Origin of the sequence: Pseudomonas sp. ANT_H4, assembly GCF_008369295.1 — a bacterium.
In the GTDB taxonomy this organism is placed as follows: domain Bacteria; phylum Pseudomonadota; class Gammaproteobacteria; order Pseudomonadales; family Pseudomonadaceae; genus Aquipseudomonas.
Map to the genome: position 1 here is coordinate 225624 of NZ_VOBG01000002.1, position 57671 is coordinate 283294.

A 57671-nucleotide genomic window follows, 5' to 3' on the forward strand; every position below is an offset into this window, starting at 1 on the left:
CCTCGCTGACATGGTGAAAGGACTGCGGCAGACGGGTTGGTGATGCAAATCACACTTTAGAGGGATCAAGCGGTACCCCCTGCTGGCTATAGTCCTTCCCAGAGTTTTTCAAGGGTGCAGCGCTGCGGGCCATGGAGGTTCGACGGTCGTCCGGCATTGGAATCGTTGTATTCCGGCCGTTACAAGCATGTTTTGAAAGGGCTCACTGCCATAACAATAATGCACATGGAGTAGCGTCGATGACCTCAGTAAACCAGTTCTGGCGCCGGGCGAGATTGCCCCTGGCTGTCAGTCTTGCCTCGACCCTCGCCGGGCCCGCATTCGGCGTCAGTTTCAACATCGGTGAAATCGAAGGCAGCTTCGATTCGTCCCTTTCCGTGGGGGCCAGTTGGTCCACGGCCAACGCCAACAAAGACCTGATCGGTGCCAACAACGGTGGCAAGGGGTTGTCGCAAACCTCCGATGACGGCCACTTGAACTTCAAGCGCGGTGAAACGTTCTCGAAGATCTTCAAGGGCATTCATGACCTGGAGCTGAAATACGGCGACACCGGTGTGTTTGTGCGTGGCAAGTACTGGTACGACTTTGAACTCAAGGATGAAAGTCGTCTGTTCAAGGACATCAGCGACAACAACCGCAAAGAGGGCGCCAAGTCTTCTGGCGGACAGATTCTCGATGCGTTCGTTTATCACAACTATGCGATTGCCGATCAGCCGGGTTCCGTGCGTTTTGGTAAGCAGGTGGTGAGCTGGGGTGAGAGTACTTTCATCGGCGGCGGCATCAACTCCATCAACCCGATCGACGTGTCCGCATTCCGTCGTCCGGGAGCCGAGATCAAGGAAGGCCTGATCCCGGTCAACATGTTCTACGTGTCGCAAACCCTGACCGATAACCTGTCGGCGGAAGCCTTCTATCAGTTGGAATGGGACCAGACGGTTACCGATAACTGCGGGACGTTCTTCTCCCAGCCGGATGTGGTGTCCGATGGTTGCGACAATAATCTGCGGGTGCTGAACAAGCGTTCGACCATACCTGGCGCCGCTTTGCCGACCCTCAACGCTCTCGGCGTGGACGTGAATAGCGAAGGTGTCCTGGTGCGTCGTGGTCCTGACCGTGATGCGCGCGATAGCGGCCAGTTCGGCGTGGCCATGCACTACAACTTCGAACCGCTGGACACCGAGTTTGGCGCGTACTTCATGAACTACCACAGCCGTGCGCCGATCTTCAGCGCGCATGGTGCTCCAGCATCGGCCTTCACCCGGCCACTGGGACCTTTGGCTGCATTGCGGCCGTTGATTGTCGCGGGCAGCTCCAACTACTTCATCGAGTACCCTGAAGATATTCGTCTTTACGGCTTGAGCTTCTCCACCACGCTGCCTACCGGCACCGCCTGGAGTGGTGAGTTGAGCTATCGGCCAAACGCGCCGGTCCAGCTGAGTACTACCGACATCCTCTTCGCCGGCGTCACACCGATCCCGGGTTATGGCAATGCCTCGGTATTGAAAGGCAGCCCAGGCCAGGACCTGCACGGTTACAACCGCAAGGAAGTCACCCAGTTCCAGACCACGTTCACGCATTTCTTCGACCAGGTCATGGGCGCCAGCCGCCTGACCACCGTCGGCGAAATCGGTGTGACGCATGTGGGTGGATTGGAAAGCAAATCCGAGGCCCGTTATGGCCGCGACCCGGTGTTCGGCCCCGGCACCCTGCCTGGTGGTTTCTGTAATGCCCTCAACAACTCCACCGCAGCGGGCGCAGGGCTGCCGAACGCAGCCGGCCTGAACACCAACTGTAACAACGACGGCTTCACCACAGCGACTTCCTGGGGCTACCGCGCTCGGGCCATCTGGGAATACCCGGACGTGTTTGCTGGGGTCAACCTCAAGCCAAGCGTGGCCTGGTCCCATGACGTCAAGGGTTACTCCCCTGGCCCTGGCGCCAACTTCGAAGAGGGTCGCAAGGCTGTCAGCCTGGGTGTCGATGCCGAGTACCAGAACACCTACACCGTCAGCCTGAACTACACCAACTTCTTCGGTGGCGACTTCAGCACTGTGGATGACCGCGACTTTGTCGCACTCAGCGCCGGCGTGAACTTCTAAGCACACTCTTTCAAGCAGCATGTATTTTCAGGAAGACCAGAACATGAAAATAACCAAAAGTCTGTTGCACGTGGGTGTGCTTGGGCTGTCGATAATGGCCGGCAGCGTCATGGCGGCGGTGTCGGCGGATGAAGCCGCCAAGCTGGGCACGAGCCTGACCCCGATGGGTGCGGAAATGGCCGGTAACGCGGCGGGTACCATCCCGGCCTGGAAGCCGTTGGCGACCAATGCCGGTGCTGTGGACGCGCGGGGATTCCTGGCCAACCCTTACGCCAGTGAGCAACCACAGTTCACCATCACCGCGCAGAACGTCGAGCAGTACAAGGACAAGCTGGCGCCGGGGCAGTACGCGATGTTCAAGCGCTACCCGGAATCCTTCAAGATGCCGGTGTATTCGTCCCATCGCGGCGCGACCGTGCCGGCAGAGGTGTTCGCCTCTATCAAGAAAAATGCTACCAGCACCAATCTGGTGTCCGGCGGCAACGGCCTGGAAAACTTCGAGAGCGCCGTGCCATTCCCGATTCCCAAGACTGGCGTTGAGGTGATCTGGAACCACATCACCCGCTACCGCGGCGGCAGTGTGACGCGTCTGGTGACCCAAGCCACGCCACAACCCAACGGCTCCTACAGCCTGGTGTACTTCCAGGACCAGTTCGTGTTCCGCGACAAGATGAAGGACTACGACCCGAAAAATCCGGGCAATATCCTGTTCTACTTCAAGCAGAAAGTGACCGCGCCGGCGCGTTTGGCTGGTGGTGTGCTGCTGGTGCACGAGACCCTCGACCAAGTGAAGGAACCGCGTTCGGCGTGGGTCTACAACGCCGGTCAGCGTCGTGTGCGTCGGGCGCCGCAAGTGTCCTATGACGGGCCGGGTACTGCTGCTGATGGCCTGCGTACTTCCGATAACCTCGATATGTACAACGGTGCCCCGGATCGCTACGACTGGAAACTGGAAGGCAAGAAGGAAATCTACATCGCCTCCAACAGCTACAAGCTCGACGATCCGAAGCTCAAGTACGCCGACATCATCAAGGCCGGCCACATCAATCAGGACCTGGCTCGCTACGAGCTGCGCCGGGTTTGGCATGTGGTCGCCACCCTGAAGGAAGGCCAGCGTCACATCTACGCCAAGCGTGACTTCTACATCGACGAAGACACCTGGCAGGCAGCTGTGATCGATCACTACGACGGTCGTGGCCAACTGTGGCGTGTGGCTGAAGCCCATGGCGAAAACTACTACGACAAGCAAGTGCCGTGGTACGCCCTGGAAACCCTCTACGACCTGCAGTCCGGCCGCTACCTGGCACTGGGCATGAAGAACGAAGAGAAGCAGGCCTATGACTTCGGCTTCACCGCCACCACCAGCGACTTCACCCCTGCGGCATTGCGCCAAGAGGGTGTTCGCTAACGTGCTCTAAACGAGGCCGCATCCTCGTAAAACGCCCCGACTGGTTCGGGGCGTTTTTCTGCAGCTCTGAATATTTCTTGTTGTAGTTTTTTTCAGACAATTGTTGCAAAGATCTACAAAGCTGCAGCTTTTACCGCTAGTCTGCGGACATCTGCAATGCCGACCACAGCCTATTACAAGAGCCCGGCGATGACTGATCTGTCCCGAATTCAAGGGCCTGCCAGCGCGGTAATCCCGTCCCTGGAAGCGCGCTTCTATCGACCCCCACTGCCGGATGGCTATGTGTTGCGCCCTCGCCTGTGCGAACGGCTGAGCGCTGGCCTGCATGGGCGCTTGTTGCTGGTCAGCGCACCGGCCGGGTTCGGCAAGAGTTCGCTGGCGGTGGAGTTCTGCCAGAGCCTGGCGCCCCACTGGCAAAGCCTGTGGCTGGGGCTCAGCTCGCGTGACAGTGATCCGGGGCGTTTCCTTGAGCGTCTGCTCGATGGCTTGCAACAGTATTTCCCGCAATTGGGCGCCCAGGCCCTGGGCCTGCTGAAAATGCGTCAGCGCCATCAACCGTTCGCCTTTGAAGAATGGCTCGATGGCCTGCTCGATGAGCTGACGGTCCACTTGTCCACCCGTAAACCTCTGTTGCTGGTGCTGGATGACTACCATCTGGCCCAGGGCCCGGTGCTCGACCGTTGCCTGCAATTTTTCCTCAATCATTTGCCCGATGGCCTGCTGGTGCTGGTTACCAGTCGCCAGCGTCCGGATTGGCACCTGGCGCGCTTGCGCCTGTCCCGGCATTTGCTGGAGTTGCATGAGCAAGACCTGCGCCTGACCAACGATGAGTCCCTGGCCTTGCTCGACCGGCACAGCAGTTCATTGCGCGGCGAGGCGCTGGACAACCTGATCCGCCGCAGCGAAGGCTGGGTTGCTGGCCTGCGCTTCTGGTTGCTGGCGGCTTCCGAAGCCGGTAGCGACGGCGCCTTGCCCCAAGGCTTGCACGGCGGGGAAGGGCTGATACGTGATTACCTGCTTGAAGAGGTGATCGACTGTCTGCCGCCGGAGGTGCAGGGGTTTCTCTACGACACTGCGTCCCAGGAACGCTTTTGCAGCGAACTGTGTGACGCTGTGCGTGAAGCCCACGATAGCGCCGAGATCCTGCGTTACCTGCAAGCTCATCAGGTATTCCTGGTGCCGCTGGATGAGCAGGGCCACTGGTTCCGTTATCACCATCTGTTCTCCGACCTGTTGCGTACCCGGCGTGCGACCAATGCGGTGTTGCCGGCCGCCACTCTGCACCTGCGGGCATGTCGCTGGTTCAATACCCAGGGCTTGCTCGATGAGGCCGTGGAGCAAGCGTTGCGCGCCGGCCATCTGGATGTGGCGGCGAACCTGGTGCAAAACCTTTCCGAAGAACAACTGTTGGCCGAACAGAACGTTGGCATGCTCCTGCGCTGGAAGATGGACTTGCCCGACAGCTTGCTGATCAGCACGCCGCGCTTGATCGTGCTTTATAGCTGGGCCTTGGGGCTTGCTTGCCAGTTGGATGCGGCGCAAGAGTTATCCAGCCACCTCAGCCGATTCCTGCCAGCACCGTCGGCCACCGCGCAGAAGTCGATGCTTGCCCAGTGGTTGGCGCTTAGCGGGATCATCGCCCGTGGGCGCGGTAACCGCGAGTTGACCCAGCTGTATTGCAACGAGGCATTGGAAAGCCTGCCGCAGAAGCGTTATGGCCAGCGGCTGATGTGCCTGTCGACGCTGTCCAACCTGGCCATCGTCGACGCCGACCTATGGCGCGCCCGTGGTCTGAATCGCGAGTCCCTGGAGCTGGCGCAACGGGTTGGTAATCCGCTGTTTGAGGCCTTGGCCCACTACGACCGCGCGCGCGTGCTGCAGGCACGCGGCGAAATCCTGCGCTCTTTGGATGAGGTGCGCCAGGGCCTGCAACGTCTGCAAGGCTTGGCACCCCAGCGACTGTATGCAGTGCGCGCGCGTCTGGCGTTGTACGAGGGATATCTGTTGCTGATGCGCTGCCAGCCTGAGGCAGGCCTGTTGCGCCTACGCGCTGGACTGGTCGAGGCCCGTGCCTGCCGGGATATCAGCGTGCTGATCGGCTATTGCGTAATCGCCAATCTTGAAGGCCATCGGGGGGATTTCCCCAAGGCCTTTGCCGAACTGGCCGAGGCTGAACGGCTGATGCATATCTGGGATGTGCCGCCGATCTACTACCTGGCGATGATCACCCTGATCAAATGCGAATTGTGGCTGGCCCAGGGTCGCACCGACCTGGCCGAAGCCTGGCTGACACGCCTGGGACAAACCTATAACGGTGGACAGGCTGCGGCGGCGCCGGAGTTTCATCCACACCTGCCACAACATATCGAGCTGCAACAAGCTGCACTGGACGCGATTCGTCATCAGCCCGCTGCCTCGCTCCAAAGGCTTGACGAACTGGCACAGCGGGCTCGACAGGACGGCCGACAGATGATCGATCTCATGGCACTGACCCAGCAGGCGCTGTTGCTGCTGGAGTGTGGTCAGGAACCTCTGGCCCGCCCGGTGTTTGCCCAGGCACTTGAAGCGGCCGCCGGAGGCGCATTGCAGCCCTTCCAGCCACTGTTTAAGCGTTATCCCGACTGGGCGCGGGAACAACTCGGCTACGCCCCCCATGACCTGCTGAACCAAAGCCTGCTGGCGTTATTGCCGGCCATCGTCCCTCGCGAACCCATCGAGGCTGCACACACCTGTGAAACCCTGAGTGTGCGAGAGCTGGCGGTGCTGCACCTGATCGCACAAGGGTGCTCGAACCAGGAAATCAGCAATCAGCTGTTTATTTCCCTGCACACGGTCAAGACCCACGCCAGCCATATCAACAGCAAGCTGGGGGTTGAGCGCCGCACGCAGGCTGTGGCGAGGGCGCAGGAGATGGGGTTGTTGGGGTAGGTGTCGTGCATTTTGTGCCAGAATCGCCTCATCACAGCATACCGAGCCAACCCGATGTCCCAAGTGCCCGCCCTGATCCGCGAAACCTTCCCCGTCGGCCCGTTGCAGTGCAACTGCACCATCATCGGCGACCCCATCACTAAAAAGGCCATCGTGGTTGACCCAGGGGGCAACCATGAGCTGATCCTGGCGCGGCTCGATGCCTTGGGCCTGAAAGTGGTGAGCATCATCCATACCCATGCTCATCTTGATCACTTCCTGGCTTCCGGTCAGTTGAAGGAAAAGACCGGCGCCACGCTGCACCTGCACAAGGAGGATCAATTCCTCTGGGACAACCTGGAAATGCAATGCCAGATGTTTGGTGTGCCCTACACGCCGGTACCTTCGCCGGACCGCTGGTTGGCCGACGATGAGGAGTTGGCCTGTGGCTGCGGTGTGGCCTTGCACACGCCTGGGCATACACCGGGGTCCATGAGTTTCTGGTTTGCCGATGCCAAGTTGCTGATCGCCGGGGACACGCTGTTTCGGCGCGGCGTCGGGCGCACGGATCTGTGGGGTGGAGATCAGGCGACCATCGTGCGGTCCATCAAACAACGGCTTTACACCCTGGATGAGGACGCGACGGTGGTAACCGGCCATGGCCCGGACACGCGACTGGGGGATGAAATGCGTGAGAACCCCTTTGTCAGGGCTTGATGTTGAGAGGCGTTGTAGCAAAAAGGCAGGTCCGATTTTGTGAGCTTCTGCTACGGTTTCTGTAGCCACGCTTGCCCTGATTTTTTGTTACAGGACCGGAGCCGAACACGGAATTTTTACCGTTTGTCGTGTTCAAACCTCGACACAGGTCCATTGCCAATGTCCTCTGCATCATAGAATGCAAAAGTAGGAGCTTCTCCATGTTCACTTCGCGTCGTCTGCTTGTTGTTGCTACGGCTGTAGCCTTGTTGTCGGGCTGTGCTTCACCCAATCCTTATGATGGTAGCCAGGGACAGGCGAACGAGGGTTCGCAAGGCATGAGCAAAACCGCCAAGTACGGCGGGCTTGGCGCACTGGCTGGTGCGTTGGCCGGTGCGGCCATTGACCATAACAACCGTGGCAAGGGTGCGCTGATCGGCGCCGCCGTCGCCGGTATCGGCGCTGCAGGTTATGGCTACTACGCTGACCAGCAGGAAAAGAAACTGCGCGAAAGCATGGCCAATACCGGTGTCGAGGTTCAGCGCCAGGGCGATCAGATCAAGCTGATCATGCCGGGTAATATCACCTTTGCCACCAACCGTGCCGACATTGCTCCCAGCTTCTACCAGCCCCTGAATAACCTGGCGAACTCCTTGAAGGAGTTCAACCAGAACCAGATCGAAATTGTCGGCTATACCGATAGCACCGGCACTCGTCAGCTCAACATGGACCTGTCCCAACGTCGTGCGCAAAGCGTGGCGACCTACCTGACCTCCCAGGGTGTCAGCGGTGCCAACCTGTCGGCCCGTGGTGCCGGCCCGGATAACCCGATTGCCAGCAACGCCGACGTCAATGGCCGCGCGCAGAACCGCCGTGTCGAGGTCAACCTCAAGGCGATTCCTGGCCAGCAGTACGGCCAACCGGCACAGCAGCAACAAGCGCCGCAGCAGAACAACCAGTTCCAGGGCAATCCTTACCAGCAGTACCAGTAACCGCAAGCCAATAAAAAGGGCGCCGTGCAATCAATGCACGGCGCCCGTTTTCGTTGCGGCCCGGTTACATCAATCGATGTACTCGAACAACTTTACAATTTTCTGAACCCCGGATACGCCCTGCACCAGGTTGGTGGCGCGAGTGGCTTCCTGCTGGGTCAGCAGGCCCATCAGGTAAACGATGCCGTTATCGGTGACGACCTTGATCCGTGAGCCGGGAATCGCGCTATCGGTCAGCATCTGTGTCTTGATCTTGGTGGTCAGCAGCGCATCGCTGCTGATTGCCAGGAGCGTGATGGGTTGCAGTACCTGCAGCTCGTTGTGGACCTTTTTGACCCGTTGCACGGTGGAGGCCGCTTGCTCAGCCTGTGCCTTGAGGTCGGTGCGCGGAGTTTGTCCGGCGAGCAGCACCACACCGTTGAAGCTGGTCACGACAATGCGCGACGCGCCGTTGCCCAGATCCGGGCTGGCCTTGGCGACGTTGACGGCGACCTTGGTTTCGATCAACGAGTCATCGATCTTGCTGCCGAACGTACGGGTGCCCTTGTCATCGTTGATCGGTGTGTCGCGGCTCGCGGTGATTACCGAGCTGCAGCCGCTGATGCCGAGGCACAGCGTAAGGGCCAATAGGCTGAGACGGTTAACGGTCATTCTTCACTCCCAAACAGTTGGCTGTCGATCAGATCGCACAGGCAGTGGATCGTCAGCAGGTGGACTTCCTGAATACGTGCGGTGACATTGGCCGGGACGCGGATCTCCACGTCTTCGGGCAACAGCAGCGAGGCCATACCGCCGCCATCACGGCCGGTCAATGCTACGACAATCATTTCACGATCATGTGCGGCCTGGATCGCTTGAATAATGTTCGCCGAGTTACCACTGGTGGAAATCGCCAGCAGTACATCGCCCGGTTGGCCGAGGGCGCGAATTTGCTTGGAGAAGATTTCGTTGTAGCTGTAGTCGTTGGCGATCGAAGTGATCGTCGAGGTGTCGGTGGTCAGGGCGATGGCCGGCAGGCTCGGGCGCTCACGCTCAAAGCGGTTAAGCAGCTCGGAAGAGAAATGCTGGGCGTCGCCGGCCGAGCCGCCGTTGCCGCACGAAAGCATTTTGCCTTCGTTGAGCAGCGCGTTGACCATGACTTGGCTGGCTTGCTCGATGTGCGGTGCAAGTACGTCCATCGCCTGTTGCTTGGTATCGATACTGGCCTGGAAAAGCTGGCGAATTCGGGATTGCATGTCCATCTGTGTGACCTTAAGTAGCGCGGCTGTTTGGCACAAGAATGTGCAGCCCGCAAAGCAAAGAGCAAAAGTGTGCGGTGAAGATGTTCGGCCCGGCCTGAGTGCTGGTCAGCCGTCAAACGCGTTGCGCAGCCAGTTCAGATCGGCGGTTCCGTGCGGGGTGCTTTCTATGGCGACCACATCGAAACGGCAGGGGTAATCGGCCCAGCGACGCTCGCTCAGCAGGAAAAACTGCGCGGCGAGTATCAGCTTTTGACGCTTGCGCCCGTCGATACTGGCGAGCGCGCCACCCCATTGTGCGTGTTTTCTGTAGCGGACTTCGACGAATACTACTGTATCGCCGTCAAGCATGACCAGATCAAGCTCGCCGCGTTTGCACAACCAGTTCTGCGCCACCAGCCGCAGGCCCTGTTGTTGCAAGTGTTTGAGAGCTTGAAGTTCGGCGTCCTTGCCGCTTTGTGCGCTTGACCGCTGGGGCATCAGCGCGGGGTATCGGGCAGGCGTTGAACCTGGCCACTGACGAACTGTGCCCATGGCATCTGGCGTTCGACCCGCTGAGTCGGGGTCATGCCCAGGCTGCCGGAGAGGCCGTCAATGCGAGTATCCGGCAGTGCCTTGAGCTGACCCAGGCGTGGGGCCAGGCGGTAGGCGTCAACGCCCATTGCGTAGAGTCGGCCCAGGCTGCCGTTGGCCTGTGGCCATTGTGCGGCGACCTGATTGCGCAACGGGTCAGTGGTATTGAGCAGCCATGGCGTTTCGCAGAACAGAATGCCGTTCATGTCGAGGTACTGGTTCTTGTCGCCACTGGCGCTGAACACGTGGGAGGTGGCATACACCGGAACATCACCTGCGTACTGGAAGTTCAGGGTCGGCTTGATCTGCTGGGCTTGCTGCGGTGTTACGGCCAGGAAGATGAACTCGATGTCCTGGCGGCGCGATGGCTGCGCGGAAACATCGGTGCCGACGGTGCTTTGCAGGCTCTTGGCGCGACCTTCGCTTTGGCGCAACTGGAACAGATCGGCAATCTGCTGGGCCAGGGCGACCGGCTGGTCAACGTGTTCGACACCGATCACGGTGCCGCCATTGGCTTCCCAGTCCTGGCGGAAGGCCTTGAATACACGGTCACCCCATTCGCCTTTCGGCACCATGGCGGCTGCGCGGTGCAGGCCGTCGGCGCGGGCGCGGCGGGAGACTTCGCGGGCTTCGTCCTCGGCAGCCAGACCGAACTGGAACAGTTGCGCAGGACCTTGGTCACCCTCGCTGTAGTTCAGGGCGAGGGTAGTGATAGGTAATTGCGGGCGAGCATTGAGTTGCTTGACCAGCGGTTTCTCCAGCGGGCCGATCACTAGTTGCACACCGGCAGCCTGGGCCTTGCTGTAGAAATCATCGATGGAGGTCAGGCGCGAGCTGTCGTAAAACTCGATGATCGGTGGTTTTTGCCCGGCTTGTTCAGCCTGGTAGTGCGCAGCCATGAAGCCTTCGCGCAGAGCCTTGGCTACTGCGGCCAGCGGACCTTCCTGGGGCAGCAGCAGGGCGATTTTGTTCAGGGGCTGGCTGGCCAGTTCCTTGAGCTTGGTCAGCGGCAGCGGCAGTTGGATTGCAGCAGGGTGGCCAGGGTTCTGGGCGCGCCATGTGTCGATGGCGGCTTGCTGTTGTTCCAGAGTGCCGGCGCTCTTGACTGCAAGGGCGAGGCTGATCCAGCCGTCGAGCGTTGGGTTATTGGTCGCTTGCAGTTGCTCTGCAGGCAAGGCAGCAATCAAGGTCCAGATGGCTTCATGGTTGCTGCTGGCGGCGTCGCCGCTGAGCAGCGGGGCCATGTCGACACGCTCGCGAGCGGCGGCCAGGGTCTGGCCATCAGCTTCATAAGCGCGTGCATGCACGGTGCCTGTACGGATCTGTTGTTCCGGCGGCAGCTCCTTGAGGTTTTTCAGGCTCAGATGGTTCAGGGCCGTCAACGCCGCCTTGGGCTGGTTGCGAGTCATGGCCAGTTCTGCCGCCAGGGTGCTGGCGAACACCTGTCCCGCAGGCTTGAGGCTATCCAGTGGCACTTGCGCAAGGATCTGCGCGGAACGTCCGGGATTGTTCTGGTGAAAAGCCAGGTCCGCCGCGCTCAGGCGCAGCAGCGAGGCTTTTTCAGGCGTCTTGGCCGAAGCGGCCTGTTCGAGCAGTTGCTCGATACTGGCATCCGGAGTCCGTGGGAGGTCGCCAAGGCTGGACGAGGGCGAGCTGGCGCAAGCGGCCAACAGGGCAGCGAGGCAGAGGGCAGAGAACAGCCGCAGACAAGCGATCATGTAAGTGTTCCTGATACCGATCAAATTAGCGTGGAATTGTACCCAAGCACTGGCCGGGGCGCGATGTTACTGGCGTGAAACCGTCTATTTAGATCGTGTAAATATTGCCGGGCACTACCAAAGTCAACAAACAGGCCGGCCGCGAGCGATCCCGGTGGCGCATTTTTTTGACGTCTACGCGCTACAATGTGGCTTTTGCCAATCATCGAGGTGTGCGCTTTGACTGCTCCAGGTCCTTTGAATTCCACTGCTGGCTCGCTTTTTGTGGTGGCGACGCCCATTGGCAATCTGGACGACATCAGTGCACGGGCATTGAAAGTGTTGCGTGAAGCCAAACTGATTGCCGCTGAAGATACTCGCCACTCCCTGCGTTTAATGCAGCATTTCGGTATTTCCACACCGCTTGCGGCTTGCCATGAGCACAACGAGCGTGAGGAGGGTAGCCGCTTTATCACCCGACTGCTGGCTGGCGATGATGTGGCGCTGATCTCCGATGCCGGCACGCCGTTGATCTCCGATCCTGGCTACCACCTGGTGCGTCAGGCGCGGGCTGCTGGTATCAATGTAGTGCCTGTTCCGGGAGCGTGCGCGCTGATTGCGGCATTGTCTGCGGCCGGTTTGCCGTCGGACCGCTTTATCTTTGAAGGCTTTCTGCCGGCTAAGGCCGTAGGGCGACGGGCGCGTCTTGAATTGTTGAAGGAAGAGCCGCGCACCCTGATCTTCTATGAAGCCCCACACCGCATTCTTGAATGCCTGCAAGATATGGAGCTGGTGTTTGGTGGTGAGCGCTTGGCGTTGCTGGCACGGGAGCTGACCAAGACTTTCGAAACCCTCAAGGGCCTGCCGTTGGAAGCGTTGCGCGCGTTTGTCGAGGGTGACAGTAACCAGCAGCGCGGCGAATGCGTGGTGCTGGTGGCGGGTTGGTCGGCACCGGAAAGCGAAGATGCTGTCGGTAGCGAGGCGATGCGGGTCCTGGATTTGCTGCTTAAAGAGATGCCCCTCAAGCGTGCAGCCGCCCTGGCGGCGGAAATTACCGGCGTGCGCAAGAATGTGCTTTATCAAGCCGCGCTCGATAAGCAGAAGAGTGAATAGTTCCGCCGTTTAACCTGCGATACGTCGGAAGATGATGGCACTGCTGGCTTTAAAGCTTGTTCTGAAGGGCCCGTGCCGTTAATCTTCGCGGCGGAGAGTCGATTGGACAGTCGCTGCCCTCTATGAAAATTAGGGGGGGGAGGAAAGTCCGGGCTCCATAGGGCGAAGTGCCAGGTAATGCCTGGGAGGCGTGAGCCTACGGAAAGTGCCACAGAAAATAACCGCCTAAGTACTTCGGTGCCGGTAAGGGTGAAAAGGTGCGGTAAGAGCGCACCGCACGACTGGCAACAGTTCGTGGCTAGGTAAACCCCACTTGGAGCAAGACCAAATAGGGTTCCAAGGCGTGGCCCGCGCTGGAACCGGGTAGGTTGCTAAAGATGTCCAGTGATGGCCATCGTAGACGAATGACTGTTCAAGACAGAACCCGGCTTATAGATCGACTCTCCACCTTTTTCCCCTCTGTCCGACTCTCGGGCAGAAACCTGGTAGTAACGCAAGAATCCCTCCCTGCCAAATCGTTGGCAGATGCGTCTTCGTAATACCGAAAAAATCTTACTCTTAATAAATTACTTTAACTTCAATCTCTAGTTCTTTGAGTCACTTGTGGTTGTTGAGTCAAAACCGCCTTGGAACTCTCGTTTCTCTTCCTTTTACCTTCCTAAATCTCCGTTCTGTAAGGCTTTTCCTTTAATCCGCGCCTTGACGGTGTGGTAGGCGCATTCCTATAGTGTGCGCAAGTGGCGGAAAGTGGCACAAAGTGGGTTTTTTGAACGTAAAACGCTAAAAATGGGAGAAGCGCATCTGTGTTTCGCGGAGCTAACGCTATCAGTCTCGATGCAAAAGGCCGTCTCGCTATGCCGAGCCGGTATCGTGACGAGCTTATTTCGCGAAGTTCCGGACAGTTAATCATCACTATCGATGCCGTTGACCCTTGTTTGTGCGTTTACCCACTCGACGAGTGGGAACTGATTGAAACCAAGTTGCGTGCCCTGCCTTCATTGCGTGAAGAAAACCGCCGTCTGCAACGTTTGCTGATTGGTAATGCCGTCGACCTTGAGCTCGATGGCAGTGGTCGTTTCCTGGTCCCACCGCGTCTGCGCGAATACGCCAAGCTGGATAAGCGCGCAATGCTGGTAGGCCAACTGAACAAGTTCCAATTGTGGGACGAGGATGCCTGGGATGCTGTTTCTGCAGCGGACCTGGCTGCTATTCAACAACCGGGCGCCATGCCTGATGAACTGCGTGATTTGATCCTGTGACTATTGATAGCGGCTTTAACCACATCACCGTACTGCTTGACGAAGCCGTCCAGGCTCTCGCCGTACGCCCTGATGGTTGCTATTTAGATGGCACATTCGGGCGTGGCGGGCACAGCCGCTTGATACTCAGTCAGCTCGGTTCCGACGGGAAACTCCTCGGGTTCGACAAAGACCCTCAAGCGATTGCCACCGGGCAAGCGCTAGCGGCCGAAGACGGCCGCTTTGTCGTTGTGCAGCGCAGTTTTGCCGAGCTCGGTGCGGAAGTCGCTGAGCGTGGCATGGCAGGTAAGCTGGCCGGGGTCCTGCTGGACCTGGGCGTGTCGTCTCCACAGCTGGACGACCCTGAGCGCGGCTTCAGTTTCATGAACGACGGCCCGCTGGACATGCGCATGGACCCGACCCGTGGTGTCAGCGCCGCGCAGTTCATCGCCACCGCTCCAGTGGAAGAAATCGCCCGTGTGTTCAAGGAGTACGGTGAAGAGCGTTTCTCCGGTCGCATGGCCCGCGCCGTGGCCGAGCGCCGGGTAATCCAACCGTTCGAACGCACCGCCGACCTGGCCGAAGTGCTGAAAGTTGCCAACCCTGCGTGGGAAAAGGGCAAGAACCCGGCCACCCGCGCTTTCCAGGGGCTGCGCATTCACGTCAACAACGAATTGGGCGATCTGGAGACCGGCCTCGAAGCTGCTCTGGAATCCCTGGAAGTGGGTGGTCGCCTGGTGGTGATCAGCTTCCACTCCCTGGAAGACCGTATCGTCAAGCTGTTCATGCGTCGTCTGGTCAAGGGCGAAACCGATAACCTGCCGCGCAACCTGCCGGTACGTTTCGAAGCCTTTGTGCCGAAAATAAAAATCCATGGCAAAGCGCAGTTCGCCTCCGAAGCCGAACTCAAGGCCAACCCACGTGCTCGCAGCGCTGTCATGCGCGTCGCGGAGAAGCTGCGGTGAGCAAGCTCTTCGCCAAGCCCCTTCCGGGCGGCAGCTTCTTTATGTTGCTGCTGTTTATCGGCGTGCTGGTGTCCGCGATTGCGGTGTCCTATAGCGCCCACTGGAACCGCCAATTGCTTAACTCCCTGTACGGGGAGTTAAGCGTTCGCGACAAGGCGCAGGCAGAGTGGGGCCGGTTGATTCTTGAGCAAAGCACCTGGACGGCCCACAGCCGGATCGAAGTGCTGGCCGCCGAACAGCTGAAGATGCGCATTCCGGGCGCTGCAGAAGTTCGCATGGTGGCGCCATGATGAAACTCGAAGGCGCACTCTACCCATGGCGTTTCCGTGTGGTGCTGGGTTTGCTGGCACTGATGGTCGGCGCGATTGTCTGGCGCATTGTCGACCTGCAAGTGGTAGATCGCGACTTCCTGATCGGTCAGGGCGATGCCCGCAGCCTGCGTCATATTCCGATTCCTGCGCACCGCGGGCTGATTACCGACCGCAACGGCGAGCCTCTGGCCGTTAGTACGCCGGTGACCACCTTGTGGGCTAACGCCAAGGAACTGCAAGTCGCCAAGGACAAATGGCCGGAACTGGCCACCGCCCTGGGCCAGGACCCGAAAGCCCTGAAGGAACGCCTGGAAGCCCAGGCCAATAAAGAATTCATCTACCTTGTTCGAGGGCTGACCCCTGAGCAAGGTCAGCAGGTGCTCGACCTGAAAATCCCTGGTGTCTATGGCATCGAGGAGTTTCGGCGTTTCTATCCGGCCGGTGAAACCACTGCCCATATGGTTGGCTTCACCGACATTGATGACCACGGCCGCGAAGGCGTGGAACTGGCCTACGATGAATGGCTGGCCGGGGTCCCCGGCAAAAGACAGGTCATCAAGGATCGGCGCGGCAGACTGATCAAGGATGTCCAGGTCACCAAAAACGCCAAGGCCGGTAAGCCCTTGGCGTTGTCGATTGACCTGCGCCTGCAATACTTGGCCAACCGCGAGCTGCGTAACGCCATCATCGAGAACGGCGCCAAGGCCGGCAGCCTGGTGATCATGGACGTGAAGACCGGCGAGATCCTCGCCATGGTCAACCAGCCGACCTACAACCCCAACAACCGTCGCAACCTGCAACCGGCGATGATGCGCAATCGCGCCATGATTGACGTGTTCGAGCCGGGCTCGACCATGAAAGCTATCTCCATGAGTGCCGCTCTGGAAACCGGACGCTGGAAGCCCAGCGACAAGGTCGAGGTTTATCCGGGCACCCTGCAGTTGGGCAAGTACACCATTCGTGACGTGTCCCGCACCGAAGGTCCGGTACTGGACTTGACCGGCATCCTGATCAACTCCAGTAACGTCGGCATGAGCAAGGTCGCCTTCGATATTGGCGGTGAAGCCATTTACCACCTGGCCCAGAAGGTCGGCCTCGGTCAACCTACCGGCCTGGACTTCCCGGGTGAGCGCGTCGGTAACCTGCCGAACTACCGCGAATGGCGCAAGGCCGAGACCGCCACGCTGTCCTACGGCTACGGACTGTCGGTGACGGCGATCCAGTTGGCCCATGCCTTTGCCGTGTTGGCCAACAACGGCCGCATGGTGCCGCTGAGCCTAATCCATGTCGACGAAGCGCCAAAGGCGACTCAGGTCATCCCGGAAAACGTCGCCAAGACCATACAAGGCATGCTGCAACAAGTGATCGAGGCGCCGCGCGGTGTGTTCCGTGCCCAGGTACCGGCGTATCACGTGGCCGGCAAGTCCGGTACCGCCCGTAAAACTTCGGTCGGCATCAAGGGCTACGCAGAAAACTCTTATCGCTCGCTGTTCGCTGGCTTCGGCCCCATGAGCGACCCGCGCTACGCCATCGTTGTGGTCATCGACGAACCGAGCAAGGCCGGCTACTTCGGTGGCCTGGTCTCGGCACCGGTATTCAGCAAAGTGATGTCCGGCACCCTGCGCCTGATGAACATCACGCCGGATAATCTGCCGCCTACTCAACAAGCGAACGCCGGACCACCGGCCGCTGCTGTAAAAGCCAATGGAGGGCGCGGCTGATGTCTCTTAGCCTGAACAAAATTTTTGCCCACGCTGGCCGCGATCTGCTGATTCGCGAATTGACTTTGGACAGCCGTAACGTACGTGCCGGCGACCTGTTCCTGGCGGTGCCAGGCGGCAAGTTCGACGGCCGCTCCCATATCGCCGACGCCTTGCAGCGTGGTGCGGCAGCAGTGGCCTATGAAGTCGATGGTACTACCGTACTGCCAATTACCGATGTGCCCTTGATTCCGGTCAAGGGCCTGGCGGCGCAGCTGTCGGATATCGCCGGACGCTTTTATGGCGACCCGAGCCGTACCCTGAACCTGATTGGTGTCACCGGTACCAACGGCAAGACCAGCGTGACCCAATTGGTCGCCCAGGCTCTAGACCTGCTAGGCCAGCACTGCGGCATTGTCGGTACCCTGGGCACTGGTTTTTATGGCGCGCTGCAAAGCGGCCTGCACACCACGCCCAACCCGATTGCCGTCCAGGCGACCCTCGCCGACCTGAAAAAGGCCGGTGCCAAGGCGGTTGCCATGGAAGTATCGTCCCACGGCCTGGATCAGGGCCGGGTCACCGCCCTGGCCTTCGACGTGGCGGTGATGACGAACCTGTCTCGCGATCACCTGGATTACCACGGCACCATGGAGGCTTACGCTGATGCCAAGGCCAAGCTGTTTGCCTGGAATGACCTGAAGTGCCGGGTAGTCAATCTGGATGATGAATTCGGTCGGCGGTTGGCAGCACAAAAAAGTGAAGCACGCCTGATCAGCTACAGCTTGGAAGATTCCAGCGCGTACCTTTATTGCCGCGAAGCCCGGTTTGACGACGAAGGCGTGCGCGCCACGCTGGTGACGCCTCAGGGTGAGCACCACTTGCGCAGCACCTTGCTGGGTCGCTTCAACCTGAGCAATGTCCTCGCTGCCATCGGCGCCTTGCTCGGTCTGGATTACGCCCTGGACGAAATCCTGCGAGTGCTGCCCAAGCTCGAAGGGCCAATTGGTCGCATGCAGCGCCTCGGCGGCGGCACGCAGCCGTTGGTGGTGGTCGATTACGCTCACACTCCCGATGCCCTGGAAAAAGTCCTGCTGGCCCTGCGCCCCCACGCCAAGGGCAAGTTGCTGTGCCTGTTCGGCTGTGGCGGTGACCGCGATCGCGGCAAGCGCCCATTGATGGCCGAAGTGGTGGAGCGTTTGGCCGATGGCGTGCTCGTCACCGACGACAACCCGCGCAGCGAAGCACCGAGCCAGATTTTCGACGATATCCGCGAAGGATTTGTCGACGTCGCGAAAGTGACCTTTGTTGCCGGCCGCGGCGCCGCCATCGCCCAACTGATTGCCAGCGCCGGCGCTGACGATGTGGTGGTGCTCGCCGGTAAAGGCCACGAGGATTACCAGGAAATCAACGGCGAACGCCATGCCTTCTCCGATCTGGTAGAAGCCGATCACGCCTTGACTGCGTGGGAGGTGGCCCATGCTTAAAGCGCTCAAACTCAGCGAACTTACCCAGATTTTGTCGGCTCGTGTGCTGTCGGCCGATTGCAGCTTTGACGGCGTCAGCATCGACAGCCGGGCGATCAAGCCTGGGCAACTGTTCGTCGCCTTGGCCGGTCCTCGCTTCGACGGCCATGATTACTTGAATGACGTTGCTGCCAAAGGCGCTGTCGGCGCCCTGGTACAACATGAAGTCGCTGATTCGATGCTGCCGCAGTTGCTGGTGGCCGACACTCGTCTGGCCTTGGGCCAACTGGGTGACCTGAACCGCGCCGCCTTCGGCAATCCTGTCGCGGCCATTACCGGCTCCAGCGGCAAGACCACCGTCAAGGAACTGCTGGCCGGCATCCTGCGCACGCGCGGGCCAGTACTGGCCACTCGTGGCAACCTGAACAATGATTTCGGCGTCCCGCTGACCCTGCTCGAACTGGCCCCGGAACACACGGCGGCGGTGATCGAGTTGGGGGCTTCGCGCCTTGGCGAAATCGCCTACACCGTGGCCATGACCCGGCCCCATGTCGCCGTGATCAACAATGCGGGCACTGCCCACGTTGGCGAGTTCGGCGGCCCGGAGAAAATCGTCGAGGCCAAGGGTGAAATTCTTGAAGGCCTGGATGCTTCCGGCACCGCGGTGCTGAACCTTGATGACAAGGCTTTTGAGATCTGGCGTGTACGCGCCGCCGGTCGCAAGGTCTTGAGCTTCTCGGTGCGTAATGCCGCCGCCGATTTTCACGCATCAGGTATCACCGTCGACGCACGGGGCTGCCCGGCTTTCACCTTGCATAGCCCGCAAGGCGATGAACACGTGCAGTTGAATCTGCTGGGCAACCACAACGTCGCCAACGCACTGGCCGCTGCTGCTGCCGCTTACGTATTGGGCGTCTCGCTGTTCGGTATTGCTACCGGCCTTGGCGCGGTGCAACCGGTCAAGGGCCGCACCGTTGCGCAGTTGGCAACTAACGGCATGCGCGTCATTGATGACACCTACAACGCCAACCAGTCCTCGATCTGTGCCGCCATCGACCTGCTGACCGGCTTCGAGGGTCGCAAGGTGCTGGTTCTTGGCGATATCGCCGAACTGGGCGACTGGGCTGAACAAGCTCACCGCGAAGTCGGCGCTTATGCCGCAGGCAAAGTGGATGCGCTGTACGCCGTGGGATCGAACATGGCCTACGCCGTGAACGCCTTCGGGCCGGGCGCGCAGCACTTCGCTACTCAGGCCGAGCTGATCCAGGCGCTGAACGCCGCAGAACAAGACAAACACACCACTATTTTGATCAAGGGATCGCGCAGCGCGGTGATGGAAAACGTCGTCGCGGCCTTGTGTGGCTCAAGTATGGAGAAACATTAATGCTGCTGCTGCTGGCTGAGTATCTGCAACAGTTCCATAAAGGCTTCGCGGTCTTTCAGTACCTGACCCTGCGCGGGATTCTCGGGGTGCTGACCGCGCTGTCGTTGTCGCTGTGCCTGGGGCCCTGGATGATTCGCACCCTGCAAAGCCTGCAGATTGGCCAGTCGGTCCGTAGCGACGGCCCTCAGTCGCACCTGGCCAAGTCCGGCACTCCGACCATGGGCGGCGCTCTGATCCTCTCGTCCATTGGCATCAGCACCCTGCTGTGGGCTGACCTACATAACCGCTACGTCTGGGTGGTGCTGCTGGTGACCCTGCTGTTTGGCGCCATCGGCTGGGTCGATGACTATCGCAAGGTGATCGAGAAGAACTCCAAGGGGCTGCCAAGCCGCTGGAAGTATTTCTGGCAATCGGTGTTCGGTCTCGGCGCGGCGATCTTCCTTTACATGACCGCACCAAGCGCGGTGGAAACCACACTGATCCTGCCGATGCTCAAGGACATCAGCATTCCCTTGGGCGCAGGCTTCGTGGTGCTGACCTACTTCGTGATTGTCGGCTCCAGCAACGCAGTCAACCTGACTGACGGCCTCGACGGCCTGGCGATCATGCCGACGGTGATGGTGGGCGGCGCCCTGGGCATCTTCTGCTACCTGTCGGGTAACGTGAAATTTGCTGAATACCTGCTGATCCCATATGTCCCGGGGGCCGGTGAGCTGATTGTGTTCTGCGGCGCGCTGATCGGCGCCGGCCTGGGCTTCCTGTGGTTCAACACTTACCCGGCACAAGTCTTCATGGGCGACGTCGGCGCACTGGCGCTGGGCGCCGCACTGGGCACCATCGCTGTGATCGTCCGTCAGGAAATCGTCCTGTTCATCATGGGCGGTGTCTTCGTAATGGAAACCTTGTCAGTAGTGATCCAGGTGGCCTCCTTCAAGTTGACCGGTCGCCGTGTGTTTCGCATGGCGCCGATTCACCACCACTTTGAACTCAAGGGCTGGCCTGAGCCGCGTGTGATTGTCCGTTTCTGGATCATCACCGTGATTCTCGTACTGGTCGGCCTTGCCACCCTGAAGCTGAGGTAGAACGAGTGTCTCTGATCGCTTCTGACCACTTCCGCATCGTTGTCGGCCTCGGCAAGAGCGGCATGTCCCTGGTTCGCTTCCTGGCGAACCGGGGCACGTCGTTTGCCGTGGCCGATACGCGGGAAAATCCACCGGAGCTGGTCACGCTGCGCCGTGACTACCCGCACGTGGAAGTGCGTTGTGGCGAACTGGATGTCGAGTTTCTCTGCCGTGCCGACGAACTCTACGTGAGCCCCGGCCTGGCGTTGGCGACTCCAGCCCTACAAGCGGCAGCGGCCCGTGGCGTGAAGCTGTCCGGCGATATCGAGCTGTTCGCGCGTAACGCGAAGGCACCGATCGTGGCCATCAGCGGTTCCAACGCCAAGAGCACTGTTACCACCCTCGTCGGCGAAATGGCGGCTGCGGCCGGCAAGCGTGTGGCCGTGGGCGGCAACCTTGGCACCCCGGCGCTGGACTTGCTCAGCGACGACGTCGAGCTGTACGTGATGGAGTTGTCGAGCTTCCAGCTGGAAACCACCGACCAACTGGGCGCCGAAGTGGCCACCGTGTTGAACGTCAGTGAAGACCACATGGACCGCTACAGCGGACTGCCGGCGTATCACCTGGCCAAGCACCGGATCTTCCGTGGTGCGCGGCAAGTGGTGGTCAACCGCCAGGATGCCCTGAGCCGTCCGCTGATTGGCGAAGGTTTGCCGTGCTGGACCTTTGGTTTGAGCAAGCCGGACTTCAAGGCTTTCGGCCTGCGGGAAGAGAATGGCGAGAAATACCTGGCCTTCGAATTCCAGAACCTGATGCCGGTGCGTGAGTTGAAAATTCGTGGCGCCCATAACCAGTCCAATGCTCTGGCGGCGCTGGCCCTGGGGCATGCCGTCGGTTTGCCGTTCGACGCCATGCTCGAAAGCCTGCGCACCTTCACCGGTCTCGAACACCGCTGCCAGTGGGTTCGCGACCTGGATGGCGTGAGCTACTACAACGATTCCAAGGCCACCAACGTCGGTGCCGCACTGGCCGCCATCGAAGGCCTGGGTGCTGATATCGAAGGCAAGCTGGTGCTGATCGCCGGCGGCGACGGCAAGGGTGCCGACTTCAAGGACCTCAAGGCTCCGGTGGCTGCTCATTGCCGCGCCGTCGTCCTGATGGGCCGTGATTCGGACCTGATCGCCACTGCCCTGGGCGAAGCGGTGCCACAGGTTCGCGCGCAATCCCTGGATGACGCCATCGCCCAATGCCGAGCCCTTGCTCAGCCGGGTGATGCAGTGTTGCTGTCGCCAGCGTGCGCCAGTTTCGACATGTTCAAGAACTACGAAGAGCGCGGCCAGTTGTTCGCCCGCGCCGTGGAGGCCTTGGCATGACGCTCGATCTGCGCAACATCATCAAGCCATACCCGTCGCCGCTCATTACCGGGCGTGGCATTGATCTCGACTTCCCAATGCTCGTCGGGTGCCTGGCGTTGCTGGGCCTTGGCCTGGTGATGATCACTTCGGCGTCCTCGGAAGTGGCCGCCGTTCAGTCGGGCAACACCCTGTACCACATGCTCCGCCACCTGATTTACCTGGTGATCGGTTTGGGCGCGTGCATCGTCACCATGATGATCCCCATCGCCACCTGGCAACGCCTGGGCTGGCTGATGCTGATCGGTGCCTTCGGCTTGTTGGTGATGGTGATCGTCCCCGGCATTGGCCGCGAAGTGAACGGTTCGATGCGCTGGATCGGTTTCGGTGCGTTTAACGTGCAGCCGTCGGAAATCGCCAAGGTGTTCGTGGTGATCTACCTCGCCGGCTACCTGGTGCGGCGACAGAAGGAAGTGCGCGAAAGCTGGATGGGCTTCTTCAAGCCCTTCATCGTGCTGCTGCCCATGGCCGGCCTGTTGCTGATGGAGCCGGACTTCGGTGCCACCGTGGTGATGATGGGTGCGGCGGCGGCGATGCTGTTCCTGGGTGGAGTGGGCTTGTTCCGCTTTGCCTTGATGGTCGGGCTGGCAGTAGCGGCGGTGACGATCTTGGTTCAGGCGCAACCCTACCGGATGGCCCGTCTGATCACCTTTACCGACCCCTGGTCCGACCAGTTCGGCTCCGGCTACCAGTTGACCCAGGCCTTGATCGCCTTCGGTCGCGGCGAGTGGCTGGGCGTGGGCCTGGGCAACAGCGTGCAGAAACAGTTCTACCTGCCGGAAGCCCACACCGACTTCGTATTCTCGGTCTTGGCCGAAGAGCTGGGCGTGGTTGGCTCCCTGGCTACCGTCGCACTGTTCGTCTTCGTCTGCGTGCGGGCCATGTACATCGGCCTGTGGGCCGAGAAAGCCAAACAGTATTTCGCCGCTTATGTGGCGTACGGGCTGGCGTTCCTGTGGATCGGCCAGTTCCTGATCAACATCGGCGTGAACGTCGGCCTGTTGCCAACCAAAGGTCTGACGCTGCCGTTCCTCAGTTATGGCGGTAGTTCGCTGGTTATTTGCTGCGCCTGTCTGGGCTTGTTGCTGCGTATCGAGTGGGAGAGTCGAACCCATTTGGGCAGTGAGGAGATGGAGTTCAGCGAAAGCGACTTTGCCGAGGAGCCGACCCATGGGCGCTAACGTGCTGATCATGGCGGGCGGCACCGGCGGCCACGTGTTTCCGGCGCTGGCCTGTGCCCGTGAATTCCAGTCGCGCGGTTACAGCGTGCATTGGTTGGGGACCCCGCGCGGGATTGAAAATGAATTGGTACCCAATGCCGGGTTACCGCTGCATTTGATCAACGTCACCGGCCTGCGGGGCAAGGGCAAATTGTCCCTGCTCAAGGCGCCGTTTGTGTTGCTTAAGGCCGTATGGCAAGCACGCAAGGTGATCCGTGAATTGAAACCGGTCTGCGTGTTGGGCTTTGGCGGTTATGTGACGGGGCCTGGTGGTGTCGCGGCCAAGCTCGCTGGCGTGCCGGTGATCGTCCACGAACAGAACGCCGTCGCCGGGACTGCAAATCGCCTGTTGGTGCCGTTGGCTGCTCGGGTCTGCGAAGCGTTCCCCAATACCTTTGCTGCATCGGACAAACGCCGCACCACCGGCAACCCAGTACGTACCGAACTGTTTATGGAAATCTCCCGTCAGGCCCTGGCCGGGCGCAAGGTACATCTGCTGATCCTGGGCGGAAGCCTGGGGGCCGAGCCGCTGAATAAATTGCTGCCTGAAGCCCTGTCGCAGCTCCCGGTGGAACTGCGTCCCGAGGTCTTCCATCAGGCGGGCAAGAATCACGATGAAGTGACCGCTGGGCGTTACCGCGATGCAGGTGTCGAGGCCAACGTACAGCCTTTCATCAAAGACATGGCCCAAGCCTATGGCTGGGCCGACCTGGTGGTCTGTCGCGCAGGTGCGTTGACCGTCAGTGAACTGGCTGCCGCCGGTCTGCCGTCCTTGCTGGTGCCTTTGCCCCACGCCATCGACGATCACCAGACCCGCAACGCCGAATATTTGGCCGGGGAGGGCGCTGCCTTCCTGCTGCCGCAAAGAACGACTGGCGCCGCCGAATTGGCCGCACGCCTGACCGAGGTTTTGATGCAACCGGAACGACTCAATAGCATGGCGAGCACCGCAAGCCGCCTGGCCAAACCTGATGCAACCCGCAACGTGGTCGATATCTGCCTGGAGGTGGCCCATGGTTGAGAATCAAAAAGCCATGCCGCAACCGGAAATGCGCCGCATCCGTCGCATCCATTTCGTGGGCATCGGCGGCGTGGGCATGTGCGGGATTGCCGAGGTGCTGTTGAACCTGGGCTACCAGGTGTCCGGTTCCGACCTGAAAACTTCGCCGGTCACTGAGCGCCTGAAGTCTTTCGGTGCGCAGATTTTTATCGGCCACCGTGCCGAAAACGCCACCAATGCCGATGTGCTGGTGGTGTCCAGCGCTGTGAACACTTCCAACCCGGAAGTGGCCGCCGCCCTTGAGCGCCGCATTCCCGTGGTGCCTCGCGCCGAGATGCTGGCCGAGCTGATGCGCTACCGCCACGGCATCGCCGTCGCCGGTACTCACGGCAAGACCACCACCACCAGCTTGATGGCCTCGGTATTCGCCGCTGGCGGCCTGGACCCGACTTTCGTGATCGGTGGCCGGCTGAATGCAGCAGGCACCAATGCACAGTTGGGTACCAGTCGCTACCTGATTGCCGAAGCCGATGAAAGCGACGCCAGCTTCCTGCACCTGCAGCCGTTGGTGGCCGTGGTCACCAACATCGACGCCGATCACATGGCGACTTACGACGGCGACTTCAACAAACTGAAGAAAACCTTCGTTGAGTTCCTCCACAACCTGCCGTTCTACGGTTTGGCGGTGGTGTGCCTGGACGATCCGGTGGTGCGCGAGATCCTGCCGCTGGTCAAGCGTCCGACCTTGACCTACGGCTTCAGCGAAGACGCCGACGTGCGCGCCATCAATGTGCGCCAGCAAGGCATGCAGACCTTCTTCACCGTGCTGCGCCCTGATCGCGAGCCGCTGGACGTGTCGGTGAACATGCCTGGTAACCACAACGTGCTCAACTCCCTGGCAACCATCTGCATCGCCAGCGATGAGGGTGTCAGCGATGAAGCCATCGTCGAAGGCCTGTCGTGCTTTGAAGGTGTGGGCCGGCGTTTCCAAGTCTACGGCGAGTTGCCGGTGGAAGGCGGCAACGTGATGCTGGTGGACGACTACGGTCACCACCCAACCGAAGTCGCCGCTGTGATCAAGGCCGTGCGTGGTGGCTGGCCGGAACGCCGCCTGGTGATGGTCTACCAGCCGCACCGTTACAGCCGTACCCGCGACCTGTACGACGACTTCGTCAATGTATTGGCCGATGCCAACGTACTGCTGCTGATGGAAGTCTATCCGGCCGGTGAAGAACCGATCCCTGGTGCCGACAGCCGCAAGCTGTGCAACAGCATTCGTCAGCGCGGGCAACTGGACCCGATCTACATCGAGCGCGGTGTCGACCTGGCGCCTATCGTCAAGCCGCTGCTGCGTGCTGGTGACATCCTGCTGTGCCAGGGCGCCGGTGATATCGGCGGCCTTGCCCCTAAATTGCTCGCCAGCCCGCTGTTTGCCGGCGCCGTGGCCGCACCACAGGGGAAGTCGAAATGACTACTGACTACGGCTCCCTGTTCTCCACCATCAAGCCAGCGGACTTTGGTCGTGTGGCTGTGCTGTTCGGCGGCAAGAGCGCTGAGCGTGAAGTGTCCCTCAAGTCCGGCAATGCCGTGCTGGAGGCGCTGCTCAGTGCTGGCGTGAACGCGTTCGGTATCGACGTGGGCGACGACTTCATGTCGCGCCTGCAGGCCGAAAAGGTTGATCGCGCCTTCATCATTCTTCACGGCCGTGGCGGTGAAGACGGCAGCATGCAGGGCCTGCTGGAGTGCCTGGGTATTCCTTACACCGGCAGCGGCATTCTTGCTTCGGCGCTGGCCATGGACAAGCTGCGCACCAAGCAAGTGTGGCACAGCCTGGGCATTCCGACGCCGCGTCACAGTGTTCTGCGTAGCGAAGAAGATTGTATTTGTGCAGCCAAGGAACTGGGCCTGCCTTTGATCGTCAAACCAGCCCATGAAGGTTCCAGTATCGGCATGGCTAAAGTGAACTCAGCCGCCGAATTGATTGACGCATGGAAAGCGGCCAGTACCTACGACTCGCAAGTGTTGGTGGAACAGTGGATCTGCGGTCCCGAATTCACCATCGCGACTCTTCGTGACCAGGTATTGCCGCCTATCGCATTGGGCACGCCCCACACCTTTTACGACTACGACGCCAAGTACCTGGCTTCCGATACCCAGTACCGGATTCCGTGTGGCCTCGATGCAACCAAGGAACAGCAATTGATGGACCTCACGGCGAAAGCCTGTGAGGCGCTGGGTATCGCCGGTTGGGCGCGGGCAGACGTGATGCAAGATGACCAAGGGAACTTCTGGTTCCTCGAAGTCAATACCGCACCAGGGATGACCGATCACAGCCTGGTACCCATGGCAGCTCGTGCGGCCGGATTGGATTTCCAGCAGTTGGTGCTGGCCATTCTGGCCGCCAGTGTCGCCAGTAACGAAGAGCCGAGAGATTAAGACCATGCAAGGCGCATCGCTTCGACATCAGCAACCCGCTCCCGGCCGCAAGCCGGTGCCGCGTGGTGCCAGCCGAATGGTGGCTAAAGAGCCGATGTCGGCGCGCCTGCCGAAAGCCAACTTTGGTTTTCTCAAGGCCCTGTTCTGGCCGGTGCTGTTGGTGGCGTTGGGTTTCGGTACTTATGAAGGTGCCCAGCGTCTGCTGCCTTACGCCGACCGGCCGATCACCAAGATCAGCGTGCAGGGCGACTTGAGCTACATCAGCCCTCAGGCGGTACAGCAGCGGATTGCGCCCTATGTGAGCGCGAGCTTCTTCACGATCGACCTGGCTGGCATGCGTGCGGAGCTAGAGCAAATGCCCTGGATTGCCCACGCCGAAGTGCGTCGAGTGTGGCCGGACCAAGTGACGATTCGCCTGGAAGAGCAACTGCCGGTGGCCCGTTGGGGCGAAGAAGCGCTGTTGAATAACCAGGGCCAGGCTTTTAATCCGCGCGAACTGGCCAATTACGAGCACCTGCCGAAGCTGCTCGGGCCACAACGGGCGCAACAACAAGTGATGCAGCAGTACCAGGCCTTGAGCCAGATGCTGCGGCCACTGGGTTTCTCCATTGCGCGACTGGAATTGCGCGAGCGGGGCAGCTGGTTTTTGACCACCGGGGCAGGCAGTTCCGGCCCGGGCATCGAGTTGTTACTGGGACGTGACCACTTGGTGGAGAAGATGCGCCGTTTTATCGCCATCTATGACAAGACACTGAAAGAACAGATTACGAACATTGCGAGCATCGACCTGCGTTACGCCAACGGCCTTGCCGTTGGCTGGCGTGAACCGGCTGCGCCCACGGCAGCGCAGCCCGCTGTCGCGAAGAATTAAGAAGAGGCAGGACCCATGGCAAACGTGCAAAGCGGCAAAATGATCGTCGGTCTCGATATCGGCACCTCCAAGGTGGTGGCGCTGGTAGGCGAGGTTGCGGACGACGGCACGCTGGAAATCGTCGGAATCGGCACGCATCCGTCCCGTGGCCTGAAGAAGGGCGTGGTGGTCAACATCGAGTCCACTGTGCAATCGATCCAGCGCGCCATCGAAGAAGCGCAGTTGATGGCCGGCTGCCGAATTCACTCGGCGTTCGTCGGTGTTGCCGGCAACCACATCCGCAGCCTGAATTCCCACGGCATCGTGGCGATTCGCGACCGTGAGGTCAGCGCTGCTGACCTGGAACGGGTACTTGACGCGGCCCAGGCCGTGGCGATCCCGGCCGACCAGCGGGTGCTGCACACCCTGCCGCAAGACTATGTGATCGACAATCAGGAAGGTGTTCGCGAGCCCCTGGGCATGTCGGGCGTACGTCTGGAAGCCAAGGTCCATGTAGTCACCTGCGCCGTAAACGCTGCACAGAACATTGAAAAATGCGTGCGCCGCTGCGGCCTGGAAATCGACGACATCATTCTCGAGCAACTGGCCTCCGCGTATTCGGTCCTGACCGACGACGAAAAAGAACTGGGCGTATGCCTGGTGGACATCGGCGGCGGCACCACCGACATTGCGATCTTTACCGAGGGTGCGATCCGTCACACCGCAGTGATCCCGATTGCCGGTGACCAGGTGACCAACGATATCGCCATGGCGTTGCGCACACCGACCCAGTACGCCGAAGAAATCAAGATCCGTTACGCCTGCGCCCTGGCCAAGCTGGCCGGCGCTGGTGAAACCATCAAGGTGCCGAGTGTTGGCGACCGTCCGCCGCGCGAACTGTCGCGCCAGGCGTTGGCTGAAGTGGTCGAGCCGCGCTACGACGAACTGTTCACCTTGATCCAGGCTGAGCTGCGCCGCAGCGGCTACGAAGATTTGATCCCGGCCGGCATCGTGCTGACCGGTGGCACCTCGAAGATGGAAGGCGCGGTGGAACTTGCCGAAGAAATCTTCCATATGCCAGTGCGCCTGGGCGTTCCCCATGGCGTCAAGGGCCTGGGCGACGTGGTGCGCAACCCTATTTATTCCACCGGCGTGGGCTTGCTGTTGTACGGCCTGCAAAAGCAGACCGACGGCATTTCCCTGTCGGGCATTGGCAGCCGCGAAAGCTACAGCAACGACGAGCCGAAAACGCCGTTGTTCGAGCGCCTGCAAGCCTGGGTGAAAGGTAACTTCTAGATTTACCGTGACACCGTTTCACTGTTGTAGATGCATCGATGCAAGTAGTAGGCGAAAAAACTAGAGAAATGAAAGGAGAGGGAACATGTTCGAACTCGTAGACAACATCCCGCAAAGCCCGGTCATCAAAGTGATCGGTGTTGGCGGTGGCGGCGGCAACGCAGTCAACCATATGGTCAAGAGCAACATTGAAGGCGTCGAGTTCATCTGCGCCAACACTGATGCCCAGGCGCTGAAAAGCATCGGCGCACGCACCATCCTGCAATTGGGCACAGGCGTGACCAAGGGCCTGGGCGCTGGCGCTAATCCGGAAGTCGGCCGTCAAGCCGCCCTGGAAGACCGTGAGCGTATTGCCGAAGTGCTGCAGGGCACCAACATGGTGTTCATCACCACTGGCATGGGCGGCGGTACCGGTACCGGTGCTGCACCGATCATTGCCGAAGTGGCCAAGGAAATGGGCATTCTGACTGTCGCGGTTGTGACACGTCCGTTCCCGTTCGAAGGTCGCAAACGCATGCAGATCGCCGATGAAGGCATTCGTCTGCTGTCCGAAAGCGTCGACTCGTTGATCACTATTCCCAACGAGAAGCTGCTGACCATCCTCGGTAAGGACGCCAGCTTGCTGTCGGCTTTCGCCAAGGCCGATGACGTACTGGCTGGTGCCGTTCGCGGTATCTCCGACATCATCAAGCGTCCGGGCATGATCAACGTCGACTTTGCCGACGTACGTACCGTGATGAGCGAAATGGGCATGGCGATGATGGGCACTGGCTGCGCCAGCGGTCCCAACCGTGCACGTGAAGCTACTGAAGCGGCCATCCGCAACCCATTGCTGGAAGACGTGAACCTGCAAGGCGCACGCGGCATCCTGGTGAACATCACCGCCGGTCCTGACCTGTCCCTGGGTGAGTACTCCGACGTGGGTAGCATCATCGAAGCCTTCGCTTCCGAGCACGCCATGGTCAAGGTCGGTACCGTTATCGATCCAGACATGCGCGATGAACTGCACGTGACCGTAGTTGCTACCGGCCTGGGTGCAAAAATCGAGAAGCCTGTGAAGGTTATCGACAATACCGTTCATACCGGCCACAACAGCCAGTCGGCTGCCGCTTCTGCGCCTTCGCGCCAGGAACTGCCGTCGGTGAACTACCGTGACCTGGATCGTCCGACCGTGATGCGCAACCAGGCTCAGGCCGGGGTTGCTGCGTCGACTCGCTTGAATCCGCAAGATGACCTGGACTACCTGGACATCCCGGCTTTCCTGCGTCGTCAGGCCGATTAATGGAATGTATCAGGGCTATGAAGGTGATTGGTGTTCAGCAAAGGTCTGGTCTGCTATTATCGCCAGCCTTTGTTGATACCAGTTCGCAATTTGCGCTGAAGCGGTCCAAGCCATGATTAAACAACGCACCCTGAAAAATATTATCCGTGCCACAGGTGTAGGTCTGCACTCCGGGGAGAAGGTATACCTGACCCTCAAGCCTGCGCCTGTCGACACCGGCATCGTGTTTGTTCGTGCCGACCTGGACCCTGTCGTGCAGATTCCTGCTCGCGCGGAAAACGTTGGCGAAACCACTATGTCGACCACATTGGTCAACGGTGACGTCAAAGTAGACACGGTGGAGCACTTGCTCTCGGCCATGGCTGGCCTGGGCATCGATAACGCCTACGTCGAGCTCTCCGCGTCCGAAGTCCCAATCATGGATGGCAGCGCTGGACCCTTCGTATTCTTGATTCAATCTGCCGGCCTGGAAGAACAGGACGCAGCCAAGAAGTTCATTCGCATTCTGCGGGAAGTGACAGTAGAAGACGGCGACAAGCGCGCCACCTTCGTTCCGTTCGAAGGCTTTAAAGTGAGCTTTGAGATCGATTTCGATCACCCGGTATTCCGTGACCGCACCCAAAGTGCAAGCGTGGATTTTTCCAGCACTTCGTTTGTAAAAGAAGTCAGCCGCGCCCGTACCTTTGGTTTCATGAGTGACATCGAGTACCTGCGCAAGCACAACCTCGCACTCGGCGGTAGCGTTGAAAACGCCATTGTGGTCGACGCGGATGGTGTACTGAACGAAGACGGTCTTCGTTATGAAGACGAATTCGTGAAGCACAAGATCCTCGATGCAATCGGTGACCTCTACTTGCTGGGCAATAGCCTGATAGGCGAGTTCAAAGGCTTCAAGTCGGGCCATGCACTGAACAACCAGCTCCTGCGCAAGTTGATTGAGCAGAAAGACGCTTGGGAAGTCGTGACCTTCGAAGATGCCAGCACCGCACCGATCTCTTACATGCGTCCCGTTGCGGCGGTGTAAGTAACAACTCTCTTTCCTTTTGTTTTTAAAGGCTGCCTGCGGGTGGCCTTTTTTTACGCCTGCGAATCGGCCTCGACGATACGGTTGCGACCGCCGTGCTTGGCCTCATAGAGGGCGCGGTCGGCACTGAGCAGCAGTTCTTCCAGCGATGCTGCGCTCCTTTTGTTCCAAGTGCTGAGGCCGATGCTCACGGTTATCGGCTGGGTATCTGCGGCCAACCGTGGCAAATACTCGATGCTGCTGCGGATATGCTCAGCGATCACCCCTGCACCACTGCTGTCGGTGTGGGGCAGAATCACAGCAAATTCCTCACCACCATAGCGGGCGGCCAAATCGGCCGGGCGCCGGATGTTGCTGTCGATCACCTGTGCCACGGCGCGCAAGGCTTCGTCGCCACCTTGATGGCCATGACGGTCGTTGAACGCCTTGAAGTGGTCGACGTCGATCATCAGCAACGCCAGGGGTTCGTTGGAGCGTTGCGCGCGCTCCCATTCCAGGCGCAGGCGCTGGTCAAGCGTGCGGCGGTTGGCCAGGCCGGTGAGGGCATCGGTGGCTGCCAGTTCTGACAGCACGCCTTCGGCGCGGTATCGCCGACGCAGTTCCATGCACAGCATCCAGGTCAGCCAGAGCAAGCCGAGACATAGCACGCCAGTTGCGCTGCTGATCAACAGCGCGGCACGTTTCCAGGGGGCGAAGATTTCATCGGACGACAACGCGACGGCGACGATCAGCGGCAAGGTGCCGACATTGGAGAAGGTATAGAGGCGCGGGTGGCGGTCGACGCTAGAGATGCCGGTGAAGCTGCCGTTACGTTCGCGCAATATGCGCGCAACGTTTGGTCGCGCGCTGAGGTCCTTGTCGATCATGTCCTGTTCCAGCAACGGCTGTTGGGCCAACAGAATGCCCTGGTGATTAATCAGGTTGATGGTGCTGTTGCTGCCAATATTGAGGCTGTTGAACAACTGGGCGAAGTACGACAGGCGCATGGAGGCTACCGCCACCCCGAGGAATCGCCCGTCCGAGGCGGACACCCGGCGACTGAAGGCGATGCGCCATTTGTCCTCGCACACACTGCAGGCCATAAAGGGGCGACTGATAAACAGCCCGCTGTCGGGATTCTGCTGGTGGGTCTGGAAATAGTCGCGGTCGGCGAAGTTGCCGGGCATGGGTGCCAGCAACGAAGAGTCGGCGATCACCTCGCCAGCCTTGTCCAGCAACAGGATGTCGCCCTTGTACGGCGCTGCCGCTGACCGGTCGAACAGTACCAAATGGCGGATGTTCGCCGACACATCCTGCAAGTCGCTGCGTTCGGTGGCGGCAATCAGGCCTTTGAGGGACATGTCGTAGAGCTCGACGTTACGCAGCACGTCGGCGTCGATCAGTTGGGTAATGTTACTCGCTGTGCGCTTGGCCGCCTGCAGGGCGTTGGCGTGTTCGCGAATCAGCAGGATGGTGACGATGGCCACAATCAGCAGGACCGTGAGGCCGCTGCCCAGGATCAACAGGAACTCCGGGCGGCGGCTAGGACGTGGTAGACGGGCAATGCTTGGGCTCATCAGGCGTACTTCTGCTTCGAGGATGCCTTTAGCGTAGTTCCTGATACATGCCCATGTGTGAACGTTCCTGTTGCATGGCAACGATCATCACAGACCCTGGGCGTCGACGATGCGATTTCGCCCTGTGTGCTTGGCCTCATACAGCGCCCGGTCGGCACAGAGCAGCAGTTCTTCCAGAGAGCCATGGCTGTTTTTGTCCGCGACGCTGATGCCGATGCTCACCGTGATCGGCAGGGTATCCCCAGCCACCCGAGGCAGGTGTTCGACGGCGCTGCGTATATATTCAGCAATGACTCCGGCGCCGTTGCTGTCGGTATGAGGCAGGATCACTGCAAATTCTTCGCCGCCATAACGGGTAGCCAGGTCAGCGGGGCGCCGCACACTGCTGGCAATGGCCTGGGCCACGTTGCGTAACGCTTCATCGCCGCCCTGATGGCCATGGCGGTCGTTGAAGGATTTGAAATGATCGATATCGATCATCAACAGCGCCAGCGGCTCCCCCGAACGTTGCGTGCGATCCCACTCCATACGCAGGCGCTGGTCCAGGGTGCGGCGGTTGGCCAGGCTCGTCAGGGCATCGGTGGCGGCCAGTTCCGACAGCACTTTTTCGGCGCGGTAACGGCGGCGCAACTCCAGGCGCAACATCCACGTCAGCCACAGGAGGCCTACGCACAACACTCCGGTGGCGCCACTGACCAGCAGCGCCGCGCGTTTCCAGGCGGCAAACACGTCCTCGCTGGACAACGCCACGACGACGATCAGCGGCAGCCGGCCGACGTTGGTGAAGGTGTACAGGCGAGGTGTGCCGTCGAGGCTGGAGACCCCACTGAAACTGCCGCTGCCTTCGCGCAGCATTCTTTTAAAGTTTGACCGTGAGCTGAGGTCTTTGTCGATCATGTCGCGTTCCATCAAGGGTTGCTGGGCGAGAAGAATGCCGTTGCTGTTTAGCAGGTTGATGGTGCTGCCACTGCCGATCGTGAGGCTGCTGAACAACTGATCAAAATACGCCAGGCGCATGGTGGCCACCGCTACCCCTGAAAACTCGCCATTGACCCCTTGCACCCTGCGGCTGAACGCGATGCGCCATACCTGCTCGCAGTCGCAGGGGACCTTGAACGGGCGGCTGATAAACAGCCCCGCATCGGTGCTCTGTTGATGGATCTGGAAATAATCGTGGTTGGCGAAGTTACGGGGTGTGGGGGTGAGCATCGATGAGTCGGCGGTTACTGCTCCGCTCTTGTCCAACAGGAGGATTTCGCCCTTGAAGGGGGCTGCCGTTGATTGGTCGAACAGTACCAAGTGACGGATGTCCGCCGACACCTGCGCTAAATCTTTGCGCGACGTAGCCGCGATCAGGCCTTGCAGGGCCAAGTCATAGAGTTCGACGTTACGCAGCACATCGGCGTTGATCAGTTGGGTGATGTTACTGGCTGAGCGCTTGGCCGCCTGCAGGGCGCTGGCATGCTCGCGAATCAACAACACAGCGATGATGACGATGATCAGCGTGACGGTGAGGCCACTGCCCAGAATCAGAAAAAGCTCCGGGCGTGCAGGACGACTATAGGTAGGGCGTTGATTCATCGGACTGACTTCGGCGACGACGATGCTGGCAGTCTAATTCGAAGCCGTGTGAATTAAGTCATTACCGGTGAAAGAAAGATTAGCGTGGTGGCGCTTTCGGTGGTTTCAAAACACATCAATCGGGTAATCCACAATCACCCGGTATTCATCCACGTCCCGGTCCACGGCCGAGTAGCCGTTGCTGCCACGGTTGGTCGCCCACTGCAGGCGCACGGCCAGATCCTTGGCTTTACCGCCTTGCACCACGTACTTCAAATCGATGTCCCGCTCCCAATGCTTGGCGTTCTTGCCATCGGCGCTGTACCAGGAGGCATAGCCACGGCTGTCGGGATCAACCTTGGTCAGGTCGGTCTTGCCGCTGGAGTAGGACACGGCCGAAGTCAGGCCCGGCAGGCCAAGGCCGACAAAATCGTAGGCGTACTTGAGCTTCCACGAGCGCTCGTTAGGGCCGTTGAAGTCCGAGTATTGCTGGGAGTTGTCCAGGTATACGCTGTCGCCCTGGGTGATGTAGTCGAACGGCGTATTGCCGTTGACCCGCTGGTAGGCAGCGGTGACGCTGTGATTGCCGACGCCGACAGTGAAATGCAGGCTGTAGGTGTTGTTGTCGATATTGCCCAGCAGGGCGTTGCCGGTGTCTTGCGTATGGTAGTAGTGCAAGCCGGGGTTAAGGCTTACCAGGTCGTTGACCGCGTAGGTGTAGTCCAGGTCGTAGTAGTACTGGTTCCATACGTCCTTGAGTTCGGAGGCGTAGAGGCTGCTGGTCAACCCAGGAACGCCGCTCCAGGCCACGCCGGCCCAGTTCAGATGCTGGCTGTCGTCGCCGCCCTGCAATGCGCCATAGCTGGTGCCGATGCGCTGGTGGCCGCTCTGGTTGTAGAGCTTGGTAAAGCTGGCCTGGCCGCCTTCGATCATCAGCCCGTCGAAGCTGTGGTTGGTCAGGCTCAGGCCACGAAAGGTCTGGGGCAGCATGCGTGTCATGCCGCCGGCGATCACCGGGTTGTTGAGGAACAGGTCGCCGGCTTTCAACTCGGTGTCGAAGGCGCGCATTTTCAGGGTGCCGCCCGCGGTGGAAAACGAGCCGGGTGCCTTGCCGTTGCCGCTGCCGTAAGGGAGGATGCTGGAGCCGTCGGTGCCGCCACCGCCGTCGAGCTTGAGGCCGAGCATAGCGTGGGCATCAAGGCCGAAACCGACGGTGCCTTGGGTGTAGCCGGATTCGAAGATGCCGAGAAACCCCTGGCCCCACTCCTTGCTGTCATCGGTGTGAGTGTCGCGACGGTCGCGGTTCATGTAGTAGTTGCGAGTGTTGATTTTGAAGCTTGAGCCTTCGACGAAACCGTCGGTGGGCGTGGTGTCTGCCGCGTGGGCGAAAGGGACGATAGTGGCAGCAATTGCGAGGAATAATGGGGTTAACGTCAGCGAGGTTTTCACCTGGTTGGAGCTCCTTTGGGTCAATCGAAACCGGCTAATGTTGTTGGGTTTGCCTGGCCTTTTTTACGGTCAAAAAAAAGCCGCTGAAGTCAGCGGCTTTAGGACAGATTCCCAGTGTAGAGCCCTGGAAATAAGTCGAGGGAAATCTGGGGAGGGCGGGTCAGCTGTCTTTGCCGTCGCGCTCGTCGATGCGATAAATTAGCGCAGGTGAGTGGCGGTATACAGAGTGTAACAAGATAATTACCATTGCCAAAATCGCAACAGTTGAACGAGGGCAGAGCTTTTGTAGCGAGCAGGCAAGCTTCCTCTCCACTGTTAGACCGGCAAGGTTATTCCGAAGGTATTGCCGCTGCTGTCACTGCGCACAAACACATCCCCGCCATGCATCAACGCAATCGCCTTGACGATGGCCAACCCCAGCCCATGATTGGCGCCGCTGTTGCTGCGCGAAGCATCCACCCGATAAAAGCGCTCAAACAAACGAGGCAAATGTTCGTTGGCAATCACCTCGCCAGGGTTGGTCACGCCAATCGCCACCTGATGCTCCAGCACCTCGATCTTCACTTCGATCATCTGCCCCGGCGCCGTGTGCTGCACAGCATTGCTCAGCAAGTTAATCAGCGCCCGGCGCAAGTGGGCCTTTTCGATATGCACTTGGGCGTCGCCGGTCACCTGCACCTGCACCTGGGCGTCTTCAAGGATGAAGTCCAGGTAATCCAGAGTGGTGGCGACTTCATCGGCCAACGAGCTGCTGATCAGCTTGGTGGCTTTGCTACCCTGGTCGGCGCTGGCCAAAAACAGCATGTCGTTGATGATCGAACGCAGGCGTTCCAGCTCTTCCAGGTTCGATTGCAGCACCTCGAAGTAATGCTCCGCCGAGCGCCCGCGGGTCAGGGCGACCTGGGTCTGGCCAATCAGGTTGGTCAGCGGCGAGCGCAGCTCATGGGCGACGTCGGCGTTGAAGGATTCCAGGCGTGAGTAGGCCTGTTCCACCCGCTCCAGGGTGGAGTTGAACGAGTTGACGAACTGCTTGAGCTCCGGCGGCAGCGGCGACAGTTGCAGGCGCCCGGAGAGTTTCGGCGGCGCCAGTTTTTGCGCTTCATCCGAGAGTTTGATCAGCGGCTTGAGGCCGATGCGCGCCACCCAGAAGCCGAATACTGACGCCAGCAGCACCCCGACAAACGCCAGGCTGACCAAGGCCGTCAGCAAGTGATGCTGGGTGGCACGGAAGTTCTCGGTGTCGATGGCGATCATGAAGCGCAGCGGCGGGCGCTGGTCCTTGGCGGGAAACTGGCTGACCAGCACCTTGAACGGGTAATCATGGCCCGGCAGGTACAAGTCGCGTTTGCCGGTCGGGCCCTCGGCGAAGGTGCGAATCTGCGCATCAGCGTTGCCATATTCGTAGGCCGGATCACTGCTCACCACCCAGAAACGGATGCGCTTGTCTTCCTCCCCCAACAGCTTGAGCTTGCTGTTGATCTTCACCCAGTGGTCCGGCGTACCGTAGCGCCCCAGGGACGATTCCAGCACGCTGTAGCGCGCATCCAACTCGGCGCCCGGCAACAGGTCCAGGCCCTTGTCCACCTGCTGATACAGCGCACCGCCGATCAACAGGAAGATCAGCAGCGCCACGAGGGTGAACATGCCGCTCAGGCGCAGGGCGATCGAGTTAGTCGACACCGCGGTTCTCCAGCACGTAGCCCATGCCGCGAATGGTGTGCAGCAGTTTCTGTTCGAACGGCCCGTCGAGCTTGGCCCGCAGCCGCTTGATCGCTACTTCGACGACGTTGGCGTCGCTGTCGAAATTGATGTCCCAGACCATTTCCGCAATCGAGGTCTTGGACAGAATCTCGCCCTGGCGCCGCGCCAGCACGCTGAGCAACGAGAACTCCTTGGCGGTCAGGTCCAGGCGAATGCCTGCGCGGCTGGCCTTGCGGCTGATCAGGTCGATCCACAGGTCGGCGATGGTGACTTGCACCGGCTCATGGCCGCCACTGCGTCGGGTCAGGGCTTGCAGGCGTGCCACCAGTTCCAGGAAGGAGAAGGGTTTGCCCAGGTAATCATCAGCGCCTTCACGCAACCCGCGAATGCGGTCTTCCACCCGCTCGCGCGCGGTGAGCATGATCACCGGGGTCTGCTTGCGGGCTCGTAGCGCGCGCAATACGCCGAAGCCGTCCAGGCCCGGAAGCATCACGTCGAGCACGATTACTGCGTAGTCACTTTCCAGGGCCATGTGCAAACCCTCGACACCCTCCCGGGCAACATCGACCGTATAGCCTTGCTCGGTCAGGCCGCGATGCAGGTAATCGGCGGTTTTTTCTTCGTCTTCAATAATCAGGACGCGCATGACCCCGCCTCAGTGTGTGGTCGCCAGCCCGAGAGCCGGTTTGGGTCTATGAAAGAATTTCTCAAGGTACAAGTATATGACCGGCGTGGTGAACAGCGTCAGCGCCTGGCTCACCAGCAGCCCGCCGACTACCGCGATCCCCAGTGGCTGGCGCAACTCGGCGCCGGGACCGGAACCCAGCATCAGCGGCACGGCGCCCAACAGCGCGGCGAGGGTAGTCATGATAATCGGCCGGAACCGCGTGACACAGGCTTCATAAATCGCTTCATCGGCCGGCAACCCGCGCACGCGCTGGGCTTCCAGGGCAAAGTCGATCATCAGGATGCCGTTCTTCTTGACGATGCCGATCAGCAACACCAGGCCAATCAGCGCCATGATCGAAAAGTCCTGGCCGAACAGCCAGAGCATGATCAGCGCGCCCAAACCGGCGGAGGGCAGGGTGGAGATGATGGTCAGCGGGTGCACGAAGCTTTCGTACAACACACCCAGGATGATGTAGACCGCCACCAGCGCCGCCAGGATCAGCCACGGCTGGCTGGCCAGCGAGCTTTGGAACGCCTGGGCCGCGCCCTGGAAGTTACCGATGATGCTGGCTGGCATGCCGATCTCGTTCTTCGCCTGGTTAAGCATAATCACCGCATCGCCCAAGGCCACGCCGGGCGCCAGGTTGAACGACAGGTTGGCGGCCGGGAACATGCCGTCATGGCTGATGGACAACGGCCCGACAGTCGGCGGATCGACCTTGGCTACCGCCGACAGCGGCACCATCTCGCCGCTGAGCGGTGAGCGCAGGTAGAAGTAATTGAGGCTTTCGGCCTTGCCTCGTTGCTGGGTGTCCAGTTCCAGTACCACCTGATATTGGTTGATCTCGGTCTGGAACTCATTGACCTGGCGTTGTCCGAAGGCGTCATACAGCGCCTGGTCGACATCGGTGGCGGTCAGGCCGAAGCGTGCGGCGGCCTGGCGGTCGATACTGATGTGGGTGATGCTGCCGCCCAGTTGCAGATCGTTGGATAGGTCGCGGAACGCCGGGTTGGCCCGCAGTTTTTCGGTCAGGCGCTGGGTCCAGGTATTGAGTGTCGGGCCGTCATTGCTCTTGAGCACATATTGGTACTGGCTGCGGCTGGGGCCGGAGCTGAGGTTGATGTCCTGGCCGGCCCGCAGGTAGAGGACGATGCCCGGGATCTTCGCCAGCTTCGGGCGAATGCGGTCGATGAACTGGCTGGCGGTCACATCGCGGTCACCACGGTCTTTGAGGGCGATCCAGAAGCGGCCGTTGGCGATGGTCTGGTTGCTGCCGGTCACGCCTACGGAGTGGGAGAAAGTCTGCACCGCCGGGTCCGCTTCGACAATCTCGGCCAGGGCCTTGTGCTTGGCGATCATGTCGGGGTAAGACACGTCCGCCGCTGCTTCGCTGGTGCCCAGGACAAAGCCGGTGTCTTGCACCGGAAAGAAGCCCTTGGGGATAAACACGTAACCGGCGACGGCCAGGCCCAGCGTCACGACGAAGATCCCCAGCATCAGCCGCTGATGGGCCAGGGCACGGCGCAGGTTTTTGGCGTAACCCGCCAGCAGGCGTTCGCCGAAGCCGGGTTTGTCGTGGGGGTGATGAGTTGGGGCGCGCATGAACAGCGCTGCCAGGGTGGGCGCCAGGGTCAGGGACACCACCACCGAAATCAGGATGGTCGAGGTGGCGGTCAGGGCAAACTCTTTGAACAATCGCCCGACCACGCCGCCCATGAACAGCAGCGGGATAAACGCCGCCACCAGCGAGAAGCTGATGGACACCACCGTAAAGCCAATCTCGCTGGCGCCCTTGATGGCCGCCTCGCGTTTGTCCAGGCCAGCCTCCAGATGACGGTGAATGTTTTCCACCACCACAATCGCATCGTCCACCACAAACCCCACGGCGATGACGATGGCCACCAGGGTCAGGTTGTTCAGGCTGAACCCCATCACATTCATCAAGGCAAAACTGGCAATCAGCGACACCCCGAGCACACTGGAAACAATCATCGTCGCCGACCATTGGCGCAGGAACAGCGCCATCACCGCCACCACCAGCAACACGGCGATCAGCAGGGTGACTTCCACTTCATGCAAGGACGCGCGGATGGTCTTGGTGCGGTCCGACAGCACACTGACCTCCACCGACGCCGGCAGCATGGCTTCCAGGCGCGGAAGTTCCGATTGGATACGGTCTACGGTTTCGACGATATTGGCGCCGGGCTGGCGGGAAATCACCAGGTTGACCCCCGGCGTATCGCCGGACCAGGCCTGCACGTAGGCGTTTTCCGAGCCGTTGATGACTTTTGCTACATCGCGCAACTGAACCGGTGCACTGTTTTTGTAGGAGACGATCAGTTCGCCGTATTCCTCGGGGTGGAACAATTGGTCGTTGGTCGACAGGGTGGACACGCTGTTCTGCCCGTACAACGCGCCCTTGGCGAGGTTCAGGCTTGATTGCTGGATCGCCAGGCGAATGTCCGCCAGGGTCAGGCCGATGGCCGCCAGTTTGTCCGGCGATGCCTGCACGCGAATCGCCGGGCGTTGCTGGCCGGTAATGTTGATCTGGCCGACGCCATCGATCTGGCTGATCTGCCGCGCCAGCAGGGTTTCCACGTAGTCGCTCAGTTCGGTGCCGGGCATGTTATTGGAACTGACGCTGAGGATCAGCACCGGGCTGTCCGCCGGGTTGACCTTCTTCCAGGTCGGCAGGTTCGGCATGTCGCTGGGCAGCTTGCCGGACGCGGTATTGATCGCCGCCTGCACTTCTTGCGCAGCCGTGTCGATGCTCTTGTCGAGGGTGAATTGCAGGGTCAGCAGGCTTGAGCCCAAGGCACTGCTGGAAGTCATTTGGGTCATGCCGGGGATGGCGCTGAACTGCACTTCCAGTGGCGTGGCCACCGAGGACGCCATGGTGTCAGGGCTGGCGCCGGGCAGTTGGGCGCTGACCTGGATTGTCGGAAATTCCGCTTCCGGCAGTGGCGCGATGGGCAGGCGCGGGAAGGCAATCAACCCCAGCAGCACCAGGGCGAAGGTCAGCAGCAGGGTGGCGACCGGGTGGTCGACGCACCAGGCAGACACCGAGCCATGGCCCTTCATGGCTGTGCCTGCGCGTCGGCTGTCTGGATCACTTGCGGCGGTTCCTTGAGAACTTCAACCTGAGCCCCGGCCTTGAGCCGCGACTGACCATCGCTGACCAGCACATCACCGGCCTGCACGCCCTTGAGGATGTTGAGGTCGCTGTTCTGATAAACCACCTGCACCGGCACGACGTCGACCTTGTCACCGTTGATCCGGTACACGAAGTGCGAGTCCAGGCCGCGCTGGACTACGGTTGGCGGCACCACCAGAGCGTTCTTGTCGAGGGCGGTCTGGATCTTCACGGTCACCAGTTGCCCTGGCCAGAGTTTTTGCGTGGCGTTGTTGAACTCGGCCTTAGCGCGAATAGTGCCGGTGGTGGCGCTGATTTGGTTGTCGATCAGGCTCAGGTAGCCTTCGCCCAGCAGGTCACCGGTCTGGCCGTCGGTATCGGCGCCCATGTAGGCGTCGACACTGGCTGGCTGCTGCGCGGCGATCAAACCTTGCAAGGTCGGCAGCATCTGTTGTGGCAGGGAAAACTCCACGGCAATCGGGTCGATCTGGGTGACCGAGAACAGGCCTTGGGTGTCGCTCATGCGCAGGAAATTGCCTTCATCTACCGTACGAATACCGACGCGTCCGCTGACCGGCGAGCGAATCTGCGCGTACGACAACTGCACCTGAGCCGAATCAATTGCCGCCTGATTACCCTGGGCGGTGGCTTTCAACTGGTTGACCAGAGCCTGTTGCTGATCGTAAGTCTGCTTCGATACACCGTCGTCGACGCTCAGCAGCTTGTAGCGCTTGAGGTTGACCAGGGCTACTTGCAGCTGCGCCTGGCTTTCACCCAACTGCGCACGGGCCTGGTCGAGGCTGGCACGGATCGAGCGATCATCAATGGTCGCCAGTAAATCGCCGGCCTTGACCCGTTGGCCTTCCTTGACCAGGAGTTTGGTAAGAATGCCGTCGATTTGCGGGCGAATGACCACGCTATGCAGCGAAAGCACCGAACCGATACCGCTGACGAAGCGCGGGATGTCCTGTTGCGCGACGCTGATCACTCGAACCGGAATCGCCGTGGGCGCGATCAGCCTGGTCTTGGCTGGTCGGGTCAACACCCAGGCGACGATAGCCAGTACTACGAGGACGCCGACGATCAAGGCGGTTTTTCGTTGAATTCCCATGGGGTGATGGCGCCCGGACAGAAGATCGGAAGAATAAAGGTTCTTTATAGCCCGCTAACCCGGTCAGCAAAGTGACTGCTAACTGACGGTGCTGTCAGTAAAGAGCGACCATTCGTACAGGCAGTGGTTAAAGATCCCGGGCGCGCAGGTATACTGCCCGGCGGTGTGGTCCGCAAGCCGGGCCCACGTCATCTTTTGTACTCCCCGGAGCTTCCATGAATTCCCCGACACAACCTCCTGTTGAAAGCGTCGACATCGACGAACAGGCCAACCCTGACAGCGTTGATGGCGAAGCCAAGGCCGAGATCCCAGCCTTCAAGTTCCCGTTCAAACCGGGCGAATTGGCCGAGGCAAAGAAAGCCAGCCAACCTTGGTACAAGAACGGCGCCAAGAACGGTCATACCAAGAGCCCTGGCGTAGCTCCGCCCGGCACCCGTCGCTCGATGGGCAAACGCTAAGTTTTTTTGCCTTCGCAGGAGCACCGGGTAACTAAATGCATCGCTAGCGTTTGCCCGACCGGCGTATCACCGGCATTGGCGATGAAACCATCAGCCTCGCTGAAAGACCTAATCTGCCCGCAACGAAATAAACGCATAGTTGACTGGTACTTCAGTCGCAATCCGAGCCCCGGCATCCAGCAACTGCTCGGCAATATCCAACCCGGACACATGGAACACCCACTCATTGGCCATGGACGGCTGTTCAGCCGCCAACTCGAGCGCCTGGGCAAACGCGTCCATGTCCGGCAGGTAAGCGGTAAAACCATCGCCCTTGAGCGCAGTGGTGTGAATCCCCAGCAAGGTGCACACCGCTTCCTTGGCCTGGATATCGTCGCGGTCGGCCTGGCGTGAGCGGCGGATCAGCTCGGCCAGTCCCTGGTCCACCAACTCGCCACCGACAATCAGCGCCGGGCCCTGTTCCCAGGATTCGGGCGGGCAGTCCTTGGCGGCGGGGTTGAGCGGGATGTGCGGGTTGATCTCCATGGGGTAGATCCGGCAGACCAGTGGCCGGCGCTCATAGATGCGGCACAGCTTGTCTTCGTCAAGATTCCGGCAGGGACCGACGTTATAGGCAGCAAAGGTAATCGCCACATGCGCCTGGGCATTGCCGCTGGGGACAACACAGGAACGGCGTTGGGCATGTTCGCGTTGTTGTTCCGGCAGGCCCAGGCCATTGCCGAGGAAACCCTCCACCAGAACGATGACGTTACCGCCGTCCGCCGCCCACTGCCTGGCTTCGTCGAGGGTCAGGGGCACATGATGGTCAGTGCAGCATTTGCCGCAGCCGACACAGGAAAAGTGGGTGGTCATGAGGGTTCGGTCACCAGGCCAGGTTCAGGGGCTCACTTGGACGGTGACGGGTTTACACCTCTGTCCAGCGTCCAGGCCTTGTCCGAAGCAAGTTATGCGCCAGGCCTTTATTCCTCAGGGAGGAGGTCTCGCAGCACGAACACCATGCTCGCGCTTTCATACAGGCGCCGGGCCCGCACATTGGTTTCCAGCACCTTGAGATCGACGAAGCCTTCTCGGCGCTGCTGAAACACCTGGAACACCTGCTGCAACAAGGCCCGGCCCAGGCCCTGGCCTTGAGCGTTGGGATGGATCACCAGATTCTTGATATAGGCGCTGGTCCAGCATTGCGCCACGCCGACGATGCCGCTGGCGTTACTGGCGACGATGCACAGGGTCGGGTCGAACTCGGCGTCGGTGACGAACTGTTGGCACCACTGCTCAAGGGGGGCAACCCGACCACCGCCCTGTTGATAACCCAGGAGCAGCACGGCGTGGATCGCCGGGGCCAGTTCTTCGTGGTAGTGCTCCAGGCGAATATCTGCAGGCCATTGCGGCGCGGGCAGGGCGCCACGCAAGTCTCGGCGCAGCAACTGGAAATACTCGCCCATCGGTCAGAGGCCCTGTTGCGCCACGGTCTGCGCGGCGACCACCAGGCATTTGGTCAGCTCCGGCGAGGAAAACTTGGTCAACACCGCGTTGGCCCCGGCCAGTCGGGCTTTTTCGCTGTTCATGGCGCTGTCCAGGGAGGTGTGCAGCAGCACATAGAGGTCCTGGAAGTCCGGGGTTTCCCGCAGGGTGCGGGTGAAGGCATAACCGTCCATCTCGGACATTTCGATGTCCGATACCACCACGTTGATCTGTTCGGCGGTGCCTTGCAGCTCCAGCAGGCGATCAATGGCTTCCTTGGCACTGCGGGCGGTGTGGCAATGCAGGCCGAGGTTGCGCAGGGTATGTACCGATTGTTGCAACGCCACCTGGCTGTCATCAACTACTAGGATTCGTGCATGGCCCAGCACTTCGGCCTCTTCCATGCTCAAGTCGGTGGGCGCTACTTCAATCTGCACCGGGGCAATGGCGTGGATGACTTTTTCGATGTCCAGCACCTGCACCAATGCCCCGTCGACCTGGGTCACGCCGGTAATGAACGAACGGCTGCCACCGGAACCAAAGGGCGGAGGACGAACGTCGGTGGTCAGGCAGTGGACGATCCGGCTTACCGCTTGTACGTGCAGGCCTTGTTTGGAGCGGCTGACGTCAGTGACGATCAGGCAGCCGCCATCCGGGTCTTCCAGGGGCATTTCCCCCAGGGCCCGGCTCAGGTCGATCACCGACAACGCCGCGCCGCGCAGGGTGGCGATGCCTTTGACGTGAGGGTGAGACTCCGGCAGCTTGGTCAGCGGCGGGCAAGGGATGATTTCACTGACTTTCAGCAGATTGATGGCCATCAGCTTGCCGCTGCGCAAGGTAAAAAGCAGAAGTGAGAGTGAGTCTGCGCGGGCTTTGGTGGTGGACATAGAAACCTTCTGTGGATCAGGGATGACGATCTATAGGGGGTTATCGACTTGAGTGGCCCATGCTTTAGCATTAAAAGCGGGAGCTACTGGAACCCCGCAGTTGTCGAGCCCCAGCGAGGCTACGACGCACGCACCACCGCAATCATCGCACCCGACGCAAGCTGCTACGAGAGTAGCAGCGCTTCGAGGGAGCTTAGCCCTTCCACACCTGCGGGTTGACCAGATCTTGCGGGCGCTCGCCCAGCAGCGCGCTGCGCAGGTTATCCAGGGCGCGGTTGGCCATGGCTTCGCGGGTTTCATGGGTGGCCGAGCCGATATGCGGCAAAGTCACTGCGTTGCTGAGTTGGAACAACGGCGACTCGGCCAGCGGCTCCCGCTCGTAGACGTCCAGCCCGGCGCCGCGAATTCGCTGGTTTTGCAGGGCTTCGATCAGCGCGGGTTCGTCCACCACTGGGCCACGGGAGATATTTACCAGGATCGCGCTGGACTTCATCAGCCCCAGCTCGCGATGGCTGATCAAGTGTTTGGTCTTCTCGCTCAACGGCACCACCAGGCAGACAAAATCTGCCTCGGCCAGCAACTGGTCGAGGCTGCGAAATTGCGCGTCCAGCTCTTGCTCCAGCGCGGTCTTGCGGTTGTTGCCGCTGTAGAGGATCGGCATATTGAAGCCCAGGCGGCCACGACGGGCGATGGCCGCGCCGATATTGCCCATGCCGACTATTCCTAAGGTCTTGCCGTGCACATCACAACCAAACAACGGCGCCCCGACACTGGCTTTCCACTGGCCGGCCTTGGTCCAGGCGTCCAGCTCGGCCACTCGGCGGGCGCTGCTCATCAGCAGGGCGAAGGCCAGGTCGGCGGTGCTTTCGGTGAGCACGTCGGGGGTGTTGGTGAGCATGATCCCGCGTTCGTTGAAGTAGGCGACGTCGTAGTTGTCATAGCCCACCGAGACGCTGGAGACCACTTCCAGCTTTGTCGCACCTTCCAACTGTGCCCGCCCGAGCTTGCGGCCCACCCCGATCAGCCCGTGGGCGTGGGGTAGGGCTTCATTGAACTGGGCATTGATATCGCCGAGCTTGGGATTGGGGGCGATAACCTCGAAGTCCTGTTGCAGGCGCTCGATCATTTCGGGAGTGACACGGCTGAAAGCGAGAACGGTCTTTTTCATGGGAGGCGGGCTCATCAATACGGCTGAGAATGCCAAGCACGCTAACATTTATCCGGGCACTGCAAAACCACCGCAGGTGCGAGGAATAGGTGTTAAGACGAAAACTCAAGCAGTTGTCGAGCCCCAGCGAGGCTACGTCGGCCACACCACCGCCCCCAGAACCGAGCCGCTCCCAACGCAGCCTCGTTTCACTCGACAGCTGCTACAGGGGGTTGTGGATCAGTTACTCAAACGCGCCCCACCCAAACTCCCACTCAACTCATACGCCGCCAACTCCGCCTGGTGGGCCGCCAGAATCTCCGGCAACGAGCCGCGCAGGTATTCCACCCACGTCTTGATCTTCGCATCCAGGTACTGGCGCGATGGGTAGATGGCGTACAGGTTCAGCTCCTGGGAGCGGTAGTTGGGCATCACCCGCACCAATGTGCCGTTGCGCAGCCCTTCAATGGCCGCATACACCGGCAACAGACCTACACCCATGCCACTGATGATGGCGGTTTTCATCGCGTCGGCGGAGTTCACCAGAAAGGGTGACCGGTTGATGTTGACGCTCTCCTGGCCGTCCGGGCCGTTGAAGGTCCATTTGTCCAGTTGGATCACCGGGCTCACCAGGCGCAGGCAGGAATGGTTAAGCAAGTCGCCGGGCCGTTGCGCGCAGCCATTGGCTTTGACGTAGGCGGGCGAGGCACAAGCGATGCTGTAAGTTATCCCCAAGCGCTGGGACACAAAACCCGAATCCGCCAGTTCGCTGGCGAGCACGATGGACACGTCATAACCCTCGTCCAGCAGGTCCGGCACGCGGTTGGCCAGGGTCAGGTCGAAGGTCACGTCCGGGTGAGTGCGGCGATAGCGGGCGATGGCATCGATCACGAAGTGCTGGCCGATGCCGGTCATGGTGTGCACTTTCAACTGTCCGGAGGGCCGCGCGTGGGCATCGCTGGCTTCGGCTTCAGCTTCCTCGACGTATGCCAGGATTTGTTCGCAGCGCAATAAATAGCGCTTGCCAGCCTCCGTCAGGGCGATGCGGCGGGTCGTACGGTTGAGCAGGCGGGTTTGCAGATGGGCCTCAAGGTTTGAGACCGCGCGCGAGACGTTGGCCGTGGTGGTGTCCAGTTGCACGGCGGCGGCGGTGAAGCTGCCGGCCTCGGCCACGCTACTGAACGCGCGCATATTTTGCAAAGTATCCATGGGGTGCTCTCAAGGGAGATGGCAAATTGTGACACGAAGTTGCAGGGGCCAGTGATCCCTACTAACGGATTATCGCCTGAATGGTAATAAAGATTCACAGGAATCCCACCTTATCGCCATCCAGATGGCCCCCTAGAATTGCACCACCTTCCCCGCAACACCCTCTCAGGAATTCGCAGCAGTGCCGCGTCGCATCAACAGAGAGCTGAAGACTCTCAGTGTTTGGGTTTTATCGTTAGCAATCAGCGGCTGCATCGGAACCGGGGGCATTGCTCCCCAAGGTCAGTCCCTCGCCGCCAACACCTTGGTCACCGACGAAGCGATCCGCAGCGCCGCCCAGGATGCCCACTGGCCCACCGCCCAATGGTGGCAGGCCTACGGCGACCCCCAGCTCAATCGTTGGATCGACCTCGCCGTGCAAGGCAGCCCGAGCATGGCCATGGCTGCAGCGCGGGTTCGTGAAGCGCGGGCGATGGCCGGGATTGTCGAGTCGGCCGAGTCGTTGCAGATCAATGGCGACGCAACCCTCAAGCGCCACAGTTGGCCCAGCGATCAGTTCTACGGCCCCGGTAAATTGGACAATTCCACCACCTGGGACAACAGCGCCGCCCTGGGCTTCAGTTATGCGCTAGACCTCTGGGGCCGGGAAAGCAACGCCAGCGAGCGCGCCGTTGACTTGGCCCATATGAGCGCCGCCCAAGCGCGACAGGCCCAGTTGGAATTGCAGAACAACGTGGTACGCGCCTATATCCAGTTGTCCTTGCACTACGCCCAGCGCGATATTGTCGCCGCAACCCTGGCCCAGCAACAGCAGATCCTGGAGCTTGCGCAAAAGCGCCTGGCCGGCGGTATCGGCACCCATTTCGAAGTCAGCCAGGCCGAAACGCCGTTGCCGGAAACCCATCGGCAGCTGGATGCCCTTGATGAGGAAATTGCCTTGAGCCGCAACCAATTGGCGGCGCTGGCCGGCAAAGGGCCAGGTGAAGGCGCGCAGTTGCAACGCCCGACCTTATCGCTGGGCGCGCCGCTGAAATTGCCTTCGAGCCTGCCCGCCCAATTGCTCGGCCAACGTCCGGACGTGGTCGCCAGCCGCTGGCAAGTGGCAGCCCAGGCTCGGGGCATCGATGTGGCCCACGCCGGCTTCTACCCCAACGTCGATCTGGTGGGCAGCCTCGGTTACGTCGCCACGGGTGGCGGGGCTCTGGCGTTCCTGACCGGCAAGAAACTCAACTACAGCGTCGGCCCGGCCATCACCTTGCCGATTTTCGACGGCGGCCGCCTGCGCTCGCAACTGGGAGAGGCCAGCGCCGGTTTTGACATCGCCGTGGCGCGTTACAACCAGACCCTGGTCAACGCACTCAAGGGCATCTCCGACCAGTTGATTCGCCGCGAATCCATGGACAAGCAGCAAGGCTTTGCCGCCGAGTCGGTGGCTTCGGCGCAGAAAACCTACGACATCGCCATGATCGCCTACCAGCGCGGCCTCACCGATTACCTCAACGTGCTGAACGCCCAGAGCCTGTTGTTCCGCCAACAGCAGATCCAGCAACAGGTCCAGGCCGCGCGCCTGAGTGCACACGCCGAACTGGTGACCGCGCTGGGCGGTGGCCTGGGCGCAGGCAACGACGTGCCTGAGCCGAGCAAGACCTTACCGAGCAAGACCCCGGCGGCACTGGCCGTCTTTGATCACTAATCAGGTTCCCATGACTCCCTTGCCTGCACCGCTGCGCTGGCTGCATTCCCTGGAATGGCGACGTGGCTTTTTCGACTGGGCACGCAGCGATGGCGTGACCTGGGTGTATATCTTCAAAGTGTTGATCGCTGCGTTCCTGACCCTGTGGCTGGCCATGCGCCTGGAGCTGCCGCAACCGCGCACGGCGATGATCACCGTGTTTATCGTGATGCAGCCGCAAAGCGGCCAGGTGTTTGCCAAGAGTTTCTATCGCTTTCTCGGCACCCTTGCGGGCTCTGCGGTGATGGTGTTGTTGATCGCCTTGTTTGCGCAAAACACTGAGTTGTTTCTCGGCTCACTGGCAATCTGGGTCGGCATCTGCTCGGCCGGCGCGGCCCGTTATCGCAACTTTCGCGCCTATGGTTTTGTGCTCGCCGGCTACACGGCGGCAATGGTTGGCTTGCCTGCGCTGGCTCATCCGGACGGTGCCTTTATGGCGGCGGTCTGGCGAGTGTTGGAAATCTCCCTGGGGATTCTCTGTGCCACGTTGATCAGCGCCGCGATCCTGCCGCAAACCGCCAGCGCCGCCATGCGCAACGCGCTGTATCAGCGCTTCGGGGTGTTTGCGCTGTTTGTCACTGACGGTTTGCGCGGGCGCAGTCAACGCGAGGGTTTTGAAAGCAGCAACGTGCGCTTTATCGCCGAAGCCGTGGGCCTGGAAGGGCTGCGCAGCGTCACCGTGTTTGAAGACCCGCACATGCGTCGGCGCAACGGTCGGCTCAGTCGCTTGAACAGCGAATTTATGGGCATCACCACCCGCTTCAACGCGCTGCATCAGTTGCTGGAACGCCTGCGTGCCCACGATGCTGATCATGTAGTTGCTGCGATCAAACCAGGCTTGCAGGACTTGGCCGAGTTGCTCGACGGTTTCTCCGGCCGTGCCCTCACCAGCCCCGACGCCGCGCGGCTTGTCAGCCAATTGACCGCCTACAAGTCAGACCTGCCGGCCAAGGTGCGCAGCCTGCGTACGACCTTCCAGGAAAGCGCGCCGAGCGACGCCGAGCAGCTGGATTTTCATACCGCCTATGAACTGCTGTACCGCTTTGTCGATGACCTGCACGGTTATGCGCAGACTCACGCGTCCCTGGCCGATCACAGCCATGCGCGTGAACACTGGGACGAACCCTACACCCCGCAAACCAACTGGCTGGCCTGCGCTGCATCGGGTATTCGCGCCGCCTTTATTCTGGTGGTGCTGGGCAGCTACTGGGTGGCCACGGCCTGGCCCAGCGGCGCCACCATGACCCTGATCGCGGCGGCCACCGTGGGCCTTTCGGCTGCGACGCCGAACCCCAAGCGCATGGCGTTTCAAATGGCTTGCGGTACGTTGATCGGTGCCTTGGTGGGCTTCGTCGAGATGTTTTTCGTATTTCCCAGGATCGACGGCTTCCCGTTGCTGTGCGTGATGCTCGCACCGGTGATCATGCTGGGCGCGTTCCTTTCATCGCGGCCGAAATACGCCGGCGTTGGCCTGGGGTTGTTGATCTTCTTCAGCACCGGCTCGGTGCCGGACAACGTGACGATCTATAACCCCTACACCTTCATCAACGACTACATCGCCATGATCATCGGCATGCTGGTGTGTGCCGCCGCCGGGGCGATCATCCTGCCGCCCAACAGCCGCTGGTTGTGGCGCCGCCTGGAGCAGAACCTGCGCGAGCAAGTGGTGTACGCCATCAGCGGCAAGCTCAAGGGGATGGCGTCGAGTTTCGAAAGCCGCACCCGCGACCTGCTGCACCAGGCCTATGGCCTGGCCGCCGGCCAACCTCAGGTGCAGCGCGACCTGCTGCGCTGGATGTTCGTGGTGCTGGAAGTTGGCCACGCCATTATCGAGTTGCGCAAGGAACAGGCGATCTTGCCGATCCACCCGGCCTACGCCCAATCCCAGCCGTGGCGCCAGGCGATCCGGGTGATGGGGCGCTCGCTGATGCGGTTGTTCCTGCAACCCAGCCACAGCAATCTTGAACGTGGTTTGATCGCCGTGGACCACGCCATCAGCCGCGTCCAGGCGACCGACGAACCCTTCGCCCCGCACTTCGACACCTCGGCCCTGCGCCGGGTGAAAAGCTACCTGCACTTTATCCGCACCTCCCTGCTGGACCCGCAATCGCCCCTGGCTGCTCTCAAGCCCTCCGGAGTCGTCAATGCCTCGTGAAATCGCCTTCCACGGCATCTACATGCCGACCATGACCCTGATGTTTTTCATCGCTGCGGGACTTGCCTGGGCGCTGGATCGCTTCCTTGCCGGGTTCGACGTGTACCGTTTTTTCTGGCACCCGGCGCTGCTGCGCCTGAGCCTGTTTGCTTGTCTTTTCGGCGCTCTGTCGCTGACCGTCTACCGTTGAGAATGCCCCGATGAAAAAGTTTTTCAGCCTGCTCGCGACCCTGCTGGTACTGGCCCTGGCGATATGGATTGGCCGCACGCTGTGGGTGAACTACATGGAGACACCCTGGACCCGCGATGGCCGGGTGCGCGCCGATATCATCAATGTCGCCGCCGACGTCACCGGCGAAGTAGTCAACGTCCCGGTGCGCGACAACCAGTTGGTGAAAAAGGGCGACCTGCTGATGCAGATCGACCCCGAGCACTACCGGATCGCCGTGAAACAGGCGCAATCGTTGGTGGCCTCGCGCAAGGCCACCTGGGAGATGCGTAAGGTCAACGCCCACCGCCGCGCCGATCTTGACGCCCTGGTGATCTCCAGGGAAAACCGCGACGACGCCAGCAACATCGCCGACTCGGCCCTGGCCGACTATCAACACGCCCAGGCGCAACTCGAAGCGGCCGAACTGAACCTCAAGCGCACTCAGGTGCTGGCGGCGGTGGACGGTTATGTCACCAACCTCAACGTTCATCGCGGCGACTACGCGCGCATCGGCGAAGCGAAGATGGCAGTGGTGGACATGAACTCGTTCTGGGTCTACGGCTACTTCGAGGAAACCAAACTGCCTCACGTGAAAGTGGGCGACAAAGCCGACATGCAATTAATGAGCGGTGAAACCCTCAAGGGCCACGTGGAGAGCATCTCCCGTGGTATCTACGACCGCGACAACCCGCAAAGCCGCGAGCTGATCGCCGACGTGAACCCCACCTTCAACTGGGTGCGCCTGGCCCAGCGGGTGCCGGTGCGGATTCACATAGATGAGGTGCCCGAGGGCGTGCTGTTGGCGGCGGGGATTACGTGTACGGTGATCGTCAACCAGGCACAGAACTAACTCCCTGTGGTGAGCGGGCTCGCCACAAGTCAGCAAAACGTCTCGTGCAGATGGCGCCAAAGCAGCGCGCCGCTTGCCTGCTTTTCAAACACAACGGTGGCGCGACGATCCGTCTGGGTGGCGCTGTCGTCAATCTGGTGTTCCCGATAGGACACGATGGCGCCACGGGCATGGCGGTCAATGCCGGTCAGTTCGCTGAGGGTGATTTTCAGCCCAGGGCGCTGGCCGCCAAGGCGGCGGAACAGTTCGCTGACGGCGGTAACGTCCATGCGGTTGCCGGTGGAGGGCGTAATCATGCTGAAGTCGGGCGAGAAGCGCGCCAACAAGTTGCCCAGTGTTCCTTCAGGAGCAACGCCTGCGAACCATTGTTCGATCTCGACGTGGGTCTGGATCACTTCTTCGAAAAAATCGCTGTAATCAATCATTGAGGGCTCGGTACAGTTTTTGGGAGATTCGGGGCAATAGTTCTGCTGCAGTGATTACAACACCCCACCCAACCCGAATCGCTTTTTCAACACGCTCTCCAGCAAACCCTTGGGCAGTAACGCCGCCATCAATGGCAATGCCCGGCTGCCATTGCCCGAGCGCAGCAGGCGCGGTGGTTCACTTTGTTGTACGGCCTTGAGCACCTGCGCCGCAAACTCGCGGGCCGGGGTCGGCCTGTCCTGGGAAGCTTTTGCCCTGGCGCGGATGCTGTCGCGCAGCGGCCACCAGGGCGACTGCTCGTTAATCAACAACTCGGCCTGAGTACCGGCATTTTTTGCGAAGCTGGTATCGATGGCACCGGGCTGGACTTCCATCACCCGCACGCCGAACGGTGCCAGCTCCATGCGCAGGGCGTCGCTCAAGGCGTGGACGGCGGCTTTGGAGGCGCAGTAGGCGCCGGCAAACGGCGTGACCAACACGCCTGACACGCTGCCGATATTCACCACCAGCCCTTTGCTGCGGCGCAACACGGGGAATAGCGCCTGGGTTACGCCGACGATCGAGAAGACATTGGTCTCAAATTGCTGCTGCATCGCCTGGGTGCCGCCGTCGAGCAGCGGACCCATGGCGCCGTAGCCAGCGTTGTTGATCAACACATCAAGCTCGCCCACTTGCCCGGCCAATTGCTGCAGGGCAGCACTGTCGTTGACGTCTAGTTGCACTGCGTTAAAGCCCGCGGCGGCGAGGACGGCGACGTCTTCAGGGCGGCGGGCGCTGGCCCATACTTTATAGCCGGCAATCTTGAAGGCATCAGCCAGGGCGCGGCCGATGCCGCTGGAGCAACCGGTGATGAGCACGTTGGGCATGAATCAGTCCTTTGTCGTTGTTAGTCGGAGAAGCTGCCTTGCAAATGCTCGGCGCGAAACTCCAGGGTTTGTGGACGGTAGCCGGGACGCAGTGGGGGCACGGGCAGGCAATCGTCCCAAGTGGCGCCGGCCTGCAATTCGCCGGGGCCGCGATAGCGAGGGGCGGCGTAGACGTTGTCCGCCAGGTTCACCGTGTCTCCTGGTGCATAGGCGGCGACACGCCAGCGCAATTCGGTGAGAGGCACCTCGTTGCCGTTGTTCAGCTTAAGTTGCAACGGGCGATCTGCCGGGCAGCTTTGCGGCGCATAGCTGATGCGCAATTCCAATCGCGCCAGTTGCTGCGCCTCGCGGTTGTCCAGCCACACCACCCACACCGCCACCAGCCCCAGGCCCACCGCTGCTGCCAAAGACACCGGCAAGGCCCTGGCCGGATAGCGTAGCAGCAGGATCAGCCAGGTGATGATCAGCAAAACACCGAAGAACATGATGACAACCTCGCAAACGGATAAACCATCCTACCCGTGGCTGGGTGAGGTTGCCTATCTGATGATGGGGTGGTGTTCTTTCGGGCGCTGGCTTGCCTGCGATGAGGCCCTCAAAGGCACTGCCGATCCCAAGAAAAAGCCCCCGCCCAACCGGCTGCGGATAGGGGACGCAGTCGGCTGGACGGGGGCTTCTTGTGCTGCTTTTTACTGCGCGATGGTTTTCACCGACACGCCACGCTCAATCGGCGTCGAGCGACCATAGATATCTTCAAACCGCTCGATATCGTCTTCACCCAAATAACTACCCGACTGCACTTCGATAATCTCCAAGGGGATTTTGCCCGGATTACGCAAACGGTGTACCGAGGCAATCGGGATGTAGGTGGACTGGTTTTCGCAGAGCAGGAACACGTTCTCGTCACAGGTGACTTCGGCAGTTCCGCTGACCACGATCCAGTGTTCGGCGCGGTGGTGGTGCATCTGCAGCGACAGGCACGCACCCGGCTTGACCGAGATGTGCTTGACCTGGAAACGCCCGCCCATGTCCACCGAGTCGTAGGAACCCCACGGACGATAGACCTCGCAGTGGTTCTGGGTTTCGCTGCGGCCCTGTTCGTTGAGGGTGTTGACCATCTGCTTGACGCCCTGGACCTTGTCCTTGTGGGCAATCATCATCGCGTCCTTGGTTTCCACCACCACGATATTTTCCAGACCGATCACCGACACCAGTTTGCCGTTGCCGTGGATCATGCAGTTGTGGCTGTCCTGGATAACCACATCGCCCTTGCTGACGTTGCCGTTGGCGTCTTTTTCATTCACGTCCCACAGCGACGCCCAGCAACCCACATCGCTCCAGCCGGCGCTAAGCGGCACCACGCAGGCGCGCTGGGTTTTTTCCATGACCGAGTAGTCGATGGAGTTGTCCGGGCAGCAGGCGAAGGTGGCATCGTCGATGTCCACGGTGTCGGCTGTCTGGTTGCTGCGCTCCAGGGTCAGCAGGCAGGTGTCGTAGATGTCCGGGTCGTGCTTTTTCAGCTCTTCGAGGAAGCGGCTGGCGCGGAACAGGAACATGCCGCTGTTCCAGAAGTAACCACCGCTTTTGACGAACTCGGTGGCGCGTTTTTCATCAGGTTTTTCGACGAACTGCTGCACGCGGCTGACGCCTTCGGGCAGCAGCGAATCGTTGGTGGACTTGATGTAGCCATAGCCGGTTTCGGGACGGGTGGCCGGTACGCCGAACAACACCATCTCGCCACACTCGGCCGCCACGGTGGCCAGGGCCAGGGCGCGTTGCAGAGCTTTCTGGTCGTCCAGGACGTGGTCGGCGGGCAACACCAGCATCAGCTCGTCGCGGCCTTCGTTGATCAGCATCATCGCGGTGAGGGCCACGGCCGGCGCAGTGTTGCGGCCGAAAGGCTCCATCAGGATGCGCTGGGTTTCCAGCTTGCGGACGGACAACTGTTCGTTGACGATAAATCGATGGTCCTTGTTGCAGACCACGATGGGCTGCTCCATGCCGTCGAATACCAGGCGTTCCAGCGTTTGCTGGAACAGCGTTTGCTCACCGGTCAGGGCCAGGAATTGCTTGGGAAACTGTTTGCGCGAAAGCGGCCAAAGACGTGAGCCGCTACCACCGGACAGGATGACTGGAATCATGGTGTTTCTCCTTGAATCGATATGAGTTAGAGCTACTGCGTTCTGTCGTTTCACTCTTGTTTTTGTCTCGGTCCAGGCTGATCGCTATCTCTGTAGGAGCGAGCTTGCTCGCGGTGGATGTCAACGATGACGCGGGGCACCAGAATAAACGCGGTGCCCTTGAGTTCATCGCGGGCAAGCCCGGCTCCTACAGGGGGAGCGTCAATGTGGAAATATAATTAGCGAGTCGACACTGGGCGTTTCACCCACACTGGCGACAGGCTGGAACCGCTGCCGGTGATGTACAGCACCGCCGCTTCACCGCGCTCCAGGGCTACTGGTTTGACGTCGCCGACTTTCTTGTCGCCTTCATACAGCGCCAGGCTGACCTTCACCGGGTTGATCTCGCGCTCGCCACGGCTCTTGGCGGCTACGGCCTTGACCACGTCGGTCTTGCCATCGGCAGTTTTCAGGGTCAGCGACTTGTCACTGAGGTTCTGCACGCGCACCAGGGATTTCTGTTTGTTCTTGAACGGCGGCTCTTCGATCAGTTGCGGCTGGCCGCTGCCGTTGTTGACCAAGGTGTAGTAGTGATCAGCGGCCAGTTTGACCGGCAGGGTCGCGCTGCCGACCTTGGCGCTGTAGTCGCCGCCCGGCATGAAGCTGAAGTCGCTGCTGCCCAGCGGGGCGATGTCGCTCAGGTTGGCGGTGCCGACGGTGGCGCTAACTTCCTGGTTGCTGGCGTTGAACAAGCGCACAAAGCTGGAGCCTTTCGGTGCGACAGGGCCGTAGAGCGCGGCGTCGCCAGCGAAGGCGGTCATCGACAAGAAGCTCATGCCGGCCACCAGTGCAAAGGACTTGGCGAGACGACGAGGAGTAGTAGTGAAAGTCATGTGAGTTACCTCTTTCAGTTTTGCGCCCGGTCGGGCGTCTCGGATTTTTGGGTGTTTGGTTGGGTGTTCAGTGCCATGTTCTGTTGGCGTGTACCGGCTTCTTTAAGCTGCGCGACCCACTTGGGGTCGGCATCGCCGATTTCGTTGTTCACAGGCAGATAACGTTCCGGAAACTCCCAGATCAGCACTTGTGGCGGGCTGTTCTTGAAGTCGTCGCTTTTCAAATAGCTGAGCATCGGCAGGATCGGGCCGTGGCCGTCTTCGGAGTAATTCACCACGTCGCTGCCCAGGGCTTGTTTCAAGGCACCGACGAAGTTCCAGTTGGGGTTGGCGCTGTAGCTGGTGCCCACCAGGGCCACCGGCATTTCACTGTCGGCGAACAGGGCGTCGTCGCCATCGGCCTTGGTTTGCACGGCGTGAGTCACGCGTTTCTCCAGAGGCTCCTGGGGCGGCATCAAGTTTTCGAACAGTGGGTCCAGGGGCAGGAACAGGCGCAGGTCGCCCTTGTGCGGTTCGGTTTTCTCGGCTTCGGTGACAAACCGCTGGGGCTCGCCGCTGAGGGGGGTCTTGTCGGTGATAGCCTTGGCCAACTGCTGCGCGGCGACCTGGGCGCCGTCGGGCGTCCAGTGGGTGTCGGTGCGCAGGAACACCTGATGGCCGTTGTGCTTGGCCTGTTGCAGCGGGCCCAGCAGGTCGGGAGCGATGATTTTG

Annotated in this window: 49 protein-coding genes and 1 other RNA gene (1 of these 50 only partly in view); 28 read left to right on the forward strand and 22 right to left on the reverse strand. The window is 60.5% G+C overall.

The annotated features are described in order from the left end of the window. Positions 1-239 precede the first annotated feature (239 nt). The 5 genes from FQ182_RS03690 (at position 240) to FQ182_RS03710 (ending at position 8102) form a co-directional block, all read left to right on the forward strand. Positions 240-2099 (forward strand): DUF1302 domain-containing protein, encoded by a 1860-nt coding sequence (locus FQ182_RS03690; RefSeq protein WP_149410919.1) that lies wholly within the window; start codon positions 240-242, stop codon positions 2097-2099. A gap of 43 nt (positions 2100-2142) precedes the next feature. After that, a complete protein-coding gene (locus tag FQ182_RS03695) occupies positions 2143-3507 on the forward strand; it encodes a DUF1329 domain-containing protein (protein WP_149410920.1) in 1365 nt (454 codons plus the stop codon). Positions 3508-3696: 189 nt separating this feature from the next. After that, entirely contained in the window at positions 3697-6435 is a 2739-nt protein-coding gene (locus FQ182_RS03700; RefSeq protein ID WP_149410921.1) for a LuxR C-terminal-related transcriptional regulator, read from the forward strand. Positions 6436-6489: 54 nt separating this feature from the next. Continuing rightward, positions 6490-7131: an MBL fold metallo-hydrolase gene (locus FQ182_RS03705; RefSeq protein WP_149410922.1), complete on the forward strand. Its 642-nt coding sequence runs from the start codon at positions 6490-6492 to the stop codon at positions 7129-7131. A gap of 200 nt (positions 7132-7331) precedes the next feature. Continuing rightward, positions 7332-8102: an OmpA family protein gene (locus tag FQ182_RS03710; protein WP_149410923.1), complete on the forward strand. Its 771-nt coding sequence runs from the start codon at positions 7332-7334 to the stop codon at positions 8100-8102. Positions 8103-8171: 69 nt separating this feature from the next. Here the strand turns inward: FQ182_RS03710 and FQ182_RS03715 are convergent, their stop codons facing one another. The 4 genes from FQ182_RS03715 to FQ182_RS03730 all read right to left on the reverse strand — a co-directional run bounded on the left by FQ182_RS03715 (position 8172) and on the right by FQ182_RS03730 (position 11631). Continuing rightward, complete coding sequence (locus FQ182_RS03715; RefSeq protein WP_149410924.1) at positions 8172-8753, reverse strand: BON domain-containing protein; 582 nt, start codon at positions 8751-8753, stop codon at positions 8172-8174. Beyond that, entirely contained in the window at positions 8750-9343 is a 594-nt protein-coding gene (locus FQ182_RS03720; protein ID WP_133099833.1) for a phosphoheptose isomerase, read from the reverse strand. The genes FQ182_RS03715 and FQ182_RS03720 overlap by 4 nt, the downstream gene beginning before the upstream one ends. A gap of 105 nt (positions 9344-9448) precedes the next feature. Further along, entirely contained in the window at positions 9449-9820 is a 372-nt protein-coding gene (locus FQ182_RS03725; RefSeq protein WP_133099832.1) for a YraN family protein, read from the reverse strand. Then, positions 9820-11631 carry a penicillin-binding protein activator gene (locus FQ182_RS03730; RefSeq protein WP_149410925.1) on the reverse strand — a complete coding sequence of 604 codons (1812 nt, stop codon included), beginning with the start codon at positions 11629-11631 and terminating at the stop codon, positions 9820-9822. The genes FQ182_RS03725 and FQ182_RS03730 overlap by 1 nt, the downstream gene beginning before the upstream one ends. Before the next feature lie 186 nt (positions 11632-11817). Between FQ182_RS03730 and rsmI the strand changes: the two genes are divergently transcribed. The 18 genes from rsmI (at position 11818) to lpxC (ending at position 31365) form a co-directional block, all read left to right on the forward strand. Further along, positions 11818-12723 (forward strand): 16S rRNA (cytidine(1402)-2'-O)-methyltransferase, encoded by a 906-nt coding sequence (gene rsmI, locus FQ182_RS03735; RefSeq protein ID WP_178114381.1) that lies wholly within the window; start codon positions 11818-11820, stop codon positions 12721-12723. A gap of 94 nt (positions 12724-12817) precedes the next feature. Next, an RNA gene (gene rnpB / locus FQ182_RS03740) (RNase P RNA component class A) lies at positions 12818-13171 on the forward strand. Positions 13172-13526: 355 nt separating this feature from the next. Next, a complete protein-coding gene (gene mraZ / locus FQ182_RS03745; RefSeq protein ID WP_003171868.1) occupies positions 13527-13982 on the forward strand; it encodes a division/cell wall cluster transcriptional repressor MraZ in 456 nt (151 codons plus the stop codon). Continuing rightward, on the forward strand, positions 13979-14926 hold the full coding sequence (gene rsmH / locus FQ182_RS03750; protein WP_371923849.1) for a 16S rRNA (cytosine(1402)-N(4))-methyltransferase RsmH: 948 nt from the start codon (positions 13979-13981) through the stop codon (positions 14924-14926). Before mraZ ends, rsmH begins: the two co-directional genes overlap by 4 nt. Then, positions 14923-15216 carry a cell division protein FtsL gene (gene ftsL, locus FQ182_RS03755; RefSeq protein ID WP_133099829.1) on the forward strand — a complete coding sequence of 98 codons (294 nt, stop codon included), beginning with the start codon at positions 14923-14925 and terminating at the stop codon, positions 15214-15216. The genes rsmH and ftsL overlap by 4 nt, the downstream gene beginning before the upstream one ends. After that, complete coding sequence (locus FQ182_RS03760) at positions 15216-16958, forward strand: penicillin-binding protein 2 (RefSeq protein ID WP_178114386.1); 1743 nt, start codon at positions 15216-15218, stop codon at positions 16956-16958. Before ftsL ends, FQ182_RS03760 begins: the two co-directional genes overlap by 1 nt. Next, entirely contained in the window at positions 16958-18421 is a 1464-nt protein-coding gene (locus tag FQ182_RS03765; RefSeq protein WP_149410927.1) for a UDP-N-acetylmuramoyl-L-alanyl-D-glutamate--2,6-diaminopimelate ligase, read from the forward strand. Before FQ182_RS03760 ends, FQ182_RS03765 begins: the two co-directional genes overlap by 1 nt. After that, on the forward strand, positions 18414-19784 hold the full coding sequence (murF, locus tag FQ182_RS03770; protein WP_149410928.1) for a UDP-N-acetylmuramoyl-tripeptide--D-alanyl-D-alanine ligase: 1371 nt from the start codon (positions 18414-18416) through the stop codon (positions 19782-19784). The genes FQ182_RS03765 and murF overlap by 8 nt, the downstream gene beginning before the upstream one ends. Further along, positions 19784-20866, forward strand: a complete 1083-nt coding sequence (gene mraY, locus FQ182_RS03775) for a phospho-N-acetylmuramoyl-pentapeptide-transferase (RefSeq protein ID WP_133099825.1) — start codon at positions 19784-19786, stop codon at positions 20864-20866. The genes murF and mraY overlap by 1 nt, the downstream gene beginning before the upstream one ends. Before the next feature lie 5 nt (positions 20867-20871). Continuing rightward, entirely contained in the window at positions 20872-22218 is a 1347-nt protein-coding gene (gene murD, locus FQ182_RS03780) for a UDP-N-acetylmuramoyl-L-alanine--D-glutamate ligase (protein ID WP_149410929.1), read from the forward strand. Continuing rightward, complete coding sequence (gene ftsW, locus FQ182_RS03785; protein ID WP_149410930.1) at positions 22215-23438, forward strand: putative lipid II flippase FtsW; 1224 nt, start codon at positions 22215-22217, stop codon at positions 23436-23438. Before murD ends, ftsW begins: the two co-directional genes overlap by 4 nt. Further along, complete coding sequence (murG, locus tag FQ182_RS03790; RefSeq protein ID WP_149410931.1) at positions 23428-24498, forward strand: undecaprenyldiphospho-muramoylpentapeptide beta-N-acetylglucosaminyltransferase; 1071 nt, start codon at positions 23428-23430, stop codon at positions 24496-24498. The genes ftsW and murG overlap by 11 nt, the downstream gene beginning before the upstream one ends. Further along, the gene (gene murC, locus FQ182_RS03795) at positions 24491-25948 is read left to right on the forward strand and encodes a UDP-N-acetylmuramate--L-alanine ligase (protein ID WP_149410932.1); all 1458 of its coding nucleotides are present in this window, start codon (positions 24491-24493) and stop codon (positions 25946-25948) included. Before murG ends, murC begins: the two co-directional genes overlap by 8 nt. Further along, complete coding sequence (locus FQ182_RS03800) at positions 25945-26913, forward strand: D-alanine--D-alanine ligase (protein ID WP_149410933.1); 969 nt, start codon at positions 25945-25947, stop codon at positions 26911-26913. Before murC ends, FQ182_RS03800 begins: the two co-directional genes overlap by 4 nt. Before the next feature lie 4 nt (positions 26914-26917). Further along, on the forward strand, positions 26918-27784 hold the full coding sequence (locus tag FQ182_RS03805; RefSeq protein WP_149410934.1) for a cell division protein FtsQ/DivIB: 867 nt from the start codon (positions 26918-26920) through the stop codon (positions 27782-27784). 15 nt (positions 27785-27799) lie between these two features. After that, positions 27800-29059 carry a cell division protein FtsA gene (ftsA, locus tag FQ182_RS03810; protein WP_133099818.1) on the forward strand — a complete coding sequence of 420 codons (1260 nt, stop codon included), beginning with the start codon at positions 27800-27802 and terminating at the stop codon, positions 29057-29059. Between the two features lie 85 nt (positions 29060-29144). Continuing rightward, on the forward strand, positions 29145-30341 hold the full coding sequence (ftsZ, locus tag FQ182_RS03815; RefSeq protein WP_149410935.1) for a cell division protein FtsZ: 1197 nt from the start codon (positions 29145-29147) through the stop codon (positions 30339-30341). A 112-nt stretch (positions 30342-30453) separates the two neighbouring features. Beyond that, positions 30454-31365 carry a UDP-3-O-acyl-N-acetylglucosamine deacetylase gene (lpxC, locus tag FQ182_RS03820; RefSeq protein WP_029297841.1) on the forward strand — a complete coding sequence of 304 codons (912 nt, stop codon included), beginning with the start codon at positions 30454-30456 and terminating at the stop codon, positions 31363-31365. Positions 31366-31418: 53 nt separating this feature from the next. On the opposite strand, the gene FQ182_RS03825 is transcribed toward lpxC, so the two are convergent. The 7 genes from FQ182_RS03825 to FQ182_RS03855 form a co-directional block, all read right to left on the reverse strand. Continuing rightward, positions 31419-32921 carry a sensor domain-containing diguanylate cyclase gene (locus tag FQ182_RS03825; protein ID WP_149410936.1) on the reverse strand — a complete coding sequence of 501 codons (1503 nt, stop codon included), beginning with the start codon at positions 32919-32921 and terminating at the stop codon, positions 31419-31421. Positions 32922-33008: 87 nt separating this feature from the next. Next, complete coding sequence (locus FQ182_RS03830) at positions 33009-34502, reverse strand: sensor domain-containing diguanylate cyclase (RefSeq protein WP_149410937.1); 1494 nt, start codon at positions 34500-34502, stop codon at positions 33009-33011. A gap of 105 nt (positions 34503-34607) precedes the next feature. Then, on the reverse strand, positions 34608-35930 hold the full coding sequence (locus FQ182_RS03835; RefSeq protein WP_149410938.1) for an OprD family porin: 1323 nt from the start codon (positions 35928-35930) through the stop codon (positions 34608-34610). Between the two features lie 315 nt (positions 35931-36245). Further along, positions 36246-37610, reverse strand: coding sequence for a heavy metal sensor histidine kinase (locus tag FQ182_RS03840; RefSeq protein WP_149410939.1), 1365 nt, complete (start codon positions 37608-37610; stop codon positions 36246-36248). Continuing rightward, a complete protein-coding gene (locus tag FQ182_RS03845; protein ID WP_133099812.1) occupies positions 37600-38277 on the reverse strand; it encodes a heavy metal response regulator transcription factor in 678 nt (225 codons plus the stop codon). Before FQ182_RS03845 ends, FQ182_RS03840 begins: the two co-directional genes overlap by 11 nt. A gap of 9 nt (positions 38278-38286) precedes the next feature. Then, a complete protein-coding gene (locus FQ182_RS03850) occupies positions 38287-41382 on the reverse strand; it encodes a multidrug efflux RND transporter permease subunit (protein ID WP_149410940.1) in 3096 nt (1031 codons plus the stop codon). After that, positions 41379-42545 carry an efflux RND transporter periplasmic adaptor subunit gene (locus FQ182_RS03855; RefSeq protein ID WP_149410941.1) on the reverse strand — a complete coding sequence of 389 codons (1167 nt, stop codon included), beginning with the start codon at positions 42543-42545 and terminating at the stop codon, positions 41379-41381. Before FQ182_RS03855 ends, FQ182_RS03850 begins: the two co-directional genes overlap by 4 nt. A 215-nt stretch (positions 42546-42760) precedes the next feature. Between FQ182_RS03855 and FQ182_RS03860 the strand changes: the two genes are divergently transcribed. Beyond that, positions 42761-43003, forward strand: a complete 243-nt coding sequence (locus FQ182_RS03860; RefSeq protein WP_149410942.1) for a hypothetical protein — start codon at positions 42761-42763, stop codon at positions 43001-43003. Between the two features lie 108 nt (positions 43004-43111). Here the strand turns inward: FQ182_RS03860 and FQ182_RS03865 are convergent, their stop codons facing one another. The 5 genes from FQ182_RS03865 to FQ182_RS03885 all read right to left on the reverse strand — a co-directional run bounded on the left by FQ182_RS03865 (position 43112) and on the right by FQ182_RS03885 (position 47707). Further along, positions 43112-43855: a YkgJ family cysteine cluster protein gene (locus tag FQ182_RS03865; RefSeq protein ID WP_149410943.1), complete on the reverse strand. Its 744-nt coding sequence runs from the start codon at positions 43853-43855 to the stop codon at positions 43112-43114. 107 nt (positions 43856-43962) lie between these two features. Continuing rightward, on the reverse strand, positions 43963-44445 hold the full coding sequence (locus FQ182_RS03870; protein WP_149410944.1) for a GNAT family N-acetyltransferase: 483 nt from the start codon (positions 44443-44445) through the stop codon (positions 43963-43965). 3 nt (positions 44446-44448) lie between these two features. After that, positions 44449-45351 (reverse strand): chemotaxis protein CheV, encoded by a 903-nt coding sequence (locus FQ182_RS03875; protein WP_149410945.1) that lies wholly within the window; start codon positions 45349-45351, stop codon positions 44449-44451. 193 nt (positions 45352-45544) lie between these two features. Continuing rightward, positions 45545-46519, reverse strand: coding sequence for a D-glycerate dehydrogenase (locus FQ182_RS03880; protein WP_149410946.1), 975 nt, complete (start codon positions 46517-46519; stop codon positions 45545-45547). A 219-nt stretch (positions 46520-46738) separates the two neighbouring features. Beyond that, positions 46739-47707 (reverse strand): LysR family transcriptional regulator, encoded by a 969-nt coding sequence (locus FQ182_RS03885; RefSeq protein ID WP_133099804.1) that lies wholly within the window; start codon positions 47705-47707, stop codon positions 46739-46741. 181 nt (positions 47708-47888) lie between these two features. On the opposite strand from FQ182_RS03885, the gene FQ182_RS03890 reads away from it, so the two are divergent. Genes FQ182_RS03890 through FQ182_RS03905 form a run of 4 tightly spaced genes read left to right on the forward strand, consistent with a single transcriptional unit; the run spans position 47889 to position 52655 of the window. Beyond that, positions 47889-49400 (forward strand): efflux transporter outer membrane subunit, encoded by a 1512-nt coding sequence (locus FQ182_RS03890; protein ID WP_149410947.1) that lies wholly within the window; start codon positions 47889-47891, stop codon positions 49398-49400. 10 nt (positions 49401-49410) lie between these two features. Next, positions 49411-51594, forward strand: a complete 2184-nt coding sequence (locus tag FQ182_RS03895; protein WP_149410948.1) for an FUSC family protein — start codon at positions 49411-49413, stop codon at positions 51592-51594. Next, entirely contained in the window at positions 51584-51784 is a 201-nt protein-coding gene (locus FQ182_RS03900) for a DUF1656 domain-containing protein (RefSeq protein ID WP_149410949.1), read from the forward strand. The genes FQ182_RS03895 and FQ182_RS03900 overlap by 11 nt, the downstream gene beginning before the upstream one ends. Positions 51785-51794: 10 nt before the next feature. Then, positions 51795-52655, forward strand: coding sequence for an HlyD family secretion protein (locus FQ182_RS03905; RefSeq protein WP_149410950.1), 861 nt, complete (start codon positions 51795-51797; stop codon positions 52653-52655). Between the two features lie 29 nt (positions 52656-52684). Here the strand turns inward: FQ182_RS03905 and FQ182_RS03910 are convergent, their stop codons facing one another. The 6 genes from FQ182_RS03910 to FQ182_RS03940 all read right to left on the reverse strand — a co-directional run. Next, on the reverse strand, positions 52685-53080 hold the full coding sequence (locus tag FQ182_RS03910) for a nuclear transport factor 2 family protein (protein WP_149410951.1): 396 nt from the start codon (positions 53078-53080) through the stop codon (positions 52685-52687). 54 nt (positions 53081-53134) lie between these two features. Continuing rightward, the gene (locus FQ182_RS03915; protein ID WP_149410952.1) at positions 53135-53947 is read right to left on the reverse strand and encodes an SDR family oxidoreductase; all 813 of its coding nucleotides are present in this window, start codon (positions 53945-53947) and stop codon (positions 53135-53137) included. A gap of 20 nt (positions 53948-53967) precedes the next feature. Further along, positions 53968-54432 carry a multidrug transporter gene (locus FQ182_RS03920; RefSeq protein WP_149410953.1) on the reverse strand — a complete coding sequence of 155 codons (465 nt, stop codon included), beginning with the start codon at positions 54430-54432 and terminating at the stop codon, positions 53968-53970. Between the two features lie 204 nt (positions 54433-54636). Then, on the reverse strand, positions 54637-56088 hold the full coding sequence (locus FQ182_RS03925) for a mannose-1-phosphate guanylyltransferase/mannose-6-phosphate isomerase (protein WP_149410954.1): 1452 nt from the start codon (positions 56086-56088) through the stop codon (positions 54637-54639). A 218-nt stretch (positions 56089-56306) separates the two neighbouring features. Further along, entirely contained in the window at positions 56307-56960 is a 654-nt protein-coding gene (locus tag FQ182_RS03935) for an alginate O-acetyltransferase AlgF (protein WP_133099792.1), read from the reverse strand. 14 nt (positions 56961-56974) lie between these two features. Next, positions 56975-57671: the 3' portion of an alginate O-acetyltransferase gene (locus FQ182_RS03940; RefSeq protein ID WP_149410956.1), read on the reverse strand. Its footprint extends 494 nt past the window's final position; the window shows 697 of its 1191 coding nt (coding positions 495-1191); the start codon falls outside the window, past its right edge; its stop codon occupies positions 56975-56977.

What these genes read in the sequence shown, in the direction of transcription:
- FQ182_RS03690 (WP_149410919.1), top strand. Translation starts at nt 240, where the DNA reads ATGACCTCAGTAAACCAGTTCTGGCGCCGGGCGAGATTGCCCCTGGCT.
- FQ182_RS03695 (WP_149410920.1), top strand. Translation starts at nt 2,143, where the DNA reads ATGAAAATAACCAAAAGTCTGTTGCACGTGGGTGTGCTTGGGCTGTCG.
- FQ182_RS03700 (WP_149410921.1), top strand. Translation starts at nt 3,697, where the DNA reads ATGACTGATCTGTCCCGAATTCAAGGGCCTGCCAGCGCGGTAATCCCG.
- FQ182_RS03705 (WP_149410922.1), top strand. Translation starts at nt 6,490, where the DNA reads ATGTCCCAAGTGCCCGCCCTGATCCGCGAAACCTTCCCCGTCGGCCCG.
- FQ182_RS03710 (WP_149410923.1), top strand. Translation starts at nt 7,332, where the DNA reads ATGTTCACTTCGCGTCGTCTGCTTGTTGTTGCTACGGCTGTAGCCTTG.
- FQ182_RS03715 (WP_149410924.1), bottom strand. Translation starts at nt 8,753, where the DNA reads ATGACCGTTAACCGTCTCAGCCTATTGGCCCTTACGCTGTGCCTCGGC.
- FQ182_RS03720 (WP_133099833.1), bottom strand. Translation starts at nt 9,343, where the DNA reads ATGGACATGCAATCCCGAATTCGCCAGCTTTTCCAGGCCAGTATCGAT.
- FQ182_RS03725 (WP_133099832.1), bottom strand. Translation starts at nt 9,820, where the DNA reads ATGCCCCAGCGGTCAAGCGCACAAAGCGGCAAGGACGCCGAACTTCAA.
- FQ182_RS03730 (WP_149410925.1), bottom strand. Translation starts at nt 11,631, where the DNA reads ATGATCGCTTGTCTGCGGCTGTTCTCTGCCCTCTGCCTCGCTGCCCTG.
- rsmI (WP_178114381.1), top strand. Translation starts at nt 11,818, where the DNA reads ATGTGGCTTTTGCCAATCATCGAGGTGTGCGCTTTGACTGCTCCAGGT.
- FQ182_RS03760 (WP_178114386.1), top strand. Translation starts at nt 15,216, where the DNA reads ATGAAACTCGAAGGCGCACTCTACCCATGGCGTTTCCGTGTGGTGCTG.
- FQ182_RS03765 (WP_149410927.1), top strand. Translation starts at nt 16,958, where the DNA reads ATGTCTCTTAGCCTGAACAAAATTTTTGCCCACGCTGGCCGCGATCTG.
- murF (WP_149410928.1), top strand. Translation starts at nt 18,414, where the DNA reads ATGCTTAAAGCGCTCAAACTCAGCGAACTTACCCAGATTTTGTCGGCT.
- mraY (WP_133099825.1), top strand. Translation starts at nt 19,784, where the DNA reads ATGCTGCTGCTGCTGGCTGAGTATCTGCAACAGTTCCATAAAGGCTTC.
- ftsW (WP_149410930.1), top strand. Translation starts at nt 22,215, where the DNA reads ATGACGCTCGATCTGCGCAACATCATCAAGCCATACCCGTCGCCGCTC.
- murG (WP_149410931.1), top strand. Translation starts at nt 23,428, where the DNA reads ATGGGCGCTAACGTGCTGATCATGGCGGGCGGCACCGGCGGCCACGTG.
- murC (WP_149410932.1), top strand. Translation starts at nt 24,491, where the DNA reads ATGGTTGAGAATCAAAAAGCCATGCCGCAACCGGAAATGCGCCGCATC.
- FQ182_RS03800 (WP_149410933.1), top strand. Translation starts at nt 25,945, where the DNA reads ATGACTACTGACTACGGCTCCCTGTTCTCCACCATCAAGCCAGCGGAC.
- FQ182_RS03805 (WP_149410934.1), top strand. Translation starts at nt 26,918, where the DNA reads ATGCAAGGCGCATCGCTTCGACATCAGCAACCCGCTCCCGGCCGCAAG.
- ftsA (WP_133099818.1), top strand. Translation starts at nt 27,800, where the DNA reads ATGGCAAACGTGCAAAGCGGCAAAATGATCGTCGGTCTCGATATCGGC.
- ftsZ (WP_149410935.1), top strand. Translation starts at nt 29,145, where the DNA reads ATGTTCGAACTCGTAGACAACATCCCGCAAAGCCCGGTCATCAAAGTG.
- lpxC (WP_029297841.1), top strand. Translation starts at nt 30,454, where the DNA reads ATGATTAAACAACGCACCCTGAAAAATATTATCCGTGCCACAGGTGTA.
- FQ182_RS03825 (WP_149410936.1), bottom strand. Translation starts at nt 32,921, where the DNA reads ATGAGCCCAAGCATTGCCCGTCTACCACGTCCTAGCCGCCGCCCGGAG.
- FQ182_RS03830 (WP_149410937.1), bottom strand. Translation starts at nt 34,502, where the DNA reads ATGAATCAACGCCCTACCTATAGTCGTCCTGCACGCCCGGAGCTTTTT.
- FQ182_RS03845 (WP_133099812.1), bottom strand. Translation starts at nt 38,277, where the DNA reads ATGCGCGTCCTGATTATTGAAGACGAAGAAAAAACCGCCGATTACCTG.
- FQ182_RS03850 (WP_149410940.1), bottom strand. Translation starts at nt 41,382, where the DNA reads ATGAAGGGCCATGGCTCGGTGTCTGCCTGGTGCGTCGACCACCCGGTC.
- FQ182_RS03855 (WP_149410941.1), bottom strand. Translation starts at nt 42,545, where the DNA reads ATGGGAATTCAACGAAAAACCGCCTTGATCGTCGGCGTCCTCGTAGTA.
- FQ182_RS03860 (WP_149410942.1), top strand. Translation starts at nt 42,761, where the DNA reads ATGAATTCCCCGACACAACCTCCTGTTGAAAGCGTCGACATCGACGAA.
- FQ182_RS03865 (WP_149410943.1), bottom strand. Translation starts at nt 43,855, where the DNA reads ATGACCACCCACTTTTCCTGTGTCGGCTGCGGCAAATGCTGCACTGAC.
- FQ182_RS03870 (WP_149410944.1), bottom strand. Translation starts at nt 44,445, where the DNA reads ATGGGCGAGTATTTCCAGTTGCTGCGCCGAGACTTGCGTGGCGCCCTG.
- FQ182_RS03875 (WP_149410945.1), bottom strand. Translation starts at nt 45,351, where the DNA reads ATGTCCACCACCAAAGCCCGCGCAGACTCACTCTCACTTCTGCTTTTT.
- FQ182_RS03880 (WP_149410946.1), bottom strand. Translation starts at nt 46,519, where the DNA reads ATGAAAAAGACCGTTCTCGCTTTCAGCCGTGTCACTCCCGAAATGATC.
- FQ182_RS03885 (WP_133099804.1), bottom strand. Translation starts at nt 47,707, where the DNA reads ATGGATACTTTGCAAAATATGCGCGCGTTCAGTAGCGTGGCCGAGGCC.
- FQ182_RS03895 (WP_149410948.1), top strand. Translation starts at nt 49,411, where the DNA reads ATGACTCCCTTGCCTGCACCGCTGCGCTGGCTGCATTCCCTGGAATGG.
- FQ182_RS03900 (WP_149410949.1), top strand. Translation starts at nt 51,584, where the DNA reads ATGCCTCGTGAAATCGCCTTCCACGGCATCTACATGCCGACCATGACC.
- FQ182_RS03905 (WP_149410950.1), top strand. Translation starts at nt 51,795, where the DNA reads ATGAAAAAGTTTTTCAGCCTGCTCGCGACCCTGCTGGTACTGGCCCTG.
- FQ182_RS03910 (WP_149410951.1), bottom strand. Translation starts at nt 53,080, where the DNA reads ATGATTGATTACAGCGATTTTTTCGAAGAAGTGATCCAGACCCACGTC.
- FQ182_RS03915 (WP_149410952.1), bottom strand. Translation starts at nt 53,947, where the DNA reads ATGCCCAACGTGCTCATCACCGGTTGCTCCAGCGGCATCGGCCGCGCC.
- FQ182_RS03920 (WP_149410953.1), bottom strand. Translation starts at nt 54,432, where the DNA reads ATGTTCTTCGGTGTTTTGCTGATCATCACCTGGCTGATCCTGCTGCTA.
- FQ182_RS03925 (WP_149410954.1), bottom strand. Translation starts at nt 56,088, where the DNA reads ATGATTCCAGTCATCCTGTCCGGTGGTAGCGGCTCACGTCTTTGGCCG.
- FQ182_RS03935 (WP_133099792.1), bottom strand. Translation starts at nt 56,960, where the DNA reads ATGACTTTCACTACTACTCCTCGTCGTCTCGCCAAGTCCTTTGCACTG.